This is a genomic window from Streptococcus sp. HMSC10A01 (assembly GCF_001807785.1).
Lineage (GTDB): Bacteria > Bacillota > Bacilli > Lactobacillales > Streptococcaceae > Streptococcus > Streptococcus gordonii.
In genome coordinates this window covers 1,500-59,170 of the sequence record NZ_KV790967.1, presented here as the reverse complement: position 1 = coordinate 59,170, position 57,671 = coordinate 1,500, and the positions used below count along the sequence as shown (strand labels likewise).

Genomic DNA, 57,671 nt, shown 5'->3' with positions numbered 1-57,671 from the left:
AGCCGCTCCTTTAGTTTCTCATTCTATTTTACCATAGAAAATTGACTCAAACAATCTTGATTAAAATGATTCTAGAATAAAAAGACTGAGATTTTCATCTCAGTCCTCACTATCTTTTTGTATTACATCATGCCGCCCATCATGCTTGGATCCATGGCTGGTGCTGGACTAGCTGGCTCTGGTTGATTCGCTACTACTGCTTCGGTTGTCAAGATCAAGCTAGCAACAGAAGCCGCATTTTGCAAGGCTGAACGAGTCACCTTAACTGGGTCAATGATTCCAGCTTCAATCATGTTAACCCATTCGCCAGTTGCTGCATTGAAACCTGTACCAGCTTCAGAGTTTTTCAGACGGTCGATGACAATTGAACCTTCAAAGCCTGCATTGAAAGCGATTTGACGGACAGGCTCTTCTAAGGCACGGAGAACAATATTACGACCTGTCGCTTCATCTCCTGTTAATTCGAGACCAGCAACTGCATCTAAAACGCTAACAAAGGCTGTACCACCACCGGATACGATTCCTTCTTCTACTGCGGCACGGGTTGCATTAAGGGCATCTTCGATGCGGAGTTTCATTTCCTTGAGTTCTGTTTCTGTGGCAGCTCCAACCTTAATCACAGCTACACCACCAGACAATTTAGCCAGACGCTCTTGAAGTTTTTCCTTGTCAAATTCTGAAGTTGCACTTTCAATTTGAGATTTGATAACAGCTACACGGTTAGCAATAGCTTCAGGATTTCCAGAACCTTCTACAATTACAGTACTGTCCTTGTCAACAGTGACTTTAGATGCTTGTCCAAGTGCTTCAATGGTCGCATCCTTGAGTTCCAATCCGAGATCTTCTGTAATGACTGTTCCACCTGTCAAGATGGCAATATCTTCCAACATAGCCTTACGACGATCACCAAAGCCTGGTGCTTTGACAGCTACAACGTTGAAAGTCCCACGAATCTTGTTAAGAACAAGCGTTGGCAGAGCTTCGCCATCTACATCATCTGCAATGATCAAAAGCGGACGGTTGGTTTTCAAGATGCTTTCTAACAATGGCAGAATTTCTTGAATGTTAGAAATTTTCTTGTCTGTAATCAAAATATAAGGGTTGTCCAGATCAGCCACCATTTTTTCACTATCTGTCACCATGTATTGAGACAAGTAGCCACGGTCAAACTGCATTCCTTCTACAACATCCAGCTCAGTTTCCATCCCTTTGGACTCTTCGATAGTGATAACTCCGTCGTTGCCAACTTTTTCCATAGCCTCAGAAATGTATTCACCGACTTTCTCACTACGAGAAGAAACGGCAGCAACCTGAGCGATAGCTTCCTTGTTAGAAACTGGAATAGCAGTTTCTTTCAGAGCGCTGACAGCTGTTGCAACAGCTGCTTCAATCCCACGACGGATACCGATTGGATTGGCTCCGGCAGTTACGTTTTTGATTCCTTCGCGGACGATAGCCTGCGTCAAAACTGTTGCTGTTGTTGTTCCGTCACCTGCGATATCGTTGGTTTTGGAAGCAACTTCTGACACCAACTTAGCACCCATATTTTCAAAGTGGTCTTCCAATTCAATTTCTTTAGCGATGGTCACACCGTCATTAGTGATAAGGGGAGAGCCAAAAGATTTTTCCAAAACAACATTGCGACCTTTAGGTCCCAAGGTTACTTTGACTGTATCTGCTAAAATATCGACTCCGCGTACCATTGCACTTCTTGCATCTGCTGAAAATTTAATGTCTTTTGCCATTTTTTATCCCTCTTTTCTAATCTTACTCAACTATTGCTAGAATATTGGCTTCGCTGACTAGAAGGTAGGTTTCTTCACCGTCTTTCACTTCTACTCCTGCGTGACTTTCAACAAGAACCTTGTCTCCAGCTTTGACAGATGGTGCTACCAATTCACCGGTCAAGGTACGAACTCCTTGGCCAACTGCTACAACTGCGGCTGTCTTAGTCGCTGCATGACTGTTACCAGCGATAACAAAACCGCCAACTTTCTCTTCTTTTTCTTCTATTTTTAGGACCACTCGGTCACCTAATGGTTTTAACATAGTATCCCTCCTGAGATTAATTTTTAGCACTCTCTTATATCGAGTGCTAATCTATAGTTATTATTTTATCACTTGGTCAAAAATAGTCAAGAAAAAAATACTATTTTTTCTTCAAAGAACTTAAAAAACTGACTAGAGAAACCAGTCAGTTTTTTTGTCTTATCCTAGGACTAGAGCATCATCATTCAGTACTTGACCACTGTTCTTATGGAAGAGATCCATGAGCTGAGCTACCGTTAGATTTTCCTTTTCTTCACCCTTCACATCCACGACAATCTTCCCATGATAGAGCATAATCAAGCGATTACCATACTCAATGGCGTGTTCCATGTTATGAGTGACCATGAGGGTTGTTAGCTTCTGCTCTTCTACTACTTTTTTCGTTAAGTTCATCACCATATCACTTGTTTTAGGATCGAGAGCTGCAGTATGTTCGTCCAGCAAGAGAACCTTAGGCCGAACTAAGGTCGCCATCGAAAGAGTCAAAGCCTGTCTTTGACCTCCAGATAAGAAATTAGCATCCGTCTTCATTCTATTTTCAAGACCTAGGCCAAGATGTTCCAGTGCACCCTTAAAGATTTGGCGTTCTTCTTCTGTAATTGATCGTTTGAAAAAGCTCCGCTTCTTCCCACGACGATAAGCAATGGCCATATTTTCTTCTATCGTCAAATTGGTGGCTGTCCCCATCCGCGGGTCTTGAAAAACTCGACTAATACTTTTCGATCGATCAGCTACTGAAGACTTTCTAATAGACTGACCATCAAGCAAGATATCTCCATCATCAATCTCTACGACACCTGCGATAGAGTTCATCAAGGTTGATTTCCCTGCTCCATTCCCACCAATTACGGAAATAAAGTCTCCCTGTTCGATTTCGAGATCCAAGCCTCGGAGAACAGGATTCTCATTGATTGTTCCTTTTTCAAAGGTCTTATGAATATTGGTTAATGTTAATAAAGGCATTAGCTGTCACCTCCTGGCGTTAAGGTTTTGTTTGCTTTAATCTGCAATTTTTGACGAATTTCTGGAACGTAAAGAATGAGAGCAAGAAGAATAGCTGAGGCTAATTTAAGCATTTGAGCATCCACATTCATAGCCAGAATAACTACTAGAACTAAACGATATAGGATGGATCCGACCACAATGGACCAGAGACGTTTTCCAAGCGGAAGGTATTTAACAATGACTTCGGCCAAGATAATCGATGCTAAGCCGTTTACAATGGTTCCTGTTCCCATATTCATATCCGCATAGCCATTATTTTGAGCTAAAAGGGAGCCAGCAAGGGCAATTAGCCCATTTGAAAGCATATAACCTAAAATCTTAATTCGGTCAACTTTAATTCCATTGGCTTCTCCCATAGCCAAATTATCTCCGGTCGCCCGCAAAGCTAAACCAAGCTGGGTATTGAGTAGGACAATTAAAAGTAAGATAACAAAGGCAACGAAGGCAAGCCCTAATACAATGACCGAAGAGGTCTTAGATAGACTAAGTAGACTTGTCATCACAGTCACCAGTGTTGTCTGACCTGAAAGAGAAAGATTAGAACTTCCTAATACAAGTAAGTTAACAGAATAAAGAGCAGTTAGAGTGATAATCCCCGTCAGAAGAGCCGGAATCTTCATCTTGGTATGTAGAAATCCAGACACTGCCCCCGCCAGCATTCCAGCAATAAAACCGCCAATGGTGGCTAGAAGAGGATTCAAGCCTTTCATAATTAAAATGGCTGTAGTTGCTGCACCAAGCGGGAAGGATCCTTCTGCAGTCAGGTCTGCAATATCTAAAATTCGGAAGGTAATGAAGACTCCAATAGCCATAATAGACCAGAGCAAACCTTGAGATAGAGCAGAGAGTACAATATCTAGAAGACCACCAGATGAATCAGACGACTTAGGTTTGGAAAGAGAATTCACTTTCGGATTAGCGGTATTTTTAGCAGAAGAGCTTTTCTGAGTTGTTTTTTTCGCTTGAGCATTTGCCTGTTCCTCTTGCTCAATGGCGCTGATGTCAATTCCTAGAAGTTGAGCCATTTCTTTATTAGCTACTGCCTTCAGCGTCTCAGGATCTTCAGCTGAAATATCATCGACTTTTTCTCCATTCATAATTCGAATAGCCATTTTAGCAGTTTGGCGACCCAAAGCTTCAAAATCAGCCCCGTAGGTAAAGAGCACCCCATCATCTACCACATCAACAGAACCACCCACTACAGGCACCTTCATTTCTTTAGATAAGTCTGTCACCAAGGTGATCGCTGAAACGATGGTATTATCAGCTGGAATAAAGAGGGCTTCCGTCTGACTCATCAAGCTTTTTGTGGTATCTTGCACATCATTTGTAGAGGAAATCCCCTTGACAACCGTTTCAATACCAGCTTCTTTAAAAGCTGCTTCTGCCTCTTGCACTTGAATCTCTGAGTTTCGTTCATTGGTGGTGTACATAATCCCAACTTTTTTCAGATTAGGCATGACTTTTTTTAGCAAGGCCACTTGTTTCTTGGCGGGAGCTCGGTCACTTGTACCAGTTGCTAGACCGCCAACCTTGTCCATAGACTTCACGAGCTTTGCGGATACAGGATCTGTAATCGCTGTAAAGAGAATGGGGGTGTCAGTCGATAGATTGACTAAAGATTGGGCTGCTGGCGTTGCAATCCCTAGAACCAAGTCATTCTTAGAGAGTAGGCTCGTAGAAATCGTTTGGAGATTGGACTGGTCCCCTTGGGCATTCTGGTAGTCAATCTTGATATTCTTACCATCAATATACCCTTGGTCTTTCAACTCATTCTCAAAGCCTTTTCGAGCAGCTGTCAGGGACTCATGCTCCACATATTGAAGAATCCCAATATGGACCTGTTTTTCCGACTTCTTTGAAGAACTGCATCCTGCTACAAGAAGTAAGGCTATCGCCAAACTAACCAAGGAAAGTAGTGTTTTTTTCATATCATGCTCCTTAATTTTTTTCAAAAACAAAAAGCCAATTAGATAATATTCTAACTGGCTTTTAAGTGCTGATATAGATGAGATCAATCATCCACTTTAATCCAGTCAGTTAGAAAAGATATCTAATCAGCTGGATTCATCATAAAATGCTTTAGCTTCATAGATACAAACGGGGAACGTTTGTATCCTTTCGGCTACAAACGTCTATCTAAAGAAACTAAAGTAAAAGTAGGTATTTAATTTAATTGTCTGTGATGACGTTTGTTTAACCATTTTATTTCTCCTTGTTTTTATTGTTTAATACTATACCCTTAATTTCATACAATGTCAAGACTTTTTTAGAAAATTTCTGAAAATTTTTAACAATCAACCCCCGATAATCTTTTATCAGGGGCATCTAGCTTAATATTTTATTTGAATTTTAGCTTCAAAATCATCAATAACTTTTTGAAGATTGAGTCGGCCTTTGTAGATACCATAACCAAATACTAACATGGCAAGAACACCTAAAACTGCTAGGATAATTCCAACAATGAAAAGAATCATATTGGTTTGGCGAAAGAAATAAATCAGAACAAGACCGATACTCGCAATGGTAAAGAAGAGACTAAACCAACGTCCTAGATTTTCAATCATATGTTTTTGATAGTGAATTTCTGTTTCATAGCCTTGAATCAATTCTTGTTCTGTCATGATTTCTCCTTTTAATATTTCAAACCTGGATTAAAGAAGCCAAGTAATACACCAATAAATGCAACAACTACAAGAAGTAGCATCACTTTGATTGGAGATAGATTTTTCTTAGCCATTAACCACCAGCAAAAGACGATAAATAATGCCGTCAAAAGTCCTGGATAAACTCCGTCCAATTGATCTTGCAGAACCAAGAATGCTTTTCCGGATGAGTCTTTTAATTGGAAAGCTGTTTTAACAGGCACCCAAGTAGCTGCTACTGCTCCGATAACCATACCACCAATGATAGATACAGATTTACGGATAGCTTGTCCTTGAGGACCAACAAGAAATTCAACCGCTTTGTCGCCCAGTTCATAGCCTTTAAAATAGGCAAATTTCATACCGAAGTAAGCTAGCAAGTTCCAGACAACGATGTAGAAGATAGCACCTAGTGGAGATCCTCCGTTTGATAAACCAAGGGCTATCCCCAAGATAATCGGGATCAGTGTCCCAACAATCAGCGAGTCTCCAATACCTGCAACAGGTCCCATCAAACCAGCACGAAGTCCATTGATTGTTTCATCATCCACTCCGTCAGCACCATTTGCACGTGCCTCTTCGAGCCCTGCTGTAATCCCGACAATCAAGGCACCTAGCTGAGGTTCAGTATTGAAGAAGGCTGTATAAGTATGCATTGCCTTTGCTTGATCTTCTTTTTTCGGATAAAGTTCTTCCACAATTGGTAGCATAGACGCAAGATAACCAAAAGTCTGCATGTGCTCTTGTGAGAAGCAGGTCAAGTTACCATAGTACCAATGATGGAAAGATTTTCCTAATGTTTTTTTCGTTAATTTTGCCATTTTAGATATCCTCCTCATCATCGTCATCAATCACGCCTGTACTTGCTACTGCTTGAGCTCTGACATTTTTAGCCATTTGAATTTCATAGAATAGAACAGCGAAAATCAATGAAATGACTGCACAAGAGACTAGATTTAATCCTAGAGAAGCTGCAAGAGTAAAACCGACAAAGAAAGGAATGAAGTCGACAGCTTTTTCAACAATTTGTTTTAACAAAATAGCGATTCCGACACATGGAAGGAGTGAGCCCACTGTAAAGAGGGTTTTCATTGGAATTCCATCCAAAGGAAGGGCTGATTTCAAAGCTGTAACTGCATCTGCCCCTAATTTACACATGATTAGAGTTGGTAAGAAAGAGAAGACAATGTGTGAAATCCATGGGAAGCCCCAGTCTACTGCGTACAAACGCTTAAATTCTCCTTTTTCGACTGCTTTCCAACCAATGTGTTGCCAGAGCAAGTTCATTGTAGCTGTACCATAAAATAGAACGGTACCAACTGTTCCTACTAAAGTTCCCATTGATTTAGCCAAGTTAGCTGCATCTGAAGAATCTAAGGCTAAGCCTTGTGTCGTAATAGCTACCATCGCTAGCGGAATACCGATATAAGAAACCGCACGAACGTCTGCTGAAACTGTACCACCAGGAGTAACCAGAGCAATATAAACCAATTGCATGGCAACCCCACAGACTATACCTAGTTTAATATCTCCTAAGATAAGCCCTGAAACAAGTCCACCAACAAGCGGGCGTCCCAGAGTATAGTTACCAATTGATGTACCACCTAGACCAGGCATGGATGACAAACACGCAAACAATCCTAGCAAAGCGGCCTGTAACCAAGAAATTGTCATAATAAGCCTCCTTTAACGCTTATAGTATTATTAAAAACCAAACTTAGACTTGAAATCACTCCAGTAGCCGATGGAAACATCTGGCAATAATTGGAATTTCACCTTATAACCAGCCTTTTCAATTGCTTCAATTGCCTCTGCTTCTTCCTGAGTAATAGACTGATTGTTTCCTAGTTTCGTTGCTCCTGGGCGATCATTAGCAGGCCCGACGATAATTTCTTTAACGTCAGCTGGAACAAAGCCTTGGTCTACTAAAATTTCTTTCATATCAATTGGATTCTTCGTAATTAAGAAATAGCGGCTATCTGAATCCAAGACCTTTTGTGATTTTTCTTTAAAAGCTTCTTTAGTCCAAACAAAAGTTTTCTTATCTGAAGCAGCTTTATAAGCTTGTTTTAATACGGCATTCCCTGCAGCTGCATCATTGACCGCAATTAAGCCATCACAAGGATATTCCTTAGCCCAGCGAGTAACTGTCTGACCGTGGATCATGCGGTCATCAATCCGTACAAATGAAATTGTCATGATAAATCTCCTTTAAGTATTTAAATATCGTCGTCATCTTCTTCGTCACTATCGGTTGCGACTTCGAATTCTTGAAGAGCTGCTGAAGCTTCTGAAAGAATGGTTCTAGCTAGTTCTTTGCCTTCTAACATATCTTTCATAACTAGCCCTGTTAAAGCCATGGTCAGGTTTAAGCCACCTAGGACAACTGCTGTGTCTAGTTTCCCAAGTTCAGCTAAGACATTGCAGGCAGTAGTAAGAGGGCTTCCCCCAACAATATCTGCCAACACAAGAACCTGATCTTCCTCAGCTAAGCCCGCTAAAGCTTGGCGAAACTCCAAGGCAAAATCGTCTACTGACTTACCTGCTTTTAGACCAACAGCAATCACTTGATCTGTCTTGTCGCCGGCAAACATTTCCAAAGAACTTTGCACCCCTTCGGCCAAGCCACCGTGGCTGACCAATACAAGATATTTCATCTTTCCTGCCTCCTTACCCTTCTACTTCTTAGCCAATTTAGGCTTTAAACGTCGAAGGTTTCTTTATGACTTTATTTTACAGGTTGTGGAACCGGTTTCATATTGTCAAATGTCACTTAAGTTAGATGACATTTGTTAGGAAGAATATGACAATTGTCATATTGGTCTAGTCAACTTTGTTTATTTTGTGGTTGAAATGAAAAAAAAAAGAAAGCAGATTATTTTCCGCTTTCTATTTCCTTTTGAATACTAGGTAGGGCACTATCAATCTCTTGATTCTGCATCGCATTTTGAATCAGATAGTCCATCCGCTCCATCGTATGTTGATCTACTTCTAGACTGATATCAATGATAGAGCGATTCATCATGCGATCCAACCTCTCAGAAGTCAAAGAATCCAAGCCAAAATCATCTGCTTGTAGGATTTCTTTAGACTGCTGACTTTTCACTACAGATGGTAAGACCGAAGTCCCTTGAGATTTCTCAAATAGAGCCTGTTGGCTCTCTTTATCCTGCGATAACAAAAGCATAAATTCCCATGCTAGTTTTTCTTGACTGGTATTAGAAGACATGGCAAAGAGTGAGGTCTTGACCTGTGTTCCCATCACCTGGCTATTGGCTGTTGGCATCGGGATACAGGTCCAAGAAAAACTAGAATATTTGGAAACATGATAAGGATAGGGCTTGTAGGTCCGATACTGGGCCAGACTCATAGGATAGAAGGCCACCCTTCCCTCATCAAAGTCATTAGAAGTTACCTTATAGTGCTGACTGAGCATATCTAATTTACTCATAAAGGACAGGGCTTGGTGCATCTCTGAACTGTCTACATTGATGCCGGATTTATCGGTAAGATGGCCGCCGTAAGCTACCAGAGCCTGCTGCCAAGTGTAATCTGTTATACCGTACTGATCCACCACACCATCGCCATTGGTGTCTTTGGTTACTTTCTTGCAAATCTCATAGAAATCCTCTAAAGTCCAGCCTGATTCAGGAATGCTAATTCCTTCTTTTTCAAGCAAGTCTTTATTGACACACATCATGATAGGATTGCTCTCAACTGGAAGAGCATAGCTGACTCCCTGATATTGCCCAGCTTCATAAGCAACCGGATAAAAGGCCGTCCGTTCATCATCTCTTAAGAGGGTATCCAAGGACTTAAGCGCGCCCGTCGAAGCCAACATGCTAAAGTCATTTTCTGGTACCATAAAGAGATCTGGCTGCTCGCCTTTCAAGACTCGCTCTGCCAGCCAGTCAGCGTAATCATCCTTGGGAATACCGCTTTCATAGACGACCTTGACATGAGGATGCGTCTTTTCAAATTTTTTAATCAGGCTGTCCAAGACCCTGTTTTCCCGGCTGTTAGGTACATCCCAACTAGAGCCTGCATAGACACCGATACGCAGGATTTTTTCCTGAGCTGAAGCCCAAAAGACAAAAGCCAGAGCAACAGATATGATCAGGACAACCAGCAGGGCCAAATGTCTCAGTCTCCACTTCATTTGTCGCTTTCCTTACTAAAATCTCTCTGGGTGACTCCGGTCTGCACAGCCCAGATAGCCAGCTGGGTTCGGTCACGCAAGTTGAGCTTGGCTAGGATACCTGACAGGTAATTTCGGACTGTCCCTTCTGATAGAAAGAGCTTGGCTGCAATTTCTTTATTCGAAATTCCAAAGCCAATCTGCTGGATAATCTTCCACTCCGTCCGGCTCATGTCCTCTATATTTTCCTCCGTCACCGTGATAGCAAAGTTGGACTGGGCCATCTGTGAAAAGATTTTGAAGACCTTGGTGGCAATATTGGGATTGATCATAGCTCCGCCTCGATAGACTGTCTGAATGGCTTCATGAAGTTCTTCTGTCGAAACCCCTTTGAGAATATAACCAGACGCACCATATTTGAGAGCGGAGAAGATAAATTCATCGTCATCAAAGGTTGTCAGAATGATAATCTTAACATCCGGATACTGCTCCTTGACAGCCTTGGTACAGAGAACACCGTCCATGACTGGCATGCGAATGTCCATCAGAATCACATCTGGGCGCACCCGGTGAAGCTTTTCCAGCACTTCCTTGCCGTCTCCAACTGTCCCGACAACCTCAATATCAGCGTGGGCTGACAGGATGATTTGCAGAGACTCGCGAATCAAGGCCTGATCGTCTGCTATTAAAACCTTAATCATGTCTTCCTCCTATTTTTGGGATTTCGATATGCGTGTAGAAACCGTCCCTATTTTCAAAGCGGACGCTTCCGCCAATAATCATTAGGCGCTCCTGCATCTGCTTGAGGCCATAGCCATAGCGGAGTTCATCAAAGCCAACACCATCATCCTGAATGGTCATTACATAAGCTTCTTCTTCCTCCAGCAGCTCAATCCAGATAGTCTTGGCATGCCCATGGCGGACAGAGTTGGTAATAGACTCCTGAATCACCCGAAAAACAATGTCTTCCTTGGCAATATCCAAGTCAATATTATCCCATTCGTAGCGGAGATGAATCTCCAAATTGGAGATAGCTTCATACTCACGGATAATCTTAATCAGAGCTTCCTTCAAAGTGTTATTTTCCAGAGCTCCCGGTCGCATCTTATTGAGCGAGCCTCGGACATCACGGATACCATCTCGAACGACGACAGAGACATTATTGAGCTGCTCCTTAGCCCGGTTGGTATCAATATCGACCAAGACCTTGACCGCATCAATACCCGCTGAAATTCCTGTCAGGGCATGGCCCAATGTATCATGAATCTCTCTAGCAATCCGCTTCCGCTCTCGATCTTCTGCTATTTTCTCAGACAAAGCCAGATAAGAGTTCAACTCGCGATTAGCCTGAGAAGCCATGCGCAGCTCTTCCTCAATCCGATGACGCTCCGTAATGGCTGACAAGATGTAGAAGAGCAAGGAAATCATAAAGACAACGATATTGAGGGAGTAGAGAAAGTTCTTACCAAAAAGCAGTAGCAGCCGGACGGACTCTGGGTAAAAACGAATATAGGTATCTAGAGAAGGCAACTTGATAAAGAGCGACATAAGGTCATAGTTGGACAAGAGCAACATGCCAAAACTCAAAATGATAAAAGAAAACCAGTACTTCTTGTCTTTAGAAGCATTGAACTCTTTAGAGCCATAGAAAATATCCGCAAACACTAAGAGAAGCAAGCCATTGTAGGACGAGTGCAAGACAGAAAAGATGACCAGCATAAGCAGGATTTCAATAATGGTCACCTTGTCATAGACAGACAGCTGATTAGGGTGGCGCTCGCGATAGTACATGACTAAAAGCAGGCAGGCATACAAGCTAATTGATAGCCAGAAAATCAAGCTGGGAGAGCCGGGAATGGCATCCAAACGCTCCAACAGCGAGTGACTGAAGCCCTTAGCCGCCACATAGTTGGTCGCAAAGAGATAGATAGACGCATTATAGACAATGGCAACCAGATTAATGACCATCAGCGCTATTTTGCTGTAAAATATACTTTTTTGAGGTCTCATTATTGCCACCCTGTAACTGTGTATTGACTGATATTATCCCTATTAACCAAGTGAACCGGAATCAGATATTGGCTGTCGTAGGATTTCCCTTCCTGCATCAGCTCAATTACCTGCGCCACCTTGCGTCCCATCTGAATGGGAGATTGAGCTACAGTTCCCTCTATATCGTTTGTTGTAGCCAAAAAGTTTTTGATATCCGGTGAGCCATCCACGCCATAAATAGAAAGCTTTCGGTTCAAGCCGTTATTTTTAATAGCCGCTAGGGCACCAATCGCTGCCCGATCATTGAGAGCCATGACCACATTAAAGTCCATTCCTTCATCTAAGGCACTTTTTACTTGAGGCATTGCTTCTTCAGTCTGGCCAAGCGTCTCTTTTTGGGAAACAATCTTGTAACGAGGTTGGTTTTTTATTGTCTCTACAAAACCTCGAATGCGGTCCATAGCAGAAACTGCATTTCGATGTTCTAGCAGAAGGATATTCGCAGCTGGCAAACGTTTCATCATATCTTTAGCAATTAAAACACCAGCTTGGTAATTATCTGAAACAATTGTCGTATCGACTGCCACTTCTTTGCTGACTGGCGCATCCACTACGATGATTTTAATCCCAGCTTTCTTGGCCTTTTGAAGAGAAGAAATGATACTTGGACTATTACTCTTCACCGGATTGATGACAATAACATCTACCTTTTCTCGGACGAAAAAGTCAATCTGCTGACTCTGCTTACCCTCATCCAGCTCAGGATCTCGAACATAGAGCCGACTCCCCTGCTGATTAGTTTTTTTCTCTAACTCCGCATTCAAGGTCTTGTAAAAGTCGTTATTCATGGTCATGTAGGTAACCCCAATCTTGACCTGTTTTGGATCCGGAAGAATCCCCTTGAAATACACAAAAGATAAAGCCAGTACAAGTAGAGCTAAGAGGGGCCACAAAGTATTTTTAAAATGAATATGACTTCTTTGCTTTTCTGTTTTCACTACTATTTATACCCCCAATCTATCTAGTAGGCTACACTTATATACAGAATTATTATATTACAAAGCGAGAAAAAATCAAAATCTGCTCTAAAAAGCCAACTATCCTTTCATCGCTAAAATCAAAATTTTTCTATACTTCCAATCTAGTCTTCCCCACTAAAAGAGCCCCATGACCAAATAGAATCATAGAGCTTCAGGTAACTGCGGAGTGGTTTTATTGACTGATTGCAGTATCACAAAAGACAATTAGCAGTTTAGTAATTTTTAATCAAATCGACTGTTGAACGATCTAACTTCTTCACAATTGCTTGCAAGAATGCCTGAGCTTGTAAGAAGTCATCCATTGCATAGAGTGTTTGATGGGAGTGGATATAACGAGCGCAAACTCCGATAGTCGTAGATGGAACACCACCGTTTTGGAGATGGGCTGCACCAGCGTCTGTTCCACCTTTTGCACAATAGTATTGGTACTTAATACCAGCTTCTTCAGCTGTAGTAAGCAGGAAGTCTTTCATATTAGGCAGCATGAGATGACCAGGGTCGAAGAAACGAATCAGCGTTCCGTCACCAATAGCACCTTGACCACCATATACATCACCAGCTGGAGAACAGTCTACAGCAAAGAATAATTCAGGCTCAAATTTAGTTGTTGAGGCGTGAGCTCCACGCAAACCAACTTCTTCTTGGACATTAGCACCGACATATAGCTCATTGCTTAAAGATTGTCCTGATAAAGCCTGAGCCAATTCACTGACCATGAGAACCCCGTAACGGTTATCCCAAGATTTGGAAATAACATTTTTACCATTAGCTGTTAAAATAGCTGAGCTATCTGGCACAATAGCATCTCCTGGACGAATTCCGAAACTTTCTGCTTCTTCCTTATTGGCAAATCCACCGTCAAAGACAATATCGCTTACTTGTGGCAGGGTTGGTGTCCCACCAGCTCCACGTAGGAAGTGAGGTGGAACAGAGCCAGAAATCACTGGAATTTCCCGACCTTCTCGAGTAAACAATTTGAAGCGTTGACTGCTGACCACAAGAGGATTCCAGCCACCAATTTCAACTACACGAAAAGTACCATCTGGCTTAATCTCACTGACCAAGAAACCAACTTCATCCATATGAGAGGCCACTAAAACTCGAGGCGCATCTGCTACACTCGAATGTTTGATACCAAAGAGGCCACCCAAGCCATCCGTCACCATTTCATCCACATGCGGAGTCATCTTCTCACGCAAATAAGTCCTTACAGGACCTTCATGAGCTGAAATTGCAGAAATCTCAGTTACTTCTTTGATTTTTGAAAATAAGTCTGTCATATTTACCTTCTTTCTGCCCCCTATTTTATCACTTTTTGGGAAAGATAGGTAGCAAAAGCCTAACTCTCTACAGGAGAAATATCCAAGTAAAAAATTTTCAGTCAAGTCCTCTCGCCTGTCAATTTCTCCTTTTCTATCTTGGCCATTGTTCCCCCTTCTTTTTTGTGTTAAAATATTGTCATGAAAGCTAAAAAAATCATTTTAACAACAGCTGCTCTTCTTGGAGCAGGAAGTCTTGCCTTGGGCGCGCGAAAAGTCGTCAAAGAACAACAGCTAGCCAAAAAGAGAGAAGAGATTATTCAACTGGTCCGTAGCTTCTTTGCTAGTCAAGGACAGATTGCCACGGTCTATGTGCAACTCTATGAGTCCAGCGAAGATACACTGGTTGGTGGAGTAGTCCTTGAAGATGAACGCCACTTTACCTTTGTCTACGAAAACGGCCAGCTAACTTATGAGGAAAAATGATGATTATTCCTGAAAATATAGAAGAATTGGCAACTTACGTTCAGTCAGAGGGGAGGACTGTCTTCTTTTTCACAGCAGACTGGTGTGGAGACTGTCGTTTCATCCAGCCCTCCCTACCAGAGATTGAGGCAAGGAATCCAAATTTCACCTTCATCCAAGTAGACCGCGATGCCTATCTCGATCTTGCTAAACGCTGGGATGTCTATGGGATTCCTAGTTTGGTTGTACTGGAAAAGGGACACGAAATAGGTCGGTTGGTCAATCGCAATAGAAAAACTAAGTCTGAAATCAATGATTTTTTAGCGTCATTAAACTAATCAAATGGAGAAAAGAATGATTTTTACTTATAACAAAGAATTTGTTGGCGATGTTTTGATGGTGATTGTTGCCAACAACGAAGATGCAAAACTTTCTGTTGAACGCAAAGGAAATGTTGCTCGTATTTTCCGACAAGATACAGCCGAAACCGTAGCTTGGAACATTTTCCAAGCATCAGATATTCTTAATATCCAACAAAACGGCCAGATCTTTCTTACTGACGAAGAGGTTGCCCTGCTCAACCAAGAATTGGCTAAAGAAGGCTTCTCTGAAACTCTGATCAATGATCTCCAACCGAAATTTGTCGTCGGAGAAATCGTCGAAATGATTGCTCATCCAGATAGCGACCACCTCAACATCTGTCAAGTACAGGTCGCAGAAGATAAGACTCTTCAAATCGTAGCCGGCGCCCCCAATGCTCGAGTAGGCCTTAAAACTATCGTTGCTCTCCCTGGTGCTATGATGCCTAAGGGAAACCTTATTTTCCCTGGCGAACTACGGGGTGAGAAAAGTTTTGGTATGATGTGCAGTCCACGTGAGTTGCAATTGCCAAACGCTCCTCAAAAACGTGGCATTATCGAATTAGCCGACTCTGAAGTCGTCGGAACTGCGTTTGATCCAGCAAAACATTGGCAAGGGTAAAAAAATCGTGATTTTCACGATTTTTTTCTTTCTCTTACGAATAAATAAGTAGGAGGAAATTACATGTACAATAAAGTCATTATTATCGGTCGCTTGACGGCCACACCAGAATTGCACAAAACAAGCAATGAAAAATCTGTCACACGCGCAACGATTGCGGTCAATCGTCGTTACAAGGATCAAAATGGTGAGCGCGAAGCAGACTTCATTAATATCGTCCTTTGGGGCAAATCAGCTGAGACTCTAGCTAGTTATGCCAGCAAAGGAAGCTTAATTTCTCTAGACGGCGAATTACGGACCCGTCGTTATGAGAAAGATGGCGTAACCCACTATGTCACAGAAGTGCTTGGTCATGGTTTCCAACTTCTTGAAAGTCGTGCCCAGCGGGCTATTCGTGAAAATAATTCTGGGGCTGATTTAGCTGATTTAGTCTTGGAAGAAGAGGAACTTCCTTTCTAAAACTCCCACTTTTCCTTTCTTTTCTATTAAGAACCTTGGCTGAATAGCCTTGGTTTTTTTATTGTTCTATTTTGATAATTTCTTTTCTGATTGCTTGTTTTTATTTATCTTCAAATACTACTTTTGCTCCCAAAAATGTCTCTTTTTTGTTATAATGCTTAGCAGAGGTAAAAATGAAAATGAAAAAAAATGCTTTTGATTCTGACAAATACTTAAACCTGCAGCGCGACCATATCTTGGAGCGCATTAATCAATTTGAGGGCAAATTGTACATGGAATTCGGCGGTAAAATGCTGGAAGACTTCCATGCTGCCCGTGTTCTGCCAGGCTATGAGCCGGACAATAAAATCAGACTGCTCAAAGAGCTCAAGGACCAAGTAGAGATCGTCATTGCCATTAATGCCAACAACATTGAGCACTCTAAGGCGCGTGGCGATTTGGGCATTTCCTACGACCAGGAAGTTCTGCGACTAATCGATACCTTTAACGAACTGGATATTTATGTAGGATCAGTGGTCATCACCCAGTATTCCGGTCAGCCAGCGGCGGACCTCTTCCGCAGCCAGCTGGAAAAGAATGGCATCGCCTCCTACATCCACTACCCGATCAAGGGCTACCCGACCGACATGGACCATATCATCTCACCTGAAGGTATGGGGAAAAACGACTACATCAAAACCAGCCGTAATCTAGTCGTAGTAACCGCACCTGGTCCTGGTTCTGGTAAATTGGCTACTTGCTTGTCCAACATGTATCATGACCAAATCAATGGCATCAAGTCAGGCTATGCCAAGTTTGAAACCTTCCCCGTTTGGAATCTGCCCCTGCACCATCCAGTTAATCTAGCCTATGAGGCAGCGACGGCAGACCTGGACGATGTCAACATGATTGATCCTTTCCATCTGCAAACTTATGGCAAGACCACAGTCAACTACAACCGCGATATTGAAATTTTCCCAGTCCTCAAACGTATGCTAGAGCGTATCCTTGGAAAATCACCTTATGCATCTCCAACGGATATGGGCGTCAACATGGTCGGCTTTGCTATTGTAGATAATGATGCAGCTATTGAGGCATCTCAGCAGGAAATCATCCGTCGCTACTACCAGACTATTCTGGACTTCAAGGCGGAGCGCGTTTCTGAATCTGCTATCAAGAAAATCGAACTTTTGATGAATGACCTAGGCATCACACCGCTGGACCGTAAGGTAACAGTTGTGGCACGTGCCAAGGCTGAAAGCACCGGTGAGCCAGCTCTGGCCTTAGAATTGCCAAACGGTGAAATCGTAACTGGTAAAACCTCTGAACTCTTTGGTCCTACGGCTGCTGTCTTGATTAATGCCATTAAGAAATTAGCCCATATTGCTAAAGAAACCAAGCTAATCGAGCCTGAGTATGTCAAGCCAATCCAAGGCTTAAAAATCAACCATCTGGGCAGCCGCAATCCTCGCCTCCACTCAAACGAAATCTTGATGGCTCTAGCAATCACAGCCATGGAAAATCAAGATGCAGCAAATGCTATGCAGCAACTCGGTAATCTCAAAGGTAGCGAGGCCCACTCCACTGTCACTCTGACTGATGAAGACAAAAACGTCCTGCGCAAACTAGGCATCCATGTGACCATGGACCCCGTTTACCAGTATGATCGACTCTATAGAAAATAAAAACAAGCTCTGTTAAAAGCTTGTTGAGGAAGCTGGCGCCGCCAGCTTTTTTCTTAATAACGCTTAGATAGGAGAAAACGCAAGAGATAGTAAAGTCCCAAAACCAGGATAATGGTCACGGTCAGAAACTGATTGAGACTTAAGATGATTGGGAAAATCATGGACAGGACACTCAAGCACGCTGCCAGCAACAAAAGAATATTAAAAAGTAGAGTGCGAGTCTTTTCGTCAATCATGCGATTGCGCTCATCAGTCACCTGAATGTAGAGCTTCTCAAAATTTTCCTCCCGTCTTAGGGCAAGATTATACCGAATAGTCATCAAAGAAAGCCCCAGCAGTATGCCGACCATGACTCCTTCCTGAAGATCATCCAGAGAATGAAAGTGGCTCCAGGCCAATCCCACCAAGATGATAAAGGTTAAGATACGTCCCACGATAACTTTCCTTTGAAGTTTTTTTCGAAATTCTTGTTTAGTTAATGTTTCCATGTCGGCCTCCTATTTTTCATACGCTTGAAAAATTTTCAAGATCAGCACAATCAAGATCATTCCCACAACAGGCAAGATTTCCTTAGGGATAAAATCGAACTGTAAATGAAGAAAGATCAGGACAAGGACTACTAAGAAACCTAGTCCCCATTTGAGCATATAAGTCCATTTCATGATTCATCCTCCTCAAAGAGAAACACTTCTTCAATCCTTAAATTGAAAAAGGATGCAATTTTATAAGCCAAAAGGAGCGAAGCATTGTAGCGGCCTTTTTCCAAAGAAATAATCGTTTGTCTCGTAACCTCTAGCTTCTCAGCCAGTTCTTCTTGGCTGAGCTTTTTTCTTTTTCGTAATTCTTGAATTCGATTTTCCAAGGCCGCCTCCTTTTGCTATGTAAAACAAACTTTACTTTTCAAACATAGTATAGCTCCCTTTACATCATTTGTCAAGAAGAAAGCGGCAAAAAATAGGCTGGGACAAAAGTCCTAGCCTCTCAATTGTCTTTGGATTGTCGAGCAAGACGCAGTGGTTGAGTGGGCTCTACTACGCTTATTTCATCAGCTTTTACAGCCCTACTCAACTGTGCGGAGGTGGGACGACGAAATCGAATTCTAACGAATTACCGATTTCTGTCCCACTCTCTTTTATCATCTTTATTGATTTCCTTTGTTATTTGCTTTTTAAAGCTACAGTCAACTCGACACAAGCCCCTCCTTGGTCTGGATTGAGCAGGGTCAGACGACCACCATGCAAAAGAGCTACCTGCTTAGAAAAGGCTAAGCCGATACCATGATGGGGATTAGCTGAATTGCGGCTTTGGTCACTCTGGTAAAAGAGCTGTTCTGCTCCCAGCAGCATCTCCTCAGAAAATGCAGGGCCATTGTTCCAGATAGCAAAAACCAACTGGTCCTGCTGCACTGATACCGTCAGCTTGACTTCCTTTTGATCCTGGTCTGCATGTTCAAGCGCATTCAGTAAAATATTGAGCAAAGCTCGCTTGAGATAGTCCAAATGAATTGACAAAATCAGACTAAGCTCACAATCTTCTTGGAGGTAGAAACGATAGCTTTCCTGTTTGCTGAACAGCTCCCAGTCGTCCTGTAGAGAAACTAAAAAGTCCCCTAAGGAAAGCTTACCGAACTGATTAGAATCAATTTGAAAAGTCTTAGCGTAATCAATCAAAGAGCCACAATACTCTTCCATCTTGTGACTGGCCTGCAAAATCTCAGCAGCATAGTCTGCCTGTGGCTGGCCCAACTGCGCCAATTCCAAGAGCTCAGCATTCCCCTTAATCACAGTTAGGGGCGTCTTCAAATCGTGCGATGTCGCTGATAGCTGTAAAATCAACTCCTGATTATGCTGCAGCTCTCTTTCTAAAAGACGAGCATTTTCTTGGTGGCTGCTCCGTAAATCGCTGTAGACTTCTAGCATTTCCTCAATCCGAAAAAGCTGGCTTTGATTTTCTTCTAAAAGCTTCTTGCTCGTTAGCATTTTTATTTCCCTGTCGATTTTTCGGAGCAATTTCAAAATATGATAAAAAGTAATCAGCAGCAAGCTCCCTGCCCAAAAGAACAAGGTAAAAAGGACATAATCACTTCCTTGCGTAAATTCATAGCCTATAAGCACAAAAATCAAAACATGGAAAAAGACGATTTTTAAACTGGTTGTCCAGACTAGGCTTTTGAAATTTCGGGTTCTAATTGCCATCTATAGCCTACTCCTCTCACAGTTGCGATTGCTTGCAGCCCTTCTTGTTTGCATTTTTGACGAATCTGATATACGTACTCTGAGATGGAGCGAAGCTGTGTTTCTGAGCTTTCTGGGTAAAGCAAGGTATGCAGGCGTTCAGCTGAAAAGGTCTGCTTGGGATTGCTAGCTAGTAAATGCAGCAACTTAAACTCTCGCTCTGAAAATTTCAAGACTTTACCAAAACAGGCAACTTCATAGCGCTCTGGATAAAATTGACAAGAAGCAATTTCAGAATATCGCTCCTCACGTCTTTCCTCCCGCCTAAGATGAGCTCTGACACGCGCCAGCAATTCTTTGGTTCCAAAAGGCTTGACAATATAGTCATCTGCTCCGCGAAAGAGCCCTTCCACCTTGTCCGCCTCCAACTCCTTAGCTGTCAAAAAGATGATGGGACACGAAAGATGAGGACGAATGTAAGAACACAGCTCAAAACCATTAACAGGCTCCATCATCACATCCAGCAGAATCAAGTCATATCCGACAAAATGCGTCAGCTCTAGGTCTTCTATCCGATCAAGCGTCGTCACATCATAAGCATCGAGCTCTAGGACGTTTTTCACCAGCTTCAAAATGCTCCGGTCGTCATCAACCACCAAAATACGATACTGTCTCATGATTTCCATTATAGCATACCTCTAGCGAACATCTCGTTTCAAGGTTAAGAATATAGCAGAGCTCCAAACCAAAGCTAACCATAAAATCTGTATTCCCAGCCCTGAGAGATCTATTGAATGCTGAAGCCCTTCATACTCAAAAAGATTTAGCGCAGCCAGATCGGGCAGGTATTTTGCTTCTTTGATGAAAGTTGCCAATAAACGGCTGAGACCAATCAAGAGAGGAAAGAGCACCGACACCGGCACAACCCAAGATTGAAATAGCAAAGCGAGGCCAGCAGCTAAAAGAGCCAGAAAAAGATTGCTGAGAAGACCAAAAGAGCTGTAATAGAGGAATTTCCCCAGTAAGGAACAGCTAAAGCTTAGGTCAAAACGAGCCAGCATAACAAGGAAACAGCTGCCTACCATGATACTGTAGAGGACCAAGAGCAGCAAGACCAGAAAAAGGAATTTCCCAGTCAACCAAGCCTTTCTATTTGATACGGTTAGAAAATTCGTTCGCATCCCCGACTTGACAAACTCCTGGGCAAAATAGAGCGAAGTAAAGATGACGATGACAGGCTGCGCCAGATAGAGGGCGTGCAAAGCCTCACTCAGAGCCTTTGTCTGGCCAACTACTGTCTGACTATAGTCAAGATTCATTAGAAAAAAAGGAACGACTACCAGAGCTACCAAGGCTGCACCAAGAGCGATATAGTAAGAACGAAACTTAATCCATTCACTTTTAAGCATAGCTATTATCATCAGTAGCGTCCTCCTAAATCCGTCTTCAAAAAGCGCAGAGAGGCCATGCCGCCGATGACTAGCAACCATACGCTTAGTATCAAGAGTCCTTGCAAGGGATTATTGGCATATTGAGAATTCGGCGTTGCAACAAATAACTCTCCTGCAGGCTGTGGCAAATAAGCTCCCCAAGTCGTGTGGGTAGCTAGGTAGTTTCCCAGATTATAGATCTGTGGCACAAGAAAGAGTAAGGGAAGCAACATCGTCCGCCCAAGCAACCCCAATAAAAAGGACAGGAGACCTAGCAATGCAGTAGCTAGTGCCTTCCATAAAAGATGACTCCAGGCAGCTTGATTAAGTAAAATTGGATGCAGCCCTTCTTTTCCTAAAGCCAAGTGCATGACAATATAGCTTAAATAAATGGATAACAAGCTAATGATGAGTGAAAACAAACCAAAGGTCAATATTTTCCCCATAAGTAGCTTCAAGCGGTTATTACAAGCCAATAGACTGGTTCGCAAGCTATGAGACTGAAATTCCATTGCTCCCATAATTCCAGCTAAAATGACTAAAACCATCCCCCCCATAGATGCGCCATTAAGACCTAGATATTCCAGTGGATCAATAGCTTCTGCCAGACCAGGAACCGTCTCAGGGGTCGCATCTAAACCGATAGACAGATACTGGCGTCCCTCTAGCCAGGATACGGCAGGTACCAATAACAGCATGAAGACCACACTTACCCTGAAAGCCTTGGTTGATTGGATTTTCAACCACTCTGAATGCAATAAGGACATCGTCTCTTTCATCTTAAACCTCCTCTGTTAAGTCGAAGAAGAGCTCTTCTAAACTATCTGTTCCTTGTAATACATCTTCTAGCGTTCCCTGTTCGATAATTTGCCCATGATGAATCAAGACTACATCATCTGTTACCATTTGTACCTCAGACAGGATATGAGAGGATAGAAGGACGGTTTTCCCTAAATCAGCCTGCTGGCGAATGAACCTTCTAAACCACTTAATCCCACTTGGATCCAGTCCATTGGTCGGCTCATCTAATATAAGAAACTGAGGATCACCTAGTAAAGCTACTGCCAACCCCAGTCGCTGACCTTCCCCCAGAGACAGGCTTGACAAGAGGTCTTTTTTCTTATGAGCGATTCCAGTCATCTCTAAAACCTCATCGATCCGAGACTTGGGAATAGCATTACTCGCTGCGATAATTCTCAGGTGGTGATAGACCTTACGATTTGGCAGACCGCCAATGCCATCAAAGGCTGCACCTACCGTTTTGAGAGGATAAGTCATTGACTGATAGGCTTGTCCATCAAAAGTCGCAGTCCCAGAGGTCGCTCTATCTAATCCCAAAAGAATCCTCAAAGTCGAGCTTTTCCCTGCACCATTATGTCCTAGAAAAGCCGTAATGCGACCACTCCTAGCTGTAAAAGAAATATCCTTTAAAATTTGCTTGTCTCCATATTTTTTAGAAACACGATCAATTTTTACAATATGTTCCATACTGAACTCCTTTTCTTTATTTGACTTTATTTTACAATGGCAAGTTCAGAAGAAAATCAGACAAGAAAAAAACTTGCCTTGCGACAAGCTTCTTTTCTCATTTTTCGACTGCATCCCAGAGCTGGCGGATGCTTTTTTTCTGCACGGGATCGACAAAGTGTGGGGCGATTTCCACCAGAGATTGCAAGACAAAAGCCCGCTCAGCCACATAAGGATGAGGAACAATCAAGCTTGGACTGTATATCTCTTCTTGTCCTATGTAAAGAATATCCAGATCAATCACGCGCGGTCCCCATTTGATCTCTCGCACACGCCCTAAATCCGCTTCAATAGCCAAGAGCGTCTGCATCAGCTCCTCAGGATTGAGCCAGGTTTCAACTTCAACAACTTGATTGAGAAACGGATCCTGCTCAACTCCACCCCAGGGCTCTGTCTCGATACGACTTGATGCCTGCAAAATCCTTATATTTTGCTCAGCCATTTTTTCTAAAGCAGCATCCAGATTGGTAGCTGAGCTACCCTGATTACTACCCAGAGCGACAAATACTTTCCGCTTTTGACGAACTAGCTTGACTGAGCATGTGTCCAAAGGTAGAGGAACAGGAGCCCAAGGTTTCTTGACCTCTAAACTGACTTTCTCAACCAGGTAATAGGATTGAAAAATCTTGCCAATCAGCTGATAAGCCAGCGTTTCAATCAAATCTTCCTTGCTTTCTTGACACCACTTAACTAGCTCCTGAGCTAGCTCTCCATAGTGAATTGAAGCTGTCAGATCACCTGTTTTAGCAGCCCGAGTCATATCATAATCCAAAATCAAATCCAGAACAAAACGCTGACCCAATTCCTTTTCAGCCGCAAAAACCCCATGATAAGCATAGACTTCCAAATCTTTAATTCTTAATTGATCCATCTATTTCCTCTTTCTTTGTCAATATATAGGCTCTAACTTGAGCTAAAAAATACAAGGAGCCAGTAATCAGAAGCACCTCTTGATCCTTATGCGCATCTTGTAAATAGCTATCTACATACTGCTTCCAAGGTTGATAGGTTACCCCCGTTTGGAAGGCTTGTCTCTTCATTCCCTCTTCAGAAACTGCTCGCTCATCCGCAAAAGATGTCAATGTGACAGATACATCTGCTTGAGCAAACAACTGCAACATCTCATCTAGTGCTTTGGTCCGAATACAGGTAAATAAAATCTTCTTATCTTTTGAAGCAAAGCGTTCTTGGAAGGAAGCTAATAGAGGACTTAAAGCATGCGGATTATGTGCCCCATCCAAAAAAATCAAAGGTTGCTCCAGAATTTTTTCCATCCTAGCTGGCCAAGCAACTGCTAGAAGTCCACGGTCGATTTCTTCTTTTGTCAGAAGAGGCAAACCCTTTTGTTGGCAATATAGATCACAAATCTCAATAGCCAAGGCCGCATTATCTGTTTGATAAGATCCTAGGAGTGATGTTTGGTAAATACTGGACTCTCGCCATTCATTTTCCAGTGAAAAGACTTCGCCAGTGTCTTCGCTTCTGAGCCAGTCAACCTGATAGGACTGTCCATACAAATATGTTGGAGCCTGTTTACTTGTTGCCACACGCTGGATAACTTCCAGGGCTGCTCTATCAATCTTACCAGTGACTATTGGAATTGAAGTCTTGATGATTCCAGCTTTCTGCTCTGCTATTTCCCCAAGTGTGGACCCCAAAAGAGCCATATGATCCAAACCAATCGTACTAATCGCAGTAAGGTCTGGCTGGCAAACATTTGTCGAGTCTAGAAGCCCGCCCATACCGACCTCAATGATCGCCACATCCACTTCTTCCTGAGCAAAATAATCATAGGCCAAGGCCGTGATAATTTCAAACTCAGTCACTCCCTTGAAAGCCGAATGATGTCCTTGATGGACAAACAAATCTTTATAAATCTGCAAGAGCTGGTTCAATTTTTGATTGGAAATAGCCTGTCCGTTTATAGCAATTTGCTCATTATAAGAAACAATATACGGAGAGGTAAAGGTTCCAACTCGTAATCCTCTTAACTGAAGAAGTTCTCGAAGAGTCGCAATCGTTGAACCCTTGCCATTGGGTCCTGCTATATGAATGACCGAAAGTTGCTTATGAGGATTTCCTCGATAAGCCAGCATGGCTTCCATTCGCTCTAAGCCAAAGTTCGGAGTATCCGTCCGATAGTTTGCAATCCAGTTCAAATCTGGTTTTTCGTTTCTATCTATCATCTTATTTGTATTGTCCTAAGGTTAAATCTTCAGCGCGGTTAGCTAAACGAATCGCATCACCAATCTCCACCGCCATTTTATGATAAGGAATATCATGAACTCGCAGCATTTCTACCCCTTGACTGGCCGCAATACTGGTCAAATGACTAGAGGCTATATCACGATTTTGGTAACCCAAATCTGTCTTTGGATCAACCTCAATGCCTGCATCTTCCAGTATATTCACAACAAAGCGCTTACGAGAAACGCCAAGAAAGATTGGAAAACCAGCTCGATGGATATCTTCCAGATGCTGTAACAGAATTAGGTTTTCTCGCTTGGTCAGACCAAAACCAATACCTGGATCCAGCATGAGGCTGTTCTTCTCTATTCCTGCCGCTTTTGCTCTAGCCAAGGATTTATCAAAATAGGCCCACATCAACTCTACAATATCTGAATGCGCAAACTTTGATAATTCCTGGTCTGTGAAAACATCTTGAAAGCCAAACTTGGGAAAGATCAATGAGCTAGCATGGTGAGGTCGAGCCATAACCGGATTGAACATCAGAATAGCTCCAGCAGAAGACTCAGCCACCACTGGCGCCATTCCTTCATCGCCTAAAAAACCAGTGATATCATTAACAATATCTGCACCAGCTGTTAGGGCTGCTTTTGCTACGGGCGCTTTCCAAGTATCGACCGAAATCAAGACATCACTTTCCTTGCGAATAGCCTCAATCACTGGAACCACTCGCTCGATCTCTTCTTCAATCTCAATATAATGGCTACCGGGTCTCGTGGACTCCCCTCCAATGTCCAACATCTGGGCACCTTCTTGTATCAGATACCTCGCTTGCTCTAAAGCAAATTCTACAGTGTTGTATTTGCCACCATCCGAAAAAGAATCTGGGGTTACATTAAGAATCCCGCACAAGCCTGTCTTACCGTCTGGGACTAGTTTTCGAACATCAATCTTTTTTTGAGCCATTTTATTTCTCTCACTAATTCTTAATTACTAACATTTTATCATATTTTCCTCAGAAAAAAAGACGAGAAAATTTCTCGTCAGGCTTGATTATTTGCAAATAACATGAGGAATATGGCAATTCCATTTCGAAGCATATGGGCCATAATAGACATTTCTAACCTTTCTGTCGTATAGGCTACATAGGCAAAGACTGCTCCCATTCCTCCATAAACGATAAAACTACCAATATTAGTCGGACCATGGAAAAGGCCAAAAAGTATCGCACCTATCACAAATCCCACCAGTTGATGCTTAGGAAAAAGTTTCTTGGGAATAAAGCCACGAAAAATGACTTCCTCTAGAACTGGAGCTCCAATCACTGTTGCGATAATCATGACAATCTGTGGGATCTCGCTCATCGCCTCTTGAATTCTCTCTTGATTACGAGGAATAAGCGAGCCCCCTTCCAAGCGCATGACAATAAACCCCAAAGCACCGATAAGAATTGATAGGAAATAAGATAAGACCAAAAGTCCCACTGATGACCAATCAAAAAAGCTGAGATCAAATGTGAGGATTCCTTCTCTTTTAGCAAGAAAGAGCGTTAAAAGAAGAATCAATAGGTACAGGATGATTATTCCACCTACACTAATTGGTGATTGTTTGTCTTCTAAATACCTCATTGCAATGAAAGGAACTTGTGTCAAGACCACTATCACCAACACAATTAAACAATATTTTAGTTTTTTTAAATAGAATTCCATTTCTTCCCCAATCTAGCAAAAAAGGGAGGCTGACAGCCTCGCCTTTCTTATTGCTTTTTAAAGCGTTCCACATCGCGTGCTATGACTAACTCTTCGTCTGTTGGAATAACTAACACTCTGACCTTTGCTTCTGGTGTTGAGATATCCCCATATTGCCCATAGACATTCTTTTCTGGATCAATATCACAACCGAACCAAGAAATTCCTTCAATAACCAATTTACGGATGGTTACTGAATTTTCCCCGATTCCAGCTGTAAAGACAATCGCATCCGCACCATTTAAGACTGCTAAATATTGACCAATGTATTTTTGAATTCGATCTACAAAAATATCGTTGGCTAATTGAGCCTTTGCATCACCTGCCCGCATCGCTTCATGAATATCTCGCATATCGCTTGATTTCTCGGAAACTCCCAGCAAACCAGATTCACGATTCAAAATTCGACTGATATCTTCAGGAGTCTTAAAGTCATCTGTGTACTGCATGAGATAAGGAATAATCGCAGGATCAATATCCCCTGTCCGGGTTCCCATCATGACACCACCAAGTGGAGTGAAGCCCATAGAAGTATCAACAGACAAACCTTTATCAACAGCTGTAATAGAAGCACCATTACCAATATGACAGGTGATAAGCTTCAACTCCTCAATCGGTTTGCCCAAAAGTTTAGCTGCTTCATGCGCTACATACTCATGACTAGTACCATGAGCTCCGTACTTGCGGACCTTGTTTTCTGTATAATATTTCGTTGGCAATGGATAGCGATAAGCTTTTTCTGGCATAGTGGTATGGAAAGAAGTATCAAACACTACCACACTTGTAATGTCAGGCAAAAGTTCCTTAAAAGCACGAATCCCTGCCGCATTTGCTGGATTGTGAAGAGGTGCTAAGAGAGAAAGTTCTTCAACTTTTTGAATAACCTCTTCATCAACTAGAGCAGAATCTTTGAAATACTCACCACCCGCAACGACACGGTGGCCTACTCCTGTAATCTCATCGAAAGACGCAATGATATTAAAACGCATCAAATCGTCTAACAAAATCTTTACAGCTTGAGTGTGGTCAGTAATATCAAGCACCTGTTTTTCAGTACGACCATCAAATTTCACCGTTGAAATAGAATCTTTGAGTCCAATCCGCTCAATCAAACCTTTAGCTAATACTTTTTCTTCTGGCATCAAGTAAAGCTGCCATTTTAAACTAGAACTTCCTGCATTTATTGCGATTGTTTTAGACATAATTTACCTCTTTTAAGCGTTTTCAGTTCTCATTATACCAGAATTTTGATCAGTTTTCACTAACTTTGCGCCATTTTTGAAAACTTTCGCGAAAGCGAGTAATTTCATCATGATTTTGTAGATCTGTCAATGCATAGGCAAAAGGTTCTGCTTTTATATTTTTTTGTTTTTGTAAAACAAAAACCGTCTTAGCCTGAGAGGCTGATGCAAAGAGTTTTTCTGGCAAAGCAATCATCGCAACCAAGCTGGCATTGTCTTTGAGCCAGGATTTAAGTAAGTCGCTCTGCGGGCTGGTTAAGAGGTGATTAGGGGCTAAGAAGATAGCATAGCCATCGGCCTTCAAATACTTTAAAGCCTGCTCCATCAATAGATGATGAGCATAGGTGTGCTCCGTCTGACTGGCTACCTGGTAGCGACTGGCAATCTGATCATCCGGATAGTAACCGACAGGCAGATCACTAATAATCAAGTCGCTCTCTTTTAGAACTTGAGGGCGCACAGCATCTCCCTGGGCAAAATGGGCTTTTGATCCCATCACTTCTGCAATACTGGCAGATAGGTCAATCAGTAAATCATCAATCTCTAATCCTAGATAATCAATCTCTTTCCGACTATTGTTCAGGATTGTCTCTGCAAGATTTCCGGTTCCGCTCCCCATCTCAAGAAGAGTAATATCTGATGCTACCATCAGCTGGTCAATGATGAAAATCAGCAGAAAACCAATGGCATCTGGTGTAAACTGATGATTGGCTTGTAAAGGCTCTGTCTGAGAAGCCTTCATCAGAATGAACTGATAGGCTCTCCGCCATTCTTCTCTGCTTAGCTTTAAGCTCTTCAAGGTCTGATGATTCTTTTTAACGATTTCTAAGTCCGTTTGTCCATCCAAATAGATACCGTTTTGCTCGATTAAGGCATCATAAAAATTAGTTGAAAGCTTGTTTTGAATGACTTGGACATTTTCTAAAAGGAGCGTATAGGCTTCTTCGATTTTTTCAAAATTCATAGTTTCCTCCGCTCCTTATCTTATCAAAATTTAATCTTTTTTGCCATTATCGTCTTTGGCTTCTTCTTTTTTACGGGCAGGCTCTGCTTCTTTCTTTTCTTCTTTTCCCAGTTCAGACTTTTTATCTTTATCCTGATCCTTATCTAACCTGACTGATGGCTCCTTGATAGCAAAGGTAAAATCGTAAGTCCGATCAGAGATCACTACATTGACAACCAACTGGTCCTTTTCTTTCTGGTATTGACTTTGGCCTTTATTAAAAGAAAATTGTCCACTATCAGCTAGCTTCTGGTCTTTTGTCAGCAAGGCTATAGCGTAAGCTTCCTGTCTTTCTTGCTGGGCTAAAAGATTACGCTGATGGGCCGTCTGACGATTGAGATAAAACTGCAACAGCAGACTAAAAACGGCAGCCATAAGCAGGACATAAAGCATGACTCCAGCCCTAATGTTCTTCTTCAACACGATAGATGTACTCTCTTTCTAGGCCATCTCTAAACTGCAGAAGCAAATGAACTATCTGACCTTCTTTATTTATTTGAGCAGCTTCTAGTCCATAAATCATGGGCTGATAACCACGGCCATTCCCATCTGTTTTTCTAAAATCATCGCTTCTAGACTTACCAAATGCAATCGACTTGCCATCTTGTTTGACATAAAGCTTATTTTGCTCGACTTTTTCAAAATGGCTCCGGGATAATTCTGCATCTAACTGGTCCGCAAACAAGAGCCACTCCTTGGCCTTAGTTTGCTCTTGATACTGAATCTCACTGGCTAGAAGCTTGGTCATTGCCTGGAAAACCAAGAGGCCACCACTGATGACCAAGAGGGCCACTAAGGCTTCCAGCAGGGTGAAGGCTGCTACTTTACCTTTTTTCAACATCAATCAATTCCTCCCCCTGATGGAATACTCGAATCTGATCCTTTGTTCTCTGAATCCGAATTTCAATGCCATTTAAGGAAAGATGGTCCTGCCCTGTTTGGAGGGCCATTTGGGCCACCCGCAGGACCTCTTCTTTTTGTAAAATGACAGCTGCTTCTTTGCGTGATTGCGTGATTTGACCTAGTAGCAAACTTGCAATTACAGCAAAAACTCCCAAAGCTAGTAAGGCTTCCAGTAAGATGGTCCCTTTAATTTGTCGTTTTCTTAAATTTACCATTTCCAATATAGAGTTGATAGGTCACCAGTCCTTCCTTGGTTTGAAACTGAACTTTACTAAGTGAAGAATTACCACCAGCCTTATCAAAATAGATCTGTGTAGATTCAGGTGCTTGGATTCCTTTGGGAATTGGAAGACGAGCATAACCGTTTGAAATCTCTTGACTAGATATTTCTAGCACCAGCTTTCTCTGAGAAGATACGCTAAGCTTCTGACTTTCCTGATAAAAATGCTCAAATTCTAAAAAGAAGATCTTTGCCTGAATCTGCTCAAAAGTAGCTTGAACTGAGCTTGATAGAGCCAGCAAGATAAAACTGCTAATCATCAAGACCAAGAGGCTTTCCAAAACGGTAAAGGCCTTAATTGGCAACTGCCTGAGTCTCACTATTTTTCTTACCATAATAAGCCTTGTAAGAGTCTGCTTGCTTTTGACTGATGTTCCCAGCTGCGACTAATTTGCTGAGGGTTGCTTGATCTCCTGTATTTTTGAGTTCATAGAGCTCAGCCTGGCTTTCAACCACCTTGACCACCGCAGCATTTCCAGTATCCGAAACAGCCTCTTTTTGCTTGGTTAGATTAGGGACGAATAAGAGCATAAGGACACTGATGATCAGAAGGACGACTAACATTTCCACCAAAGTAAAGGCTTTTACGCGTAAATTTTTTAATTTGTTCATAGATGAACCTCCATATTTTGATAAAGGGGCAATAGCATTGCCGCATACAGTAAGACAATCATCAAAGCTACAAAGACAAAGACTAGGGGCTGAATCAGATTCATGGTCCGATTGACCCTACCAAAAAATTCTTCCCAAGTCTTAAGGGCATAGATTTCTAGTTCGCTTCCCAGCTTAGATTTGACTTCCCCGTATTCGATGATTAGAGACAATTCCTTTTTGAAAAAAGGGTAAGAAGCAATTTTATCTGAAAATTCTTGACCGTTTTGTAAAGCTTGACCTAAATCTTGACCAATTTCCTGAAATAAAACCGAGCGTTGCTCTTGCATAATCTGAAAAATCTGACTGAGCTCCAAGCCTTGCCCAATCATATTGCCCCATTCACGCGCATAATAGGCGGTTAGGTAAATCTTTACAAAGGATCCAACAAAAGGCAGGCGAGCTAAGAAAGAGTATACAGGGATCCGTTTCTGGCCTTTGAAAATCAGATAAATCGCTCCTGTTAATCCAAGTAACATTAAGGCAGATAGTAGAAAAATAGTCGGCAAATGACCAATGAGTTGAGTTGCAAAATTTTGACTGCTGAGTTGGGGTAATAAATAATTTCTCAAGCCCATCATAATCAATACCAAAAAGCCAAGAAGCATCATGGGATAGGTCGCTACTTCAATTAACTTCTTTTTTACCTTCGCAAGATTATCCAGATATTCCTCTATTTTTAGCAAGGCAAGCGATAAATTCCCATGTAACTCAGCCAATGACAGCTGGGTTACTACCGCATCAGAAAAACCTAGACTAGCCATAATCTCTGAAAATGCTTGCCCATTAGCTAGGCCATGACGCATTTGCTGAACATAGTTTTGCTCCAAAAGAGCGCTTCGTCCTAAAAAATCCACAGTCTCAGCCAAATGAAAACCACTAGAGAATAAATTATTAAACAGTTCAATGACCTGCTTTTGCTTGCTAGTTCCTAATTTTTTCTGCTTCTGCTTGCTCAGGATGGATATGTCCTGCTGCAAGAAGTTGATCAATCTGCTGATTCCAGATGGTCGGCTCGTGTTCTTGGTAGTCGTCGTTGGCAAAGTCTATCACACCTCCTCCCCCAATCAAGCGCTGATAGCATATACCCTGTAAAACAATTTTTAGTTCCTCTTCGCTGACACCCAGCTCCAACAAACGCTCGTAAACTCCAGGAATGCTCTTAGCGTGAATCGTTGAAAAAACTGTAGCTCCCGTCAAGCTAGCTCGAACCACAGCTCTAGCAGTTTCACTATCTCGAATTTCTCCAATAATCAGCAAGTCCGGACGGTGACGCAGGGAAAGCTTAATCAGACTTTCATAGGTCAAACCAATCGTTTCATTCAGCTGTAGCTGAAGCATATCCTCTTGCTTGATTTCAACAGGATCCTCAATGGACATAACTTGCTGACCCTTAAATTTTAGCTGAGCTAATTGATGCATGAGAGTGGTTTTGCCACTCCCTACTGGTCCCGAAAAAAGATACAGTCCTCGATCCTTAAACTTCTCTCTCAGCTCAGGAAAATGAGTAAACCAAAACTTCAATTCTGTCTCTTCATCGTGCAAAAGTCGAATGACCAAACTTTCATAACCACGATAATCGCCTACTGTCGACAGACGAATTGACGTTTCCTTATCATCATAACGATAATCACAGGACCCCAGCTGACTGCGACGTTTTTCGCCTACATTCATCCCTGCTAGAAATTTAAAATGACTAATCACAGCAGCTAATTGGTCAAAATCATAAGTCTGTATGAAGCGTCGTTCATCACCAATCCGCATATAAAGTTCATAGCAATCATCCTTGGGTACAAAATAAATATCCTGAGCAGACTCTTCCTTAGCTTGCCGGACAATCGCCTGGGCAATTTCTTGAACCATAAGACCTCCCTCAAATAAATTTTATCGAAAAGTTTTTCAAGCCTTTCTTCAACTATTTATTCGTAAACACAACAAAAAAACCGATTAAATTTATCGGTTTTTTATTTTCTTTCTTTTATTCGGCATGATCGATGCTTCTCAAGCCCATTTTGTTTGGCATAACCCGGACGGTATTTGCTTTTTGGAATAACCTTTTCATCTTCCAACAAGATAATTGACCTATATTGCTGAACGTAGTCGTCGCATTCTTCACACCATCTCTGATCGTTTTCATTCCAAAAGACAGTCATCAAATCACTGCGACTCTTATATTCTTTAAATTCTGTTTCTAATTTTAGCCATTGAATTTTATAGAATTTCAAAGCATCATAGTACTTTTCAAACCGCTGTTCTTGAATAATATCATTTTCCCAACCATCTAAAAACCACCAGGGTTCAAAGTCCCCATACATTTCTACTACTCGGTACATATTTTCTTCCTTTGTACCGTATATTATATACAAAATCCTTTGATAATGAAACTAATTTGCTCATGGTTAGTTCTATATTTTAGACAAAATCAATGGAGATGCTTTATTTTATACTCTATTGTCAAGTAATCCAACTAAAATGGAGCATTTTCTCTCATCTTACAAATACCTATTCCTGATATTTTTAGGGTTCAACCAAGCTTATCTCCGATAAAAAAGAAACCCGTTTTTAAAACGAGTTTCTTTCATCTTATTCTGTTACTAGTGTTTCAGTAGACTCTACATCTTCTGGAGTCACCACAACTTCATCAATAATTTCTACTTCATTGATAGCTTGTGGCTCAAGGTTACGGTAGCGGGCCATACCAGTACCAGCAGGGATAATCTTACCGATGATAACATTTTCCTTAAGACCAAGCAGATGATCTTTCTTACCACGGATAGCCGCATCAGTCAGGACACGAGTTGTTTCCTGGAAGGAAGCTGCAGACAGGAAGCTGTTTGTCTCAAGGGAAGCTTTGGTGATTCCCATGAGGACTGGACGAGCTGTCGCAGGTACACCACCTGAGATAACTACATCACGGTTAGCATCTGTAAAGTCTGTAATATCCATAAGAGTTCCCATGAGAAGATCTGTATCACCTGGATCCATGACACGAACCTTGCGAATCATTTGACGAACCATTACTTCGATGTGTTTGTCTCCGATTTCTACCCCTTGGCTACGGTAAACTTTCTGCACCTCAGCAAGCAGGTAAGTTTCAACGGACAAGACATCACGAACAGCCAGCAAGTGCTTAGGTTGGATAGAACCTTCGGTCAAAGCCGCACCACGAGACACTTGGTCACCCACTTCAACTTTCATACGAGCTGTAAATGGCACCACATACTCACCTTCACCAGTTTGACCTTTAACAAAGACCTTCTTGGTACGAGTAGATGCATCTTCTTCGATAGCTGTAACCTCACCCTTGACTTCAGTGATGACCGCTTCCCCTTTCGGATTTCGGGCTTCAAAGATTTCTTGGACACGAGGAAGACCTTGCGTGATATCTGAGCTTGAAGCAACACCACCCGTGTGGAAGGTACGCATGGTCAACTGAGTACCAGGTTCCCCGATAGATTGAGCAGCGATTGTTCCGACTGCTTCACCCACTTCAACCGCATCACCAGTCGCCAAGTTAATACCATAACAGTGACGGCAGACACCGTGACGAGTGTTACATGTTAGAACGCTGCGGATTGTGACTTCCGTCACACCAGCATTAACCACTTGACGTGCCATATCCTCAGTTACAAGAACATCAGCAGGAACTAGGACTTCTCCTGTCTCAGGATGTTTAATAGATTTCTTAGTATAACGACCAACCAAACGTTCTTCAAGGGGTTCGATCATTTCCTTACCATCTGTGATAGAAGTGATAAGGAGTCCACGATCTGTTCCACAGTCGTCTTCACGGATGATAACGTCTTGAGCAACGTCAACCAAACGACGTGTCAGGTAACCAGAGTCGGCTGTCTTAAGGGCCGTATCCGTCATACCTTTACGAGCTCCGTGAGTTGAGAAGAACATTTCGAGTACTGACAAACCTTCACGGAAGTTAGACAAGATTGGCAATTCCATGATACGTCCGTTTGGCGCAGCCATCAAACCACGCATACCGGCAAGCTGTGAGAAGTTTGAGATGTTACCACGCGCTCCAGAGTCCATCATCATAACGATAGGGTTCTTCGGATCTTGGTTGGCAACCAAACGTTTTTCAAGTTTTTCACGGGCAGCACGCCATTCAGCAGTGACAGCATTGTAGCGTTCGTCGTCTGTGATCATACCACGGCGGAATTGTTTAGTGATTTGTTCTACACGTTTGTGTGATTCTTCAATAATCTCAGCCTTGTCTTCAACAACTGGAATATCAGCAATACCCACTGTCAAACCAGCCAGAGTAGAATGGTGGTAACCCAAGTTCTTCAAGCGGTCAAGCAGGGCAGATGTTTCTGTTGTACGGAAGCGTTTGAAGATTTCAGCGATAATATTCCCAAGATTTTTCTTCTTAAATGGTACATTCAATTCAAGAGCTTGGATGGCTTCTTTGATATCTTTTCCTGATTCTAAGAAATACTTATCTGGAACACCTTCAGTCAAGTTAGCATTGGTTGGCTCTTGCAGATATGGCAATTCTTCCGGCATAATCGCGTTAAAGAGAATTTTACCAACTGTCGTCATCAAAATTTTATGTCTTTGTGACTCGGTCCACGGTTTCGCCAGGCTATCGGTTGTAATACCTACACGAGTATGCAAGTGAACATAACCATTACGAAGAGCCATGACAGCTTCATCCATATCTTTGAAGACCATACCTTCGCCTTCGCGGCCAGCTTCTTCCATGGTCAAGTAGTAGTTCCCCAAAACCATATCCTGAGATGGCGTTACAACTGGTTTACCATCTTTAGGGTTCAAGATATGTTCAGCAGCTAGCATGAGGATACGAGCTTCTGCTTGCGCTTCTTCTGAAAGCGGTACGTGGATAGCCATTTGGTCACCGTCAAAGTCGGCATTGTAGGCTTCACAGACCAATGGATGCAGACGCAAAGCTTTACCGTCAATTAGAACTGGCTCGAAGGCCTGGATTCCCAAACGGTGAAGGGTCGGTGCGCGGTTCAAGAGCACTGGGTGTTCCTTGATTACTTCTTCCAGGATATCCCAGATACGCTCATCTCCACGTTCCACCAAGCGTTTTGCAGCTTTTACGTTTTGCACGATATCACGCGCAACGATTTCACGCATCACAAATGGTTTAAAGAGCTCAATCGCCATTTCACGTGGCACACCACATTGGTACATCTTTAGAGTTGGTCCAACGGCGATAACAGAACGTCCTGAGAAGTCAACCCGTTTACCGAGCAAGTTTTGACGGAAGCGTCCTTGCTTCCCTTTAAGCATGTGGCTTAATGATTTAAGCGGACGGCTACCTGGTCCTGTGATCGGACGACCACGACGACCATTATCAATCAAAGCATCTACCGCTTCTTGAAGCATCCGCTTCTCATTTTGAACGATGATACCAGGTGCATTCAACTCAAGCAAGCGCGCCAAACGATTGTTCCGGTTAATAACACGACGGTAAAGATCATTAAGGTCAGAAGCCGCAAAACGACCACCATCCAGTTGAACCATCGGACGCAAATCTGGCGGAATAACCGGCAGAATATTGAGAACCATCCATTCTGGTTTATTACCAGACTTATAGAAGGCATCTAAGACATCCAAACGACGGACAGCCTTAACACGTTTTTGTCCAGTCGCGGTTTTTAATTCTTCTTTGAGAACAGTAATTTCAGCTTCCAAGTCTACTTGTTTCAAGAGATCTTGAATAGCTTCCGCTCCCATCTTAGCTACAAATGAGCCTGCACCATACTCGCGCAAACGTTCACGGTACTCACGTTCAGTCATAATTGACTTGTGCTCTAGCGGTGTATCCTTAGGATCAATGACCACATAAGCCGCAAAATAAATGACTTCTTCCAAAGCACGAGGACTCATATCCAAAGTGAGTCCCATGCGGCTTGGAATTCCTTTAAAGTACCAAATATGTGAAACAGGTGCCTTCAATTCGATGTGGCCCATACGTTCACGACGAACTTTAGCACGGGTTACTTCAACACCACAGCGGTCACAAATAATTCCCTTGTAACGAATCCGTTTGTACTTACCACAAGCACATTCCCAATCTTTGGTTGGACCAAAAATAACTTCATCAAAGAGGCCTTCGCGTTCTGGTTTAAGTGTGCGGTAATTGATTGTTTCAGGTTTCTTCACTTCCCCATAAGACCATGAACGGACCTTGTTCGGAGAAGCTAGGGTGATTTGCATACTTTTAAAACGATTTACATCAACCACTATTTCTTACCTTTCTTCATTTTCTAGTCAGTGTGAATTCTTATTCTTTTCCTTCAGCTTCAAAGGCTGCTTTCGCTTCTTGAGCTGCTTTTTCGCGCGCTTTTTCAAGATCGTCAACGTGAATCACGTCATCGTCTTCTCCTTCGTCTAGGTCGCGCAGTTCTACTTCATTATCATCTTCGTCGAGAACGCGCATGTCCAGACCAAGAGATTGCAATTCTTTAACAAGGACACGGAAGGATTCTGGCACACCTGGTTTTGGAATTGGTTTACCTTTAGTGATAGCTTCATAAGCTTTCAAACGGCCGTTGACATCATCTGACTTGTAAGTCAGGATTTCTTGCAGAACGTTCGAAGCACCGTAAGCTTCCAAGGCCCAAACTTCCATCTCACCAAAACGTTGTCCACCAAACTGAGCTTTACCTCCGAGTGGTTGTTGGGTAACCATTGAGTAAGGTCCTACTGAGCGGGCGTGGAGTTTGTCATCTACCATGTGGTGGAGCTTGATCATGTACATGACACCGACAGATACACGGTTGTCAAATGGCTCACCTGTACGACCATCATAAAGAACGGTCTTAGCATCACTATCCATACCAGCTTCACGAACAGTATCCCAAAGATCATCTGAGCTAGCTCCGTCAAAGACTGGAGTTGCAATGTGAATACCCAAATTACGTGCCGCCATACCAAGGTGGAGCTCCATAACCTGACCAATGTTCATACGAGATGGTACCCCGAGTGGGTTCAACATGATATCTACTGGTGTTCCATCTGGCAAGTATGGCATGTCTTCCACAGGAACGATACGGGATACAACCCCTTTGTTTCCGTGACGACCGGCCATCTTATCTCCGACCTTGATCTTACGTTTTTGAGCGATGTAGACACGAACCAGCATATTAACACCAGATTGTAGCTCATCACCATTTGCACGGGTAAAGATCTTCACATCACGAACGACACCGTCAGCACCGTGAGGTACACGAAGCGAAGTATCACGAACTTCACGAGACTTGTCTCCAAAGATAGCGTGCAAGAGGCGCTCTTCAGCAGAAAGGTCTTTTTCACCCTTCGGAGTTACTTTTCCGACTAGGATGTCGCCTTCTTTAACTTCCGCTCCGATACGGATAATACCCATTTCATCCAAATTGCGTAGGGCATCTTCCCCTACGTTTGGAATTTCGCGGGTAATTTCTTCAGGCCCAAGCTTTGTATCACGTGTTTCTGATTCGTATTCTTCCAAGTGAACTGAGGTGTAGACATCGTCTTTCACCAGACGCTCGCTCATGATAACCGCATCCTCGAAGTTGTAACCTTCCCATGTCATGTAGGCAACGATTGGGTTTTGTCCCAAGGCCATTTCTCCATTTTCCATAGAAGGTCCGTCGGCGATAAAGTCACCTTTTTCTACGACATCGCCAACTTTAACAAGGGTACGTTGGTTGTATGCAGTTCCTGAGTTAGAACGACGGAATTTTTGAATATGATAAACATCAAGTGATCCATCTTCACGACGAACTTCAACCTTATCGGCATCTGCATAAGTGACCTTACCATCATGCTGGGCAATGACTGCAGCACCAGAATCGTGAGCCGCTTGGTATTCCATACCAGTACCAACATAAGGCGCTTTTGGATCAATCAAAGGCACGGCCTGACGTTGCATGTTAGCACCCATGAGGGCACGGTTGGAGTCGTCATTTTCCAAGAAAGGAATACATGCTGTCGCTACGGCAACTACCTGCTTAGGCGATACATCCATGTAATCTACTTGATCTGATGGGAATTCTTGGTTGTTACCTTGGTGGCGTCCCATAACGATAGGCTCTGCAAAACCACCTTCTTCATTAAGCTTAGAGTTTGCCTGAGCTACGATAAACTCATCTTCTTCATCAGCTGTCAACCAAACGATTTCGTTGGTTACGACACCAGCTTCACGATCTACCTTGCGGTATGGCGTTTGAATAAATCCATATTTGTTAAGGTGTCCATAAGAAGACAAGTTATTGATCAAACCGATGTTTGGTCCTTCAGGTGTTTCAATCGGACACATACGACCATAGTGAGTATAGTGCACGTCCCGCACTTCATAACCAGCGCGGTCACGTGTCAAACCACCAGGTCCTAAGGCAGACAGACGACGCTTGTGAGAAAGCTCAGACAGCGGATTGTGTTGGTCCATGAACTGTGACAACTGTGAAGAACCAAAGAATTCTTTAATTGCCGCAGTTACTGGACGAATATTAATGATTTGTTGCGGTGTGAGAACTTCATTATCCTGAACAGACATCCGTTCACGAACGTTACGCTCCATTCGAGAAAGTCCCAGACGAACTTGGTTAGCCAAAAGCTCACCAACCGCACGAATACGACGGTTCCCCAAATGGTCAATATCGTCCACACGACCGATACCTTCTGCCAAGTTGAGGAAGTAGCTCATCTCAGCCAAAATGTCAGCAGGGGTTACAGTCCGAACCTTGTCAGATGGATTCGCGTTCCCAATAATGGTCACAACACGGTCTGGGTCATTTGGTGCCACAACTTTGAACTTTTGAAGCTCTACAGGCTCTGTCAAAACAGCTGAATCATTTGGAATATATGTGATTTTGTTCAAACCATTGTCCAACTGCTCTGCAATACTGTCAATCACACTGCGAGTCATAAGAGTTCCCGCTTCAACAAGGATTTCACCTGTTTCAGCATCCACAAGAGGCTCAGCAATTGTTTGGTTCAGCAAACGAGTCTTGATGTTGAGCTTCTTATTAATCTTGTAACGTCCAACAGCTGCCAAGTCATAACGATGTGGATCAAAGAAGCGAGCTACAAGAAGTGAACGAGAACTCTCAGCAGTTTTAGGTTCACCTGGACGGAGACGCTCATAGATTTCTTTCAGAGCTTCATCTGTACGGGAATCCATAGGATTTTTGTGAATATCTTTTTCGATAGTATTGCGCACTAAGTCGCTATCACCAAAAATGTCAAAGATTTCATCATCACCTGAGAAACCAAGCGCACGAACCAAAGTCGTAAATGGAATTTTACGCGTCCGGTCAATACGAGTATAGGCAATGTCTTTTGAATCTGTTTCTAGCTCCAACCATGCTCCACGGTTAGGAATAACAGTTGATCCATAGCCGATTTTCCCGTTTTTATCGACTTTATCGTTGAAGTAAACACCTGGAGAACGTACCAACTGAGATACGATAATCCGCTCACCACCATTGATGATGAAGGTTCCCATTTCAGTCATAATAGGGAAATCACCAAAGAAGACTTCTTGTGTCTTGATTTCACCAGTTTCCTTGTTAATCAGACGGAAAGTCACAAAAATTGGCGCTGAGTAGCTAGCATCATGAATCCGTGCTTCTTCCAGCGTATATTTTGGTTCCCTAATTTCATAACCAACAAATTCCAGCTCCATAGTGTCGGTAAAGTTTGAAATTGGAAGTACATCTTCAAAAACTTCCTTCAAACCATGATCCAAGAAGTCTTTAAAAGAATCTGTTTGAATCTCAATTAAGTTAGGTAAATCAAGAACTTCCTTAATTCTTGAAAAACTACGACGGGTACGATGTTTCCCGTATTGAACGTCATGTCCTGCCAAGTTTTTACTCCTTTATAGTAAGATACATAGCCCATCAACAAAGCTTAAAGAAATTCCAGATTTTGAATTGATAAAGAAATGAATCTTTTCTAACCAGGAACTTCTTACCAGCTCTTTTAGGGCGAGTTCAATTAAATCTTTTCAGAGGCAATTCCTCTATTCTGTTTTGTCAAACTGCAAAACAGCTACAATCAGTCCCTCTTGTTTAATTTTCAGAAAAATTAAATTATGATTACATGATTCATTTTTCCTAAAAATAGACACAAAAAGAGCAGCTAAATCTGACTTATGAAAGTTTGATTTAACTGCTGTAAGCTCTTTTGGACAATATTTCAAAAAAGCAGACGACAAATTATTAATGATATTGTACCTTATTTTGCCTGAAAATGCAAGATTATCGGCATTATGAAAGCCTTTTTATTTTAATTTGTCTGGCTTTGACTAGAATTTTTATCTGTAGAGGAATCTTCTTGTTTTTTACTCGAACTGCTCGTTTCTTTTTCCTCTTTTTCGTTTCTTGTCTCGCTCTCTTTTTCTTTGTCTTCTCTAACCCTACGGTCGGAAGTTTGGTTGCCAGCAAGTGCCGCCCAGGCCTGCTGTAAATCACTATCTGTACCACCGATAGCAAAGCGATAAGATAGAGCTGGCGCTCCATTCTTAGCCCAGTAGCTAGTGACTGTTTGACCACCCAACGAAATATCACGGCCATTAACGGTCGTACGACCAGGTTTTGTTCCAGTAGCTTTTAAAACTTCTGAACTGATAACACTAGAATCTAGGTTAAAACGATCACTAATACCAAAGACGTTTGGATCTGCTTGATAGATGGCATTTACAAGATTAGCCATGTAGCTTGCGTTATTATTATAGCCAGTTAGAGCCCCCATCGAAGTATTGTCATCGTGTCCTATCCAACCTCCCAAAGTTACCTTTGGCGTTGAAAGCATCAGCCACATATCACCATTGACATTGGTAGTTCCTGTTTTCCCAATCCAGTCAGCACTCAACAAACCACCATTTACTTGCGCTAGTCGTGATTTAAAAGTCGTTGTAGACCCAGATTCCAAGACTCCTCGCATTAAGCTTTGCATAATAGTCGCTGTCGCTGGTGTATAGACCTGGACTGGACTAGCCTTATGTTCATAAATAACTTTACCTGATCTATCACTGATCTTTTCAATCATATAGCGCTTCTGATAAGTCCCATTATTAGCTAGCGCCTGGAAACCATTGGTATGCTGGGCAACAGAGACTTCAATCCCTCCTCCCAATGGCAGACTCTCAATTGTATAGTCAGGAATTGAATAGCCCATTTTATCCATGTAGCCTTTGACATTGACTCCTTTCTCACGCAGGAGCTTATAGGTCCAGTAGGCAGGAATATTCCAAGAAGTATTCAGGGCTTCTTGCAAATCCATCATACCCGTCCCTCGACTGTCCGCATGCATGATAGGGTCTCCGCTTGAGAAGGTTGTCGGATAATTAGATAGGACACTTGCACTTCCCATCAGCCCCTGGTCAATTGCAATCCCGTAGGCTAAAATCGGCTTGATGGTCGAACCAGGTGAACGCTCCGTATCAAAAGCGTGATTATTTTGATTCTCGGCATAATTCCTCCCACCGATAAACCCTAGGATAGCACCGGTCTGGTTATTTAAAAGAACATTCCCAACTTGAACCTGTCCAGTTCCATCATCTAGGATTCCACCATATGCAGCAACGGCATTTTGCATGGCGTTATGAACTGCCTTATTAATTGTGGTTTTAACGGTATAGCCACCTTCACTTAGTTCTTTTGCTGCTAATTCCTTATAAGCCTTAACAGTGGCTGTATTTTTCAGATCTTGCTGGGAAACATTATCTCTCTTGATGAGATACTGATACATGGCATCCTCAGCTTCAGACTTGGCTTGATAATATAGATAGCCACGTGATGCCGTTTCAACATTTCCAGCAGGTAAAAAATCTTTGGTCAAATCATAATCTTTATAAAGATTGTACTCATCTTGGCTTAAAGCACCTGTCCGGTACATATTATAAAGAACGTCCTTAGCCCTCTCCAAACCATAGGCCATGTCCTTTGAATCTTTCAAAGTCCCCTTTGCCGTGTAGGGAGAGTATACAATTGGACTTTGAGGCAATCCCGCAATAAAAGCTGCTTGAGGAACTGTTAATTTACTTGCGCTAACACCAAAAATTCCCTTAGCAGCCTCTTCAACACCAGCTATATTTTGGCCTTTATTATTTCTACCAAAAGGTGATACATTGAGATAGGTTGTCAGTATTTCATCCTTACTCATATAGCGCTCTAATGCTAAGGAGTCAATGATTTCTGTTGCTTTACGATTAAAGGTAGGAGCATCTCCAACAACTTGCTGTTTGATAACCTGCTGCGTAATAGTGGAACCACCACTAGCAGAACCAATTCCAACTACTGACCCCAGAGTGGCCCGTAAAACAGCCTTAGGAACGACTCCCTTATGGCTCATGAAGTTCTCATCTTCTGTTGCAATTACAGCCTTCTTAACATTTTCAGAAATCGCCGAGCTATCCACCGTAACCCTTATCAGGTCACTATCTATTGTCGAAATCAGGCTACCATCAGCATACGTTAATTCTGAAATAGCTGATATATCTTGAACTTTCTGGATCAAAGTATCTTTTTCGGGTACTGCTACATTATTAAATAAATTTAAGGCATAGCCAGTCGCAATCCCTGCACCAAATAAAAATCCCAGAAACAAAAGGACGAACAGGGTATTCGAAAGAAGTTTGATTGTTCGCAAGACAGTAGCCCCAATATCCATAGGAGACCAAGGCTCTCCGTCAGTTTGCAGCTTTGACTCCAGCCACTTCCCGATTTTCCCAAAGAAAAGGCGGGATTTTTCAGCTACTTTTTTCCATAGGATCTGAATTTTTTTAATAAATGGTTTTAAAATTTCAAGAAACTTTTTTACTTTTTGTTCCAACATATTATATCCTCGTATTGCCTATTATATCAAAATCTTCGTCCATATGACAAGAACAGCGCGATTTACAAGAGCTCGGGGAGATTTTTTACTAGTTTTTTTGCAATTTTATTACACTCTTTTCCTGGTTTGTGATACAATGGGAGAATGAATTTAAAACTTTGAAAAGGAGAGACAGACATGCACATTTTTGATGAGCTCAAAGAACGTGGGTTGATTTTTCAAACTACTGATGAAGAAGCCCTGCGCCAAGAACTAGAAGAAGGTCAAGTCTCTTATTATACTGGATATGACCCAACAGCAGACAGCCTGCACCTTGGTCACCTTGTAGCCATCTTAACAAGCCGTCGCCTACAGTTGGCTGGACACAAACCTTACGCCTTAGTTGGAGGAGCAACTGGTCTTATTGGCGACCCATCTTTTAAGGATGCTGAACGTAGTTTACAAACCAAAGAAACCGTAGAAGGCTGGGTTAAAAGCATCCAAGGGCAGCTTGCAGGCTTGCTTGACTTTGAAAACGGCCAGAACAAAGCTGAAATGGTTAATAACTACGACTGGTTTTCAGATATCAGTTTTATCGATTTCCTACGTGACGTTGGAAAATACTTCACAGTCAACTACATGATGAGTAAAGAATCTGTTAAAAAACGGATTGAAACAGGGATTTCATATACTGAATTTGCCTACCAAATCATGCAAGGATACGACTTTTTCATCTTAAATCAAAAACACAATGTTACTCTGCAAATTGGTGGTTCTGATCAGTGGGGAAATATGACTGCTGGAACAGAACTCTTGCGTCGTAAAGCTGACAAGACTGGACATGTCATTACTGTTCCTCTTATCACCGATGCTAGCGGTAAGAAATTTGGTAAATCAGAAGGAAATGCTGTTTGGCTGAACGCTGACAAGACTAGCCCATATGAGATGTACCAATTCTGGATGAATGTCATGGACGATGATGCTGTTCGCTTCCTTAAAATTTTCACCTTCCTAAGCTTAGATGAGATTGAGGAGATCCGCAAGCAGTTTGAGGCAGCACCACATGAACGTTTGGCTCAGAAAATCTTAGCACGTGAAGTGGTCACTCTAGTTCATGGCGAAAAAGCTTACCAAGAAGCCTTAAATATTACAGAACAGCTATTTGCAGGAAATATTAAGAACCTTTCTGTTAAAGAGCTGAAACAAGGACTCCGTGGTGTTCCAAATTATCAAGTCCAAGCAGAAGACAATCTCAACATTGTTGATTTACTTGTTACTGCTGGAGTTGTTAATTCCAAACGTCAGGCGCGTGAAGATGTCCAAAACGGAGCTATCTACGTCAATGGAGACCGCATCCAAGACCTTGACTATACTCTGAGCGATGCAGACAAATTAGAAAATGAATTGACCGTCATCCGCCGTGGTAAGAAAAAATACTTTGTCTTGACTTATTAAACCTAAAGGAAACTCGAAAGACATACGGGTTTCCTTTTCCATATCTTCTTCAACAAGATCTTCTATTTTCACAGAAAGAAACGACTCATGAAACCAAAAATCGCTCGATTTGTTAGAGCCTCAACTTTTGCTTGTCCTCTATGTAAGGAAGCACTCAAATTTCAGGACCATAGCCTAGTCTGCACAAACAGACATTCTTTTGACATTGCAAAATACGGTTACGTAAACTTAGCACCCCAGATAAGACAATCAAAAGACTATGATAAAGACAACTTTATTCAGCGCCAAATCATCTTAGAGGCCGGCTTTTACCAACATATTTTACAGGAAATTGAATTTTTTTTGCAACAATCACCCGATACCCAAACTATTTTAGATGTTGGTTGTGGCCAAGGATACTATAGTCTGAAATTGCAAAAAGTATTCCCAGACAAAGATTTCTATGCTTTTGATATTTCCAAAGACTCCATCCAGCTAGCCAGCAAAACTGATACTAGCCTTTCTATCAATTGGTTTGTGGGAGATTTGGCAAAACTTCCTATCAAGAATCATAGTATTGATCTTATTTTAGATATTTTTTCTCCTGCAAACTACCAGGAATTCCAACGTGTATTGACTAAACAAGGACTCCTGATCAAGGTCATTCCTACCAGTCAACATGTTCAGGAAATCCGCAAAAAGGTTGCCGGGCAGCTGCAAAAGCAAGATTATTCCAACCAAGATATACTAGACCATTTTGAGACCTCATTTGAAATTCTTGAACAGAAAGAGGTTACTGTCACCTATCCAATCAATGAAATCCAAAAGGAAGCTCTCATTGGCATGACCCCCCTCCTCTTTCATATTAAACAGGAAGAAATTGATTGGTCTGATCTCACAGAAATTACCATTTCTGCTACCATTCTGATTGGAAAAAGCAAAAAAGGCAAGCTTTAAATGCTTGTCTTTTTAAAATCTTCTCTTATTTAATACGATAGTAAAAACTACCTTGTTCACCAAAGGACTGGATACCAACCCCAGTCCAAAGGCGGTCACGACTAATATCAGAGCTATCTTTAAAGTTTTCTGTATCAGCAAGCTTGACACCACTTGGAATAAATTCTAGCAAGAAACCTCCTGTTTGGCCACCATATACACCGCCAGCTGCTGTTCCGTAGTCGGTTAAGGAAGCACCACCAAATTCATATTCAGCTGAAACTAGACCGTTTTCATCAAATACAAGTTGTTCCCCTTTATCATTTTGCCATGTGCCTTGAATGCTTGCAAAATTTCCATCAGCCAATTCACTAATGTTCATTTTTTTATCCGCTTCCTGACTAGGGCTTGTAGAACTTTCTGAAGTCTTACTGGATTCAGAGCTGGCCGAAGTTGCTGAACTCTTCGAAGATGCCATTTGACTTGAAGAAGCTGAGCTCTCTTTTGTTTCTCCTTTTCCAGAACATCCTGACAAGACTAGTCCTCCTCCTAAAGCTATTAAAATAGTCATTAACAATATTCTTTTTTTCATATTTTTCCTCATTGTCAGGCTTAAAAAATAAGCCCTTTTCTATTTTCTAGTATAGGACTTATTGTATCTTTTTTCTATTGATTTAGCAACCGCCCTTATTGATCAACCCGATAGTAAGCTGCACTTGCGATATCTTCTGGCATTCCTTGGCCTGCAAAAATTCTATCACGATTTGTATCAGAAGCATCTCCTTCTGGTACAATGGCATTTCCCTTCATCACAAACCAGATTGAATAACCCGTTAATCCCGTTTGAACATTTACGATCAAATTGCCTGCAGCATCATAGTTGAAAGAAGAAATGCTAGTTTCATCAGCCACTATACCCTTCTCATCAAAGGTAATTGTCTGACCTTCAGCATTCTTCCATGTCCCTTTTACGCTTGTAAAATTCCCATGAGTCATCGCATTAAAATCAAATACAGTTGAACGAGCCCTTATTTGCTCCTTACCTTCTGCTTGGTCACTCGGTTTTCCAGTTTCATTTGAAGGTTTCTCTGAGGTCGAATTAGTCGTTACGCTACTAGAATCCTCACTTGATTCCTTCTTGGTTGAGCTTTGGCTAGACTGACTTGTGCTAATTCTGGACTGTGAAGTTGTTGAGGAAGTTTTATTTTCAGAAATGGTGAAAAATTTAAAATAAATAAACACGACTGCTATAACGATAAACAATGCTGTGATTAAGCCAATAAGTAGCTTCTTACTCATATAATTTCCTCCCCTTAACTGGTTCTTTATTTCATTGTAATAGAATTGTAACATTAAGTCAAGATGTTTTACAAAATATTACAATGAAAGACCAAACAGGTTCAAAAGGAAGTGAGATCTTATCTTAAATTAAGCATTAATCAACTGATAATACCTTATAAATCGTTTTAGCTAAAGCTGCTTCATAATCAGATACACTATAAAGTTTATCCGTTGTCACTTGAGCTGTCTGTTTTTCTAAGTCCACAACCACATCTGACACTCCCACCATAGATAGGAAATGCTGGGTGACGTGTTTGACACAATTTTGACAAGATAAGTTTTCTAATTGGACTGTTTGTTTCATAGATTCATTCCTCCGTATATTTCTTCATTTTAAAGCGTCCTAGACGCAGAGCATTGACGACAACCGACACTGAGCTCAAGCTCATGGCTAGACCAGCCAGCATAGGATTGAGCAAGGGACCGCCGAAAAGATGTAGTAGCCCCATAGCAATCGGGATGCCTAGTGTGTTGTAGGCAAAGGCCCAGAAAAGATTTTCCTTGATATTGCGAATGGTCGCCTGACTGAGCTTGATAGCCTTGACTACATCCTGCAAATCACTATGCATAAGCACTACATCTGCTGACTCAATAGCCACATCGGCGCCTGAACCGATGGCAATTCCCACATCTGCCTGGACCAGAGCTGGTGCGTCATTGATACCGTCTCCGACCATGGCCAGTTTTTTATCAGCTTCCTGCAAGTCCTTGATAGCAGTGGCCTTACCATCTGGCAATACACCTGCGATCACTTTTGGGATGCCAGCTTTTTGGGCAATAGCTTTCGCTGTTTCCTCACGATCCCCTGTCAGCATGATAACTTCTAGTCCCATAGACTGGAGCTCCTGCACCGCCTTTAGACTGCTGGACTTCATCTCATCTGCTACCGCTAAAATACCAGCTAGCTGTCCATCTATTGCGACAAACATGGCTGTCTTACCTTCTTGGGAAAGCTCTAACAACTGTTCTTGAAAGGCACTGCTGTCAATATTCTTTTCTTTCATCAACCTTTCATTTCCGATTAGAAGCTGCTTGTCCTCAACCTGAGCTGACAAGCCTCGTCCAACCATAGCCTCAAATTGACTGACAGGCAGCAAATCAAGCCCCTCCTTTTCAGCTGCTTCCAAGATAGCCTGAGCCAAGGGATGCTCAGAATGCTGCTCAGCACTGGCTATTAGTCGCAACAAGTCGGGCCGATTCAAATCACCCAAGGGCAGCAGATCTGTCAGACTAGGCTTACCAACCGTTATCGTTCCCGTCTTATCAAGAACAATAGTATCCAGTTGATAAGCTGCTTCCAAAGCTTGTCCAGACTTAATCAGAATTCCATTTTCAGCTCCTTTACCAGTCCCAACCATGATGGCTGTCGGAGTAGCTAACCCCAGCGCACAAGGACAGGCAATGACCAAAACTGCGATAAAGATTGACAGAGAAAAGCTAAGACTCTCACCAGCCAGAAAATACCAGCCAAGAGCGGATAAAGTAGCCAAGCTCAGCACGATTGGAACAAAATAAAGCGAAATTTTATCGGCCAAAGCCGCTATCGGCGCCTTAGACCCCTGTGCTTCCTCCACTAATCTAACAATCTGGGCTAAAGTCGTATCCGAACCCACCCTAGTTGCTTGATAGTCAATACTACCATTTTGATTGATCGTTGCACTGGTAATAATGTCGCCGACTTTCTTTTCAATCGGGACGCTTTCTCCGGTCATCATGGACTCATCCACAAAGGTCTGCCCGTCTGTCACAAGGCCATCTACTGGCATACGCTCCCCTGGCTTGATACGGATAATGTCTCCAACTCGGATATCCTCTGTATCAATGGTCACAGCCTCACCATAACGAATCACTGTCGCCTGACTAGGTACTAGCTCAAGCAGCGATTGAATCGCCTGAGACGTTCTCCCCTTAGCTGAACTTTCCAGATATTTACCCAAAAGAATCAAGGTAATAATCACTGCAACAGACTCAAAATAAAGCTGATGAACAAAGGGATGATGGCCTAGAAAAACCTGACTGACAGAGTAGAGACTGCAGAAAAATGCTGCACTAGTCCCCACAGCAATCAAACTATCCATATTAGGATGTTTCTTAATAAGATTACGAAAACCTCTCTGATAAAAGCCACGACCAATCCACACAGCAGGCAAAGTCAAAACCAGTTGTGACAGAACGAAGACCAAGGGATGCGCCATATGGTCTAAGAAGCTGGGCAAAGGAAGACCGACCATACTGCCCATAGAAATATAAAGTAAGGGCAGTGTCGTAAGCAAAAGAATCAGTAGTTCTTGTTTCTTTTTTCGCAATTCCTGCGCTTTAATTGCAGCCTCTTCGTTCACATCGGACGGTCTATCTTTTCCTTTTTCTTCTGCCTGATAACCAGCCTCAGCTACCGCATCCAACACTTGCTGGCTGTCAAACCCCTCCTTAGGGACTAAACTGAGACGTTCTGTTGCTAGGTTAACATTAACATCTTCGACAGTCTCTAAATCTTTGACCGCCATCTCAACTGTCATAGCACAAGATGCACAGGTCATACCTGATAGCTTGTATTCTTTTTTTTCCATCACAATTTCCTCATCTACGACCACAGCGACACTGACCTTGCGGGCAGTGACATTCTATTTCTAACGGAGCTGAAGCCCTTTTCTTATCAATGGCCTGACTAAGCAACTGCAAATCCCCTTGACTAAACTGACTTCTCTCAATCATTGAAATTAACAGCTCTCCATGCTTGGTGTTACAGATATTGTCAAAGAGAGCCTGCAAAGTACTTTCCAGATGATCCGCTTCTAAAATCCGAGCATCATAGTAAAACTTACCCTCTATTTTTTCCATGGCAATAAATTCTTTGGTCTTCAGACGATTCAAAAGTGTTTTGATCGTAGCAGGCTTCCATGAAAAATCAGCTTCCAAACGAGCCACAATCTCTGTACTTCGACTATGAGGATAAGCCCACAACACACGCATGACTTGCCATTCTGCTTGGCTAATATTTTGCTGTTCCATTGTTTAACACTTCCTTATTATTTACATTTGTAATTCAATACTTTATTAGTTTACATTTGTAATCGTGATTTGTCAAGTATTTTTATCAACACTTTCTGAAATACAAAAAAGAAGGCGGGATAACCCCGTCTTCTCAAGCTTGTTCATATTAGTGCGCCAGCATTTCTTGGGCAATTTCTTGACCAGTCAATTTACTTGGATAGTAGGTTGGCCAATTTTCCAACTCATTAAAGAGTGCTTCCTGACTTTCGCCACCATAGAAGATATGGAAATGAGCTGCCTTGGTCGGTGCAATATTATGATCGCTAAACTGAACATACTTGTACTGCCCAGCATCTGCATCAGTCGCTTCAAACATAAAGCGAACCCCACGATTTCCCTTTGAGTATGTCAGAGTGTGCTTACCAACGTATTTATAAGTATATTTCTTGGATTTTCCATTTACCACAAATTCCATAGTTTTGTCTGTGATATTGATATTGGAAACATCTGTCTTGTAGCCTTTATCATAGTAGTCCTTGTATTCAGCTGCTGTCATTTTCCCAGTCAGCTTAGCCTTGTAGTCAAAGACTTGATCCAAGGTCCCATCTTTCAGATAAGGGTAAACAGACTGCCACTCGCCAGCATAGTCAGACAAGGTCCGATCCTTGACGGCACTATCTTCAAAGTAGCCGTTTTGAACAGTCTTAGTATCTTCTTCTTTCTCAGCCGCAATCTCTGCCCCCTCTTGGTCTGTCGTTTTCTTAAGAGCTTTTAGATTAGCCTGCATGATTGAAATATAGTCTGCCCCATCCTTGGTCTGTTCTTCAGTCAAGCTTTCCAATGGATTCAAGACATCAAGCTCTACCCCTGTTTCCTTAGCCAAAGTGGAAGCCAATGCCTGAGAAGCATTTTCTTCAAAGTAGATATACTTGATTTTATTTTTCTTGATGTACTCAGTCAATTCAGCCAAACGAGAAGCCGATGGCTCACTGTCTGGTGAAAGTCCAGAAATTGGCACCTGCTTCAAGCCATAGTCCAATGCCAGATAGTTAAAGGCAGCGTGTTGAGTAACAAAGCTCTTTTGTTTGGCGTTAGCCAAGCCAGCTTCGTATTCCTTATCCAAGGCTTCCATCTTCTTGATATAAGCTGCAGCATTTTTCTCAAAAGCAGCCTTCTTTTCAGGATAAGCTTTGCTCAAGCTATCTCGGATATGTTCCACCATTTGAATGGCCCGCTTTGGAGACAGCCAAACATGGGGATCATAGTCATGATGGTGTCCCTCTTCGCCATGTTCATGGTCTTCTTCCTCTTCTCCTCCAGGAAGTAAGAGCATTTTTCCAGTAGCTTTGATTACTGTTTCCTTCTTATTTTTCAATGTTTTTAGCAAATCTGGAACCCAAGTCTCCATATTTTCATTTTCATAAACAAAAGCATCCGCGTCCTGAATCGTCGCAACTGCCTTTGCAGAAGGCTCATAATCATGTGGCTCTGTTCCAGCACCGATTAGAAGATCAACGTTGGCTTCATCTCCAGCCACCTGCTTAGTAAACTCATAAACAGGATAAAAAGTCGTGACAATGTTCAACTTGCCATCCGCTTTTTTCTGATTGGAACAAGCCACCAAGAATACACTCAGTAAACCAACTAATAGTAAGCTAATTTTCTTCATTTTTTTCTCCTATTTCACAAATTTTTTGATCAAATTGACCACTAAAAACAGACTAACGAAAATAATTGTAATACTAGCGCTTGCCGGCGTCTCTGCATAGTAAGAAATATACAGGCCAGCAATCATACCAAAGAAACCGATGATATTTGCTAGCAAAATAACCGATTTAAAGTTTTTCCCAATCCGCAGAGCAATACTGGCCGGCAAGACCATAATGGTCGAAACCAGCAAGGCTCCCGCAGCCGGAATCATAAGAGCAATCGCAACACCCGTCACAATATTAAAGAGAATAGACATGGTCCGTACCGGTAGCCCATCCACGAAAGCCGTATCCTCATCAAAGGTCAAGATGTACATAGGCCGAATGAAGAGGAAGGTTAAGATGAGCACCACAGCAGCAATGACAAAGAGAGAAATCACCTGCTCCGTACTAATCGTCACAATTGAGCCAAATAGATACTGATCCAGACTCATCGAGCTAGAACTCTTACCCTTACTCATAACAATCAGAGAAATAGCTAAGCCAGTAGACATGAGAATGGCCGTCCCGATTTCCATAAAATTCTTATAAATAGTCCGCAAGTACTCTAAAAATACTGCCGCTATCATGACCACAATCACCGTTGTCAAAGTTGGTGACAAACCAAGAACCAAGCCAAAAGCAACACCTGCTAGTGAAACGTGGCTAAGCGTATCACTCATGAGACTCTGCCGACGTAAAATCAGGAAAGTCCCCAGAATCGGCGAGAAGAGACTCATGGCAATAACTGCCAAAAAGGCTCGTTGCATAAAATCATAGGAAAATAGATTAAGCATGGCTCACCTCCTGTCCATTGTCGCTTTCATGCACATTGAAACAGCGCCAAGGCGAGTCCTGATTACGAACCAGATGAATATTACGGTCGGCATACTTTTTGACTTCTTCCGGATCGTGCGTAATCATCAGAACTGCTTTTCCATGCTTATGAGCACTATGGTGCATGAGCTTGTAAAATTCATCCTTACTGCCTGCATCCATCCCTGTTGTCGGCTCATCTAGGACAAAAATATCCGGATCCGAAGCAAACATCCGAGCAATCACAGCTCTCTGCTTTTGCCCGCCAGAAAGAGAGCCAATCCGCTTGTCCCTATGTTCCCACATCCCTACAGATTCAAGACTTGCCTTGATATGTTCTTCATCATGCTCATTCAAACGACGAAACCAACCTTTACGCGGATAACGACCTGACTTGACAAATTCATATACCGTACTAGGAAAACCAGCATTAAAACTAGCTATCTGCTGAGGTAGATAAGCAATACGTAATTTCTTTCCTTGAGTATTTATCTTAGAAATCTTAACCTCACCATGCTTAGGCTGCAAAATACCTAGACTAGCTTTGATCAGAGTAGTCTTAGCAGCTCCATTCTCCCCCGTCAGCGTAACAAACTCTCCACTATCCAAAAAATAATGAATATGCTCCAAAACAGGTTCTTTATCATAGTAGAAAGATAAATTTTCCACTGTTATATATCTCATTTCCCAATTTCTCCCACTAAGGCCTCCAAAAATTTTTCAATCGCTTGCTGTTCATCTTGAGAAAATCTATCCAGTAAACTTTGATAAGTTTCCAAGGTATGAGCGTGATGATGCTCATGTTCATCAGCAATTGGCTGTGCTAATTCAGTTAAGCGATAAAAAGTTACTCTAGCATCCTTCTTATCTTTGAAAGTCTCCAACATCCCTTGATTGATTAAAGACTTAACAGCCTTGGTTACAGCGGCCTGACTTACATTTAATTTTTTAGCTAAATCAGAGTTGGTCAACATCTCTTCAGCTAACAACATCAAAATATGTTCTTGTGTATTCGTTAAAGCAACATTACTCGTACATGAACCAACTAGAATCTCATGTTGGTTCTCAGCCTTCAAAATAATCTCATTTAAAAAAGAATCAATCTTATGAGCTAACTGTGACATGATTTCCCTCCCTCTTTTTACTTAACCAGTTAATGTTTCACTGGTTAATTATAACACAATTAAAAAAAGAAGCAAATAAAAAGTTAAACTAGAATCAAAAAATTAATACAAACCGAATCATTTACTTTAAAATCAACAAAGTAAACACAATAAAAAGAGCTAGAAACTCGAATAAACTTAAGCTATACCGGCGACTGGGGTCGAACCGGCACGTCCGTCAGGACAATGTATGTTAAGTCCTATTCTTGCTAAGTAGCAGCAGGTTGATTTAATAACTTTTAGAACATTTGTTTTTTTCAAAAAAAAAGACCTTTTTCAGAATCTAGCATCTTTCTACTAACTCATTCTTCTCTTTCAAATACTAACAACGTCTAATGATTCTTAAAAAAAGAAATAATAATCTCATGGATACAAACGATACACTAATATTAAATCAAGAAACAAATAATTATCTTGAAAAAATCACGCCTCTATAAATGGAACTACAATTTTCCACTCGCACATATATCCAAATAATAAAAAATTTACAGATTAAATAAATAAGTTTTAAAGTATAAGTTATTTAAAAGAATGCAAAGTTAAAAAGATCAAAATAAAAAAAGACAAGGTCCACAAACCTTGTCTCTTCAGTAAACTTAAGCTATACCGGCGGCCGGGGTCGAACCGGCACGTCCGTGAGGACACTGGATTTTGAGTTCTATGAATACATTTTTTAAATCTTATAACCTTGATTTAATAGGTTTTTAGGACTTTTGAATCTTGCAAAATAGACTCATTTTTCAAATTTTAGTAACTTTTTGGTAACACTCCATACCTTATCGTTCTAAGAGAATCATCAGAGAATAGACGATATGTCCCAACAGGTTATATTCATCCAATGGTATTCAAGACACTTGTACGATTATTTGAGGTATATAGAATATTAACAAACTAGACATAAATTAGGTCTAATTTTTGTATAAATGACTCTAATATTTTTCTTTTAGAAAATTCCTAAAGCATTTTTTACTACTCTAATACCATCATCAATACTTCCGGCATACTTAATGTTTTGTTTAGCTTGGTCGATTTGAAAATCTGAAACAAATGTTCCTGGTGTCAAACTTTGACTATCAAATCCATTCGAAACTATAAACGTGTATTTCCCAGTCCAATCTTTTTCAACAGTTAATGTAATCATTTTATTTTCTCCTTTAATTAGGGTAAGTGTTTTTTTTTTATTATAACAAAAATAACTCTTTAGCCCAAGAATTTGATAATTCATTTTCTAACAAAACTTTTTCTTGCCATATACCAGAATATTTTAAACCACAATCTTTAGCAGAATTTTTATGATTCCCATTTATATTTTCAGGCATAAGCGCTGGTATCTCTTTCCATACACTTCTTGATTTACCATTCATTGTTAATACTCTGTCATCGTGAAAATTAAAAGTTCCATATCCTTTTTCTTGAGGTAAAAATGATAAGTTTTCACTTGGAATATAAAGCATATTTGATTGCAAATCACTCATATGGTCGCAAGAATGAGGATGAAATGGATACATATTTTGCAGAGATTCTTTATCATTCATCATATTACCAATTTGCAAATAACCATAAATGATATTTAGATCCGGGGCATCTTTTTTAAAATGCAATGTTCCGTTGTAAATATCTCCTTCGGTTTGTCTAAACCATCCGAAAAATAGAAAAAGATCGCCAATAGAAACATTTTGATTTCTTAATAATCCCTGTGAGCTTTTAATTTGACCAAATGCTGCTCTCCAGTTAGAAACAGGAGTATTCCTAAGATTTCCTCTTATATCTGGATCAAGATGACAATTATAATGATTTGTTTTATCTTCTTTCCCTTTTAGTTGTCTTAAGATATCTGAAAATAATACTCCGTTATAGTTTAAGTCGTCAAAAGAGATACTATCAAACTTGGCAGGTATTGGCAATGAAAGTAGCGTCCCGTCAGGTAATATAGGACTCGGGATGGAACCATTGGATGAATCAAATCCCTTTCTTGATAAAATTATTTTCACAATTCTTTTCCTCGTATAAAGAATGGATGATAGGGCAAATCCATTACTTTGTTTTGTGAACCTAGTATAGTTTCAGCAAATTCCATTAATTCTAACACATCGGTAAATCTCTCTTCCGAATTATAAAATCCATTTTTAGCATTCCATCTTGGGAATGGTTTCCCATTCATTCTTGCTCGTTCTCCCATCGGAAAAAAGTCTAAAATTTCTTTAGGAATTTTAAGTGGAGACTTACCAAAATAATTAAAACGGTCTGCAAGAATCACTATTTCATTCATAAAACTTGATTGGTTTAATCCATTCTTTTCAATCATCCATTGATAAGTATAAGCATCTCTTCTATTATTAGATTTTGGAGAAAGTAAATATTCTTTCATTGTTAAAATTTCACTAATTTTAGCAACAAAAATTAGATGATTATATTTTGGAGTGATAAACATTCCTTGATCATCTCTCCATTTTTTCCCATCATTTGAATGCCCTGCTACAGCCATTATGTAAGCATCTACAGACTTAGAGTTTATTTTATCCGCCCAGTTCTTTTTAATATTCCTTCTTAACTGAAGCATACATCCTCCTTCGGTAAGAAGATGAGGAGTTGTATCATAATTTTTTGTAAAGACACAAGGATTGATACCATAATCATGAGTCATTCTATAGCAGTAAAAAATGGTTTGTTTGTCCACTCTTTTACCTCCTTCTCTCCAAAAGTTTTTGTATTCTAATTAAATATAGTATATCAAAAATGCTCTGTTGATGAAAGGGATTATACTCTTTTGTAAATACATGCTGAAGATAGTTTAACATTCGGATAACCTCAAGGAATAACAAGGGAAAAAGTTGCACTATTATTTAACAGGTATGGTGAATTAACACAAATAGATTCATAGTAATCACTAATAGGAAAACTCTGGAAATGAATAATTCCTACGAAGTATAGAACTAGAAGAAAAAAGCTTTATTCCAAAAGTAACAACAGATATCCTCTAGAGAAAAAAACAAGGTCCTGAAACCTAGTCTATAACACTATATTGGTGGCCAGCGTTGAATCAGCACGTACTTCCGAATACTAAATTTTGAACTTAATGTTTATATTTTTTTACTCAAAATATCTTAATTTAATAAAGTTTTAGATTCTTTTATTTTCTTTTTCCTAATAAATCCTCTGAATCGTTTATAAAGATTGATAGTAATTCACCTTTCTTAGTTGACTTACTCCCTAGGTCCTTTCTCATCTCATTTATCACTTCTTCAACAGCATTCAGTAATTCTTCAGGTTCCAGTTGTTTATTACCTTCTAAAGACTTTTGTCTAAAATCATTCCACTTTTTAACTACCTTAGGTGACCCCCCAAAGTGATAGTTTGCTATTGAAATCATTGATATGATTGATAAGAAGTTTAAGCAAATACTAGAAAGGGATAAAGATTTAAAGAAAATAAGAATTCATGATTTGAGACACTGTCATGCATCATTACTTATAAATCAAGGAGAAGATTATCTTGTTGTCAAAGAAAGATTAGGACACGCATCTATTACAACAACAATTAATACTTATTCTCATTTGTACCCTAGCAAACAGAAAACATTGGCTAATAAACTTGATAATTTATTTTAAAATGGAAAAATTGGTAACTCAACAAAAACAGATAAAAAAAAGACAAGGTCCACAAACCTTGTCT

Annotated in this window: 59 protein-coding genes and 1 pseudogene; 8 read left to right on the top strand and 52 right to left on the bottom strand. The window is 41.4% G+C overall.

The window, feature by feature from the left end; genetic code table 11:
- Positions 1-122: 122 nt before the first annotated feature.
- The 14 genes from groL to pepA form a co-directional block, all read right to left on the bottom strand.
- The gene (groL, locus tag HMPREF3108_RS03675) at positions 123-1,745 is read right to left on the bottom strand and encodes a chaperonin GroEL (protein WP_070493346.1); all 1,623 of its coding nucleotides are present in this window, start codon (positions 1,743-1,745) and stop codon (positions 123-125) included.
- Positions 1,746-1,767: 22 nt separating this feature from the next.
- The gene (gene groES / locus HMPREF3108_RS03670; protein WP_045504448.1) at positions 1,768-2,049 is read right to left on the bottom strand and encodes a co-chaperone GroES; all 282 of its coding nucleotides are present in this window, start codon (positions 2,047-2,049) and stop codon (positions 1,768-1,770) included.
- 159 nt (positions 2,050-2,208) lie between these two features.
- A complete protein-coding gene (locus HMPREF3108_RS03665; RefSeq protein WP_008810030.1) occupies positions 2,209-3,012 on the bottom strand; it encodes an ABC transporter ATP-binding protein in 804 nt (267 codons plus the stop codon).
- Positions 3,012-4,985 carry an ABC transporter substrate binding protein gene (locus tag HMPREF3108_RS03660; protein ID WP_060553820.1) on the bottom strand — a complete coding sequence of 658 codons (1,974 nt, stop codon included), beginning with the start codon at positions 4,983-4,985 and terminating at the stop codon, positions 3,012-3,014. Before HMPREF3108_RS03660 ends, HMPREF3108_RS03665 begins: the two co-directional genes overlap by 1 nt.
- Before the next feature lie 402 nt (positions 4,986-5,387).
- Entirely contained in the window at positions 5,388-5,678 is a 291-nt protein-coding gene (locus HMPREF3108_RS03655) for a hypothetical protein (protein WP_045504452.1), read from the bottom strand.
- Between the two features lie 11 nt (positions 5,679-5,689).
- Complete coding sequence (locus HMPREF3108_RS03650) at positions 5,690-6,520, bottom strand: PTS system mannose/fructose/sorbose family transporter subunit IID (protein WP_048777245.1); 831 nt, start codon at positions 6,518-6,520, stop codon at positions 5,690-5,692.
- 1 nt (position 6,521) lies between these two features.
- Complete coding sequence (locus HMPREF3108_RS03645) at positions 6,522-7,373, bottom strand: PTS mannose/fructose/sorbose/N-acetylgalactosamine transporter subunit IIC (RefSeq protein WP_008810034.1); 852 nt, start codon at positions 7,371-7,373, stop codon at positions 6,522-6,524.
- Between the two features lie 30 nt (positions 7,374-7,403).
- Complete coding sequence (locus HMPREF3108_RS03640; RefSeq protein WP_008810035.1) at positions 7,404-7,898, bottom strand: PTS sugar transporter subunit IIB; 495 nt, start codon at positions 7,896-7,898, stop codon at positions 7,404-7,406.
- 20 nt (positions 7,899-7,918) lie between these two features.
- A complete protein-coding gene (locus HMPREF3108_RS03635) occupies positions 7,919-8,356 on the bottom strand; it encodes a PTS sugar transporter subunit IIA (RefSeq protein ID WP_070493343.1) in 438 nt (145 codons plus the stop codon).
- Between the two features lie 218 nt (positions 8,357-8,574).
- Positions 8,575-9,858: an ABC transporter substrate-binding protein gene (locus HMPREF3108_RS03630; protein ID WP_070493340.1), complete on the bottom strand. Its 1,284-nt coding sequence runs from the start codon at positions 9,856-9,858 to the stop codon at positions 8,575-8,577.
- On the bottom strand, positions 9,855-10,538 hold the full coding sequence (locus HMPREF3108_RS03625; RefSeq protein WP_002896732.1) for a response regulator transcription factor: 684 nt from the start codon (positions 10,536-10,538) through the stop codon (positions 9,855-9,857). The genes HMPREF3108_RS03630 and HMPREF3108_RS03625 overlap by 4 nt, the downstream gene beginning before the upstream one ends.
- Positions 10,531-11,847 carry a sensor histidine kinase gene (locus tag HMPREF3108_RS03620; RefSeq protein WP_070493337.1) on the bottom strand — a complete coding sequence of 439 codons (1,317 nt, stop codon included), beginning with the start codon at positions 11,845-11,847 and terminating at the stop codon, positions 10,531-10,533. The genes HMPREF3108_RS03625 and HMPREF3108_RS03620 overlap by 8 nt, the downstream gene beginning before the upstream one ends.
- Entirely contained in the window at positions 11,847-12,833 is a 987-nt protein-coding gene (locus tag HMPREF3108_RS03615) for a sugar ABC transporter substrate-binding protein (protein ID WP_070493334.1), read from the bottom strand. Before HMPREF3108_RS03615 ends, HMPREF3108_RS03620 begins: the two co-directional genes overlap by 1 nt.
- 248 nt (positions 12,834-13,081) lie before the next feature.
- Positions 13,082-14,149, bottom strand: a complete 1,068-nt coding sequence (gene pepA / locus HMPREF3108_RS03610) for a glutamyl aminopeptidase (protein ID WP_070493332.1) — start codon at positions 14,147-14,149, stop codon at positions 13,082-13,084.
- Between the two features lie 180 nt (positions 14,150-14,329).
- Between pepA and HMPREF3108_RS03605 the strand changes: the two genes are divergently transcribed.
- From HMPREF3108_RS03605 to HMPREF3108_RS03585, 5 genes are all read left to right on the top strand, one after another.
- On the top strand, positions 14,330-14,614 hold the full coding sequence (locus HMPREF3108_RS03605) for a DUF4651 domain-containing protein (protein ID WP_070493330.1): 285 nt from the start codon (positions 14,330-14,332) through the stop codon (positions 14,612-14,614).
- Positions 14,614-14,931, top strand: a complete 318-nt coding sequence (locus HMPREF3108_RS03600; protein WP_012130918.1) for a thioredoxin family protein — start codon at positions 14,614-14,616, stop codon at positions 14,929-14,931. Before HMPREF3108_RS03605 ends, HMPREF3108_RS03600 begins: the two co-directional genes overlap by 1 nt.
- Before the next feature lie 16 nt (positions 14,932-14,947).
- Positions 14,948-15,574, top strand: a complete 627-nt coding sequence (gene ytpR, locus HMPREF3108_RS03595) for a YtpR family tRNA-binding protein (RefSeq protein WP_070493326.1) — start codon at positions 14,948-14,950, stop codon at positions 15,572-15,574.
- Between the two features lie 63 nt (positions 15,575-15,637).
- Complete coding sequence (locus tag HMPREF3108_RS03590) at positions 15,638-16,033, top strand: single-stranded DNA-binding protein (RefSeq protein ID WP_012130920.1); 396 nt, start codon at positions 15,638-15,640, stop codon at positions 16,031-16,033.
- Between the two features lie 179 nt (positions 16,034-16,212).
- Complete coding sequence (locus HMPREF3108_RS03585) at positions 16,213-17,697, top strand: DUF1846 domain-containing protein (protein ID WP_070493477.1); 1,485 nt, start codon at positions 16,213-16,215, stop codon at positions 17,695-17,697.
- Positions 17,698-17,750: 53 nt separating this feature from the next.
- On the opposite strand, the gene HMPREF3108_RS03580 is transcribed toward HMPREF3108_RS03585, so the two are convergent.
- From HMPREF3108_RS03580 to pbp1b, 25 genes are all read right to left on the bottom strand, one after another.
- On the bottom strand, positions 17,751-18,185 hold the full coding sequence (locus HMPREF3108_RS03580) for a hypothetical protein (protein ID WP_045634151.1): 435 nt from the start codon (positions 18,183-18,185) through the stop codon (positions 17,751-17,753).
- A 9-nt stretch (positions 18,186-18,194) separates the two neighbouring features.
- Positions 18,195-18,359, bottom strand: a complete 165-nt coding sequence (locus HMPREF3108_RS10790) for a hypothetical protein (RefSeq protein ID WP_004193711.1) — start codon at positions 18,357-18,359, stop codon at positions 18,195-18,197.
- Entirely contained in the window at positions 18,356-18,559 is a 204-nt protein-coding gene (locus HMPREF3108_RS03575) for a helix-turn-helix transcriptional regulator (protein WP_045634152.1), read from the bottom strand. Before HMPREF3108_RS03575 ends, HMPREF3108_RS10790 begins: the two co-directional genes overlap by 4 nt.
- Before the next feature lie 295 nt (positions 18,560-18,854).
- A complete protein-coding gene (locus HMPREF3108_RS03570; protein WP_070493323.1) occupies positions 18,855-19,892 on the bottom strand; it encodes a sensor histidine kinase in 1,038 nt (345 codons plus the stop codon).
- Positions 19,859-20,557, bottom strand: a complete 699-nt coding sequence (locus HMPREF3108_RS03565) for a response regulator transcription factor (protein WP_070493320.1) — start codon at positions 20,555-20,557, stop codon at positions 19,859-19,861. The genes HMPREF3108_RS03570 and HMPREF3108_RS03565 overlap by 34 nt, the downstream gene beginning before the upstream one ends.
- Before the next feature lie 12 nt (positions 20,558-20,569).
- On the bottom strand, positions 20,570-21,292 hold the full coding sequence (locus HMPREF3108_RS03560) for a lantibiotic ABC transporter permease (RefSeq protein ID WP_060970950.1): 723 nt from the start codon (positions 21,290-21,292) through the stop codon (positions 20,570-20,572).
- Positions 21,292-22,080, bottom strand: coding sequence for a lantibiotic ABC transporter permease (locus HMPREF3108_RS03555; protein WP_060970949.1), 789 nt, complete (start codon positions 22,078-22,080; stop codon positions 21,292-21,294). Before HMPREF3108_RS03555 ends, HMPREF3108_RS03560 begins: the two co-directional genes overlap by 1 nt.
- Position 22,081: 1 nt before the next feature.
- Positions 22,082-22,789: an ABC transporter ATP-binding protein gene (locus HMPREF3108_RS03550; RefSeq protein WP_060970948.1), complete on the bottom strand. Its 708-nt coding sequence runs from the start codon at positions 22,787-22,789 to the stop codon at positions 22,082-22,084.
- A gap of 97 nt (positions 22,790-22,886) precedes the next feature.
- Positions 22,887-23,699 (bottom strand): 2-amino-4-hydroxy-6-hydroxymethyldihydropteridine diphosphokinase, encoded by an 813-nt coding sequence (gene folK / locus HMPREF3108_RS03545; RefSeq protein WP_060553803.1) that lies wholly within the window; start codon positions 23,697-23,699, stop codon positions 22,887-22,889.
- Positions 23,680-25,014, bottom strand: a complete 1,335-nt coding sequence (locus HMPREF3108_RS03540; protein ID WP_176744511.1) for a bifunctional folylpolyglutamate synthase/dihydrofolate synthase — start codon at positions 25,012-25,014, stop codon at positions 23,680-23,682. Before HMPREF3108_RS03540 ends, folK begins: the two co-directional genes overlap by 20 nt.
- Before the next feature lies 1 nt (position 25,015).
- Positions 25,016-25,981 (bottom strand): dihydropteroate synthase, encoded by a 966-nt coding sequence (gene folP, locus HMPREF3108_RS03535; protein WP_070493317.1) that lies wholly within the window; start codon positions 25,979-25,981, stop codon positions 25,016-25,018.
- A gap of 77 nt (positions 25,982-26,058) precedes the next feature.
- The gene (locus HMPREF3108_RS03530; protein WP_256262214.1) at positions 26,059-26,643 is read right to left on the bottom strand and encodes a CPBP family intramembrane glutamic endopeptidase; all 585 of its coding nucleotides are present in this window, start codon (positions 26,641-26,643) and stop codon (positions 26,059-26,061) included.
- A 128-nt stretch (positions 26,644-26,771) separates the two neighbouring features.
- Complete coding sequence (locus tag HMPREF3108_RS03525) at positions 26,772-27,965, bottom strand: acetate kinase (RefSeq protein WP_061603429.1); 1,194 nt, start codon at positions 27,963-27,965, stop codon at positions 26,772-26,774.
- A gap of 49 nt (positions 27,966-28,014) precedes the next feature.
- Complete coding sequence (locus HMPREF3108_RS03520; RefSeq protein ID WP_061603430.1) at positions 28,015-28,968, bottom strand: class I SAM-dependent methyltransferase; 954 nt, start codon at positions 28,966-28,968, stop codon at positions 28,015-28,017.
- Positions 28,969-28,998: 30 nt separating this feature from the next.
- Positions 28,999-29,430, bottom strand: coding sequence for a competence type IV pilus minor pilin ComGG (gene comGG, locus HMPREF3108_RS03515; RefSeq protein ID WP_070493311.1), 432 nt, complete (start codon positions 29,428-29,430; stop codon positions 28,999-29,001).
- Positions 29,411-29,848, bottom strand: coding sequence for a competence type IV pilus minor pilin ComGF (gene comGF / locus HMPREF3108_RS03510; RefSeq protein WP_061603431.1), 438 nt, complete (start codon positions 29,846-29,848; stop codon positions 29,411-29,413). The genes comGG and comGF overlap by 20 nt, the downstream gene beginning before the upstream one ends.
- Positions 29,832-30,125, bottom strand: a complete 294-nt coding sequence (gene comGE, locus HMPREF3108_RS03505; RefSeq protein WP_061597051.1) for a competence type IV pilus minor pilin ComGE — start codon at positions 30,123-30,125, stop codon at positions 29,832-29,834. The genes comGF and comGE overlap by 17 nt, the downstream gene beginning before the upstream one ends.
- Positions 30,097-30,525, bottom strand: coding sequence for a competence type IV pilus minor pilin ComGD (gene comGD, locus HMPREF3108_RS03500; RefSeq protein ID WP_070493308.1), 429 nt, complete (start codon positions 30,523-30,525; stop codon positions 30,097-30,099). The genes comGE and comGD overlap by 29 nt, the downstream gene beginning before the upstream one ends.
- Positions 30,485-30,802 carry a competence type IV pilus major pilin ComGC gene (gene comGC, locus HMPREF3108_RS03495; RefSeq protein WP_070493306.1) on the bottom strand — a complete coding sequence of 106 codons (318 nt, stop codon included), beginning with the start codon at positions 30,800-30,802 and terminating at the stop codon, positions 30,485-30,487. The genes comGD and comGC overlap by 41 nt, the downstream gene beginning before the upstream one ends.
- On the bottom strand, positions 30,799-31,833 hold the full coding sequence (gene comGB, locus HMPREF3108_RS03490) for a competence type IV pilus assembly protein ComGB (RefSeq protein WP_070493303.1): 1,035 nt from the start codon (positions 31,831-31,833) through the stop codon (positions 30,799-30,801). Before comGB ends, comGC begins: the two co-directional genes overlap by 4 nt.
- Positions 31,766-32,704: a competence type IV pilus ATPase ComGA gene (gene comGA / locus HMPREF3108_RS03485; protein WP_070493299.1), complete on the bottom strand. Its 939-nt coding sequence runs from the start codon at positions 32,702-32,704 to the stop codon at positions 31,766-31,768. The genes comGB and comGA overlap by 68 nt, the downstream gene beginning before the upstream one ends.
- Before the next feature lie 101 nt (positions 32,705-32,805).
- A complete protein-coding gene (locus tag HMPREF3108_RS03480; RefSeq protein WP_048777267.1) occupies positions 32,806-33,174 on the bottom strand; it encodes a DUF1033 family protein in 369 nt (122 codons plus the stop codon).
- Between the two features lie 250 nt (positions 33,175-33,424).
- Positions 33,425-37,072 (bottom strand): DNA-directed RNA polymerase subunit beta', encoded by a 3,648-nt coding sequence (gene rpoC / locus HMPREF3108_RS03475; RefSeq protein ID WP_048777268.1) that lies wholly within the window; start codon positions 37,070-37,072, stop codon positions 33,425-33,427.
- A gap of 40 nt (positions 37,073-37,112) precedes the next feature.
- Positions 37,113-40,679: a DNA-directed RNA polymerase subunit beta gene (gene rpoB, locus HMPREF3108_RS03470; RefSeq protein ID WP_045634166.1), complete on the bottom strand. Its 3,567-nt coding sequence runs from the start codon at positions 40,677-40,679 to the stop codon at positions 37,113-37,115.
- A 422-nt stretch (positions 40,680-41,101) separates the two neighbouring features.
- Positions 41,102-43,651, bottom strand: a complete 2,550-nt coding sequence (gene pbp1b, locus HMPREF3108_RS03465; RefSeq protein ID WP_045634167.1) for a penicillin-binding protein PBP1B — start codon at positions 43,649-43,651, stop codon at positions 41,102-41,104.
- A 177-nt stretch (positions 43,652-43,828) separates the two neighbouring features.
- On the opposite strand from pbp1b, the gene tyrS reads away from it, so the two are divergent.
- Together tyrS and HMPREF3108_RS03455 are read left to right on the top strand one after the other, a co-directional pair.
- The gene (gene tyrS / locus HMPREF3108_RS03460; protein WP_008810069.1) at positions 43,829-45,085 is read left to right on the top strand and encodes a tyrosine--tRNA ligase; all 1,257 of its coding nucleotides are present in this window, start codon (positions 43,829-43,831) and stop codon (positions 45,083-45,085) included.
- A gap of 87 nt (positions 45,086-45,172) precedes the next feature.
- A complete protein-coding gene (locus HMPREF3108_RS03455; protein WP_061596804.1) occupies positions 45,173-46,021 on the top strand; it encodes a putative RNA methyltransferase in 849 nt (282 codons plus the stop codon).
- Positions 46,022-46,046: 25 nt separating this feature from the next.
- Here HMPREF3108_RS03455 and HMPREF3108_RS03450 read toward each other — a convergent pair whose 3' ends face one another.
- The 13 genes from HMPREF3108_RS03450 to HMPREF3108_RS03390 form a co-directional block, all read right to left on the bottom strand.
- A complete protein-coding gene (locus tag HMPREF3108_RS03450; RefSeq protein ID WP_045634169.1) occupies positions 46,047-46,592 on the bottom strand; it encodes a DUF6287 domain-containing protein in 546 nt (181 codons plus the stop codon).
- Between the two features lie 95 nt (positions 46,593-46,687).
- On the bottom strand, positions 46,688-47,299 hold the full coding sequence (locus HMPREF3108_RS03445) for a DUF6287 domain-containing protein (protein ID WP_045634170.1): 612 nt from the start codon (positions 47,297-47,299) through the stop codon (positions 46,688-46,690).
- 136 nt (positions 47,300-47,435) lie between these two features.
- On the bottom strand, positions 47,436-47,645 hold the full coding sequence (locus HMPREF3108_RS03440; protein ID WP_045634171.1) for a heavy-metal-associated domain-containing protein: 210 nt from the start codon (positions 47,643-47,645) through the stop codon (positions 47,436-47,438).
- Between the two features lie 4 nt (positions 47,646-47,649).
- Positions 47,650-49,911, bottom strand: coding sequence for a heavy metal translocating P-type ATPase (locus HMPREF3108_RS03435; protein ID WP_080982541.1), 2,262 nt, complete (start codon positions 49,909-49,911; stop codon positions 47,650-47,652).
- Positions 49,912-49,918: 7 nt separating this feature from the next.
- Complete coding sequence (locus tag HMPREF3108_RS03430; protein ID WP_012130952.1) at positions 49,919-50,350, bottom strand: CopY/TcrY family copper transport repressor; 432 nt, start codon at positions 50,348-50,350, stop codon at positions 49,919-49,921.
- A gap of 148 nt (positions 50,351-50,498) precedes the next feature.
- Entirely contained in the window at positions 50,499-52,001 is a 1,503-nt protein-coding gene (locus tag HMPREF3108_RS03425; protein ID WP_048777274.1) for a zinc ABC transporter substrate-binding protein AdcA, read from the bottom strand.
- A 9-nt stretch (positions 52,002-52,010) separates the two neighbouring features.
- Positions 52,011-52,817, bottom strand: a complete 807-nt coding sequence (locus HMPREF3108_RS03420) for a metal ABC transporter permease (RefSeq protein ID WP_012130954.1) — start codon at positions 52,815-52,817, stop codon at positions 52,011-52,013.
- On the bottom strand, positions 52,810-53,520 hold the full coding sequence (locus HMPREF3108_RS03415) for a metal ABC transporter ATP-binding protein (RefSeq protein ID WP_012130955.1): 711 nt from the start codon (positions 53,518-53,520) through the stop codon (positions 52,810-52,812). Before HMPREF3108_RS03415 ends, HMPREF3108_RS03420 begins: the two co-directional genes overlap by 8 nt.
- Positions 53,517-53,960, bottom strand: coding sequence for a zinc-dependent MarR family transcriptional regulator (locus tag HMPREF3108_RS03410; protein ID WP_012130956.1), 444 nt, complete (start codon positions 53,958-53,960; stop codon positions 53,517-53,519). The genes HMPREF3108_RS03415 and HMPREF3108_RS03410 overlap by 4 nt, the downstream gene beginning before the upstream one ends.
- A 982-nt stretch (positions 53,961-54,942) precedes the next feature.
- Complete coding sequence (locus HMPREF3108_RS03405; protein WP_048778419.1) at positions 54,943-55,140, bottom strand: hypothetical protein; 198 nt, start codon at positions 55,138-55,140, stop codon at positions 54,943-54,945.
- Positions 55,141-55,180: 40 nt separating this feature from the next.
- Complete coding sequence (locus tag HMPREF3108_RS03400) at positions 55,181-55,990, bottom strand: Nmad3 family putative nucleotide modification protein (RefSeq protein ID WP_048778422.1); 810 nt, start codon at positions 55,988-55,990, stop codon at positions 55,181-55,183.
- Positions 55,987-56,643, bottom strand: a complete 657-nt coding sequence (locus HMPREF3108_RS03395; protein ID WP_048778426.1) for a hypothetical protein — start codon at positions 56,641-56,643, stop codon at positions 55,987-55,989. Before HMPREF3108_RS03395 ends, HMPREF3108_RS03400 begins: the two co-directional genes overlap by 4 nt.
- Before the next feature lie 486 nt (positions 56,644-57,129).
- Positions 57,130-57,369 (bottom strand): hypothetical protein, encoded by a 240-nt coding sequence (locus tag HMPREF3108_RS03390; protein ID WP_239683413.1) that lies wholly within the window; start codon positions 57,367-57,369, stop codon positions 57,130-57,132.
- 1 nt (position 57,370) lies between these two features.
- Here HMPREF3108_RS03390 and HMPREF3108_RS03385 point away from each other — a divergent pair.
- Positions 57,371-57,607, top strand: a pseudogene (locus HMPREF3108_RS03385) (tyrosine-type recombinase/integrase); the annotation flags it as partial.
- Positions 57,608-57,671: the final 64 nt, after the last annotated feature.

What these genes read in the sequence shown, in the direction of transcription:
- groL (WP_070493346.1), bottom strand. Translation starts at nt 1,745, where the DNA reads ATGGCAAAAGACATTAAATTTTCAGCAGATGCAAGAAGTGCAATGGTA.
- groES (WP_045504448.1), bottom strand. Translation starts at nt 2,049, where the DNA reads ATGTTAAAACCATTAGGTGACCGAGTGGTCCTAAAAATAGAAGAAAAA.
- HMPREF3108_RS03665 (WP_008810030.1), bottom strand. Translation starts at nt 3,012, where the DNA reads ATGCCTTTATTAACATTAACCAATATTCATAAGACCTTTGAAAAAGGA.
- HMPREF3108_RS03660 (WP_060553820.1), bottom strand. Translation starts at nt 4,985, where the DNA reads ATGAAAAAAACACTACTTTCCTTGGTTAGTTTGGCGATAGCCTTACTT.
- HMPREF3108_RS03655 (WP_045504452.1), bottom strand. Translation starts at nt 5,678, where the DNA reads ATGACAGAACAAGAATTGATTCAAGGCTATGAAACAGAAATTCACTAT.
- HMPREF3108_RS03650 (WP_048777245.1), bottom strand. Translation starts at nt 6,520, where the DNA reads ATGGCAAAATTAACGAAAAAAACATTAGGAAAATCTTTCCATCATTGG.
- HMPREF3108_RS03645 (WP_008810034.1), bottom strand. Translation starts at nt 7,373, where the DNA reads ATGACAATTTCTTGGTTACAGGCCGCTTTGCTAGGATTGTTTGCGTGT.
- HMPREF3108_RS03640 (WP_008810035.1), bottom strand. Translation starts at nt 7,898, where the DNA reads ATGACAATTTCATTTGTACGGATTGATGACCGCATGATCCACGGTCAG.
- HMPREF3108_RS03635 (WP_070493343.1), bottom strand. Translation starts at nt 8,356, where the DNA reads ATGAAATATCTTGTATTGGTCAGCCACGGTGGCTTGGCCGAAGGGGTG.
- HMPREF3108_RS03630 (WP_070493340.1), bottom strand. Translation starts at nt 9,858, where the DNA reads ATGAAGTGGAGACTGAGACATTTGGCCCTGCTGGTTGTCCTGATCATA.
- HMPREF3108_RS03625 (WP_002896732.1), bottom strand. Translation starts at nt 10,538, where the DNA reads ATGATTAAGGTTTTAATAGCAGACGATCAGGCCTTGATTCGCGAGTCT.
- HMPREF3108_RS03620 (WP_070493337.1), bottom strand. Translation starts at nt 11,847, where the DNA reads ATGAGACCTCAAAAAAGTATATTTTACAGCAAAATAGCGCTGATGGTC.
- pepA (WP_070493332.1), bottom strand. Translation starts at nt 14,149, where the DNA reads ATGACAGACTTATTTTCAAAAATCAAAGAAGTAACTGAGATTTCTGCA.
- HMPREF3108_RS03605 (WP_070493330.1), top strand. Translation starts at nt 14,330, where the DNA reads ATGAAAGCTAAAAAAATCATTTTAACAACAGCTGCTCTTCTTGGAGCA.
- HMPREF3108_RS03600 (WP_012130918.1), top strand. Translation starts at nt 14,614, where the DNA reads ATGATTATTCCTGAAAATATAGAAGAATTGGCAACTTACGTTCAGTCA.
- ytpR (WP_070493326.1), top strand. Translation starts at nt 14,948, where the DNA reads ATGATTTTTACTTATAACAAAGAATTTGTTGGCGATGTTTTGATGGTG.
- HMPREF3108_RS03590 (WP_012130920.1), top strand. Translation starts at nt 15,638, where the DNA reads ATGTACAATAAAGTCATTATTATCGGTCGCTTGACGGCCACACCAGAA.
- HMPREF3108_RS03585 (WP_070493477.1), top strand. Translation starts at nt 16,213, where the DNA reads ATGAAAAAAAATGCTTTTGATTCTGACAAATACTTAAACCTGCAGCGC.
- HMPREF3108_RS03580 (WP_045634151.1), bottom strand. Translation starts at nt 18,185, where the DNA reads ATGGAAACATTAACTAAACAAGAATTTCGAAAAAAACTTCAAAGGAAA.
- HMPREF3108_RS10790 (WP_004193711.1), bottom strand. Translation starts at nt 18,359, where the DNA reads ATGAAATGGACTTATATGCTCAAATGGGGACTAGGTTTCTTAGTAGTC.
- HMPREF3108_RS03570 (WP_070493323.1), bottom strand. Translation starts at nt 19,892, where the DNA reads ATGGCAATTAGAACCCGAAATTTCAAAAGCCTAGTCTGGACAACCAGT.
- HMPREF3108_RS03565 (WP_070493320.1), bottom strand. Translation starts at nt 20,557, where the DNA reads ATGGAAATCATGAGACAGTATCGTATTTTGGTGGTTGATGACGACCGG.
- HMPREF3108_RS03560 (WP_060970950.1), bottom strand. Translation starts at nt 21,292, where the DNA reads ATGATAATAGCTATGCTTAAAAGTGAATGGATTAAGTTTCGTTCTTAC.
- HMPREF3108_RS03555 (WP_060970949.1), bottom strand. Translation starts at nt 22,080, where the DNA reads ATGAAAGAGACGATGTCCTTATTGCATTCAGAGTGGTTGAAAATCCAA.
- HMPREF3108_RS03550 (WP_060970948.1), bottom strand. Translation starts at nt 22,789, where the DNA reads ATGGAACATATTGTAAAAATTGATCGTGTTTCTAAAAAATATGGAGAC.
- folK (WP_060553803.1), bottom strand. Translation starts at nt 23,699, where the DNA reads ATGGATCAATTAAGAATTAAAGATTTGGAAGTCTATGCTTATCATGGG.
- HMPREF3108_RS03540 (WP_176744511.1), bottom strand. Translation starts at nt 25,014, where the DNA reads ATGATAGATAGAAACGAAAAACCAGATTTGAACTGGATTGCAAACTAT.
- folP (WP_070493317.1), bottom strand. Translation starts at nt 25,981, where the DNA reads ATGGCTCAAAAAAAGATTGATGTTCGAAAACTAGTCCCAGACGGTAAG.
- HMPREF3108_RS03530 (WP_256262214.1), bottom strand. Translation starts at nt 26,643, where the DNA reads ATGAGGTATTTAGAAGACAAACAATCACCAATTAGTGTAGGTGGAATA.
- HMPREF3108_RS03525 (WP_061603429.1), bottom strand. Translation starts at nt 27,965, where the DNA reads ATGTCTAAAACAATCGCAATAAATGCAGGAAGTTCTAGTTTAAAATGG.
- HMPREF3108_RS03520 (WP_061603430.1), bottom strand. Translation starts at nt 28,968, where the DNA reads ATGAATTTTGAAAAAATCGAAGAAGCCTATACGCTCCTTTTAGAAAAT.
- comGF (WP_061603431.1), bottom strand. Translation starts at nt 29,848, where the DNA reads ATGTTGAAAAAAGGTAAAGTAGCAGCCTTCACCCTGCTGGAAGCCTTA.
- comGE (WP_061597051.1), bottom strand. Translation starts at nt 30,125, where the DNA reads ATGGTAAATTTAAGAAAACGACAAATTAAAGGGACCATCTTACTGGAA.
- comGD (WP_070493308.1), bottom strand. Translation starts at nt 30,525, where the DNA reads ATGGTAAGAAAAATAGTGAGACTCAGGCAGTTGCCAATTAAGGCCTTT.
- comGC (WP_070493306.1), bottom strand. Translation starts at nt 30,802, where the DNA reads ATGAACAAATTAAAAAATTTACGCGTAAAAGCCTTTACTTTGGTGGAA.
- comGA (WP_070493299.1), bottom strand. Translation starts at nt 32,704, where the DNA reads ATGGTTCAAGAAATTGCCCAGGCGATTGTCCGGCAAGCTAAGGAAGAG.
- HMPREF3108_RS03480 (WP_048777267.1), bottom strand. Translation starts at nt 33,174, where the DNA reads ATGTACCGAGTAGTAGAAATGTATGGGGACTTTGAACCCTGGTGGTTT.
- pbp1b (WP_045634167.1), bottom strand. Translation starts at nt 43,651, where the DNA reads ATGTTGGAACAAAAAGTAAAAAAGTTTCTTGAAATTTTAAAACCATTT.
- tyrS (WP_008810069.1), top strand. Translation starts at nt 43,829, where the DNA reads ATGCACATTTTTGATGAGCTCAAAGAACGTGGGTTGATTTTTCAAACT.
- HMPREF3108_RS03455 (WP_061596804.1), top strand. Translation starts at nt 45,173, where the DNA reads ATGAAACCAAAAATCGCTCGATTTGTTAGAGCCTCAACTTTTGCTTGT.
- HMPREF3108_RS03450 (WP_045634169.1), bottom strand. Translation starts at nt 46,592, where the DNA reads ATGAAAAAAAGAATATTGTTAATGACTATTTTAATAGCTTTAGGAGGA.
- HMPREF3108_RS03445 (WP_045634170.1), bottom strand. Translation starts at nt 47,299, where the DNA reads ATGAGTAAGAAGCTACTTATTGGCTTAATCACAGCATTGTTTATCGTT.
- HMPREF3108_RS03440 (WP_045634171.1), bottom strand. Translation starts at nt 47,645, where the DNA reads ATGAAACAAACAGTCCAATTAGAAAACTTATCTTGTCAAAATTGTGTC.
- HMPREF3108_RS03430 (WP_012130952.1), bottom strand. Translation starts at nt 50,350, where the DNA reads ATGGAACAGCAAAATATTAGCCAAGCAGAATGGCAAGTCATGCGTGTG.
- HMPREF3108_RS03425 (WP_048777274.1), bottom strand. Translation starts at nt 52,001, where the DNA reads ATGAAGAAAATTAGCTTACTATTAGTTGGTTTACTGAGTGTATTCTTG.
- HMPREF3108_RS03420 (WP_012130954.1), bottom strand. Translation starts at nt 52,817, where the DNA reads ATGCTTAATCTATTTTCCTATGATTTTATGCAACGAGCCTTTTTGGCA.
- HMPREF3108_RS03415 (WP_012130955.1), bottom strand. Translation starts at nt 53,520, where the DNA reads ATGAGATATATAACAGTGGAAAATTTATCTTTCTACTATGATAAAGAA.
- HMPREF3108_RS03410 (WP_012130956.1), bottom strand. Translation starts at nt 53,960, where the DNA reads ATGTCACAGTTAGCTCATAAGATTGATTCTTTTTTAAATGAGATTATT.
- HMPREF3108_RS03405 (WP_048778419.1), bottom strand. Translation starts at nt 55,140, where the DNA reads ATGATTACATTAACTGTTGAAAAAGATTGGACTGGGAAATACACGTTT.
- HMPREF3108_RS03395 (WP_048778426.1), bottom strand. Translation starts at nt 56,643, where the DNA reads ATGACTCATGATTATGGTATCAATCCTTGTGTCTTTACAAAAAATTAT.
- HMPREF3108_RS03390 (WP_239683413.1), bottom strand. Translation starts at nt 57,369, where the DNA reads ATGATTTCAATAGCAAACTATCACTTTGGGGGGTCACCTAAGGTAGTT.